Annotated in this window: 47 protein-coding genes and 1 pseudogene (2 of these 48 only partly in view); 31 read left to right on the plus strand and 17 right to left on the minus strand. The window is 57.4% G+C overall.

Annotated elements, in window-relative coordinates:
• Together KHU29_RS08010 and KHU29_RS08015 are read right to left on the minus strand one after the other, a co-directional pair.
• A protein-coding gene (locus KHU29_RS08010; protein ID WP_211452281.1) for a KdsC family phosphatase crosses the window boundary here: on the minus strand, positions 1–587 show its 5' portion. The gene continues 4 nt to the left of window position 1, outside the view; 587 of the gene's 591 nt are visible here — the first part of the coding sequence; it begins with the start codon at positions 585–587; the stop codon falls past the left edge of the window.
• Positions 587–1618 (minus strand): KpsF/GutQ family sugar-phosphate isomerase, encoded by a 1032-nt coding sequence (locus KHU29_RS08015; protein WP_211452282.1) that lies wholly within the window; start codon positions 1616–1618, stop codon positions 587–589. Before KHU29_RS08015 ends, KHU29_RS08010 begins: the two co-directional genes overlap by 1 nt.
• A 134-nt stretch (positions 1619–1752) precedes the next feature.
• Between KHU29_RS08015 and KHU29_RS08020 the strand changes: the two genes are divergently transcribed.
• Both KHU29_RS08020 and KHU29_RS08025 read left to right on the plus strand, forming a co-directional pair.
• The gene (locus KHU29_RS08020; RefSeq protein WP_211452283.1) at positions 1753–3783 is read left to right on the plus strand and encodes a monovalent cation:proton antiporter family protein; all 2031 of its coding nucleotides are present in this window, start codon (positions 1753–1755) and stop codon (positions 3781–3783) included.
• Between the two features lie 71 nt (positions 3784–3854).
• Positions 3855–5009: a PepSY-associated TM helix domain-containing protein gene (locus KHU29_RS08025; RefSeq protein WP_211452284.1), complete on the plus strand. Its 1155-nt coding sequence runs from the start codon at positions 3855–3857 to the stop codon at positions 5007–5009.
• Here KHU29_RS08025 and KHU29_RS08030 read toward each other — a convergent pair.
• The 5 genes and pseudogenes from KHU29_RS08030 to KHU29_RS08050 all read right to left on the minus strand — a co-directional run bounded on the left by KHU29_RS08030 (position 4995) and on the right by KHU29_RS08050 (position 10755).
• On the minus strand, positions 4995–5774 hold the full coding sequence (locus KHU29_RS08030) for a phytanoyl-CoA dioxygenase family protein (RefSeq protein WP_211452285.1): 780 nt from the start codon (positions 5772–5774) through the stop codon (positions 4995–4997). The genes KHU29_RS08025 and KHU29_RS08030 overlap by 15 nt on opposite strands.
• 102 nt (positions 5775–5876) lie before the next feature.
• Positions 5877–8744, minus strand: coding sequence for an excinuclease ABC subunit UvrA (uvrA, locus tag KHU29_RS08035; protein ID WP_211452286.1), 2868 nt, complete (start codon positions 8742–8744; stop codon positions 5877–5879).
• Positions 8745–9066: 322 nt separating this feature from the next.
• Entirely contained in the window at positions 9067–9495 is a 429-nt protein-coding gene (locus KHU29_RS08040; RefSeq protein WP_211452287.1) for a YXWGXW repeat-containing protein, read from the minus strand.
• 150 nt (positions 9496–9645) lie between these two features.
• Positions 9646–10462, minus strand: a pseudogene (locus KHU29_RS08045) (nickel/cobalt efflux transporter).
• Between the two features lie 14 nt (positions 10463–10476).
• Positions 10477–10755, minus strand: coding sequence for a metal/formaldehyde-sensitive transcriptional repressor (locus KHU29_RS08050; RefSeq protein ID WP_211452288.1), 279 nt, complete (start codon positions 10753–10755; stop codon positions 10477–10479).
• Between the two features lie 305 nt (positions 10756–11060).
• On the opposite strand from KHU29_RS08050, the gene KHU29_RS08055 reads away from it, so the two are divergent.
• Both KHU29_RS08055 and ssb read left to right on the plus strand, forming a co-directional pair.
• A complete protein-coding gene (locus tag KHU29_RS08055; protein ID WP_425514454.1) occupies positions 11061–12305 on the plus strand; it encodes an MFS transporter in 1245 nt (414 codons plus the stop codon).
• A gap of 124 nt (positions 12306–12429) precedes the next feature.
• Positions 12430–12927, plus strand: coding sequence for a single-stranded DNA-binding protein (gene ssb, locus KHU29_RS08060; protein WP_092414110.1), 498 nt, complete (start codon positions 12430–12432; stop codon positions 12925–12927).
• Between the two features lie 116 nt (positions 12928–13043).
• On the opposite strand, the gene KHU29_RS08065 is transcribed toward ssb, so the two are convergent.
• The 4 genes from KHU29_RS08065 to KHU29_RS08080 form a co-directional block, all read right to left on the minus strand.
• Entirely contained in the window at positions 13044–13910 is an 867-nt protein-coding gene (locus KHU29_RS08065; protein ID WP_211452289.1) for a fumarylacetoacetate hydrolase family protein, read from the minus strand.
• Positions 13911–13979: 69 nt separating this feature from the next.
• Positions 13980–15383 (minus strand): dihydropyrimidinase, encoded by a 1404-nt coding sequence (gene hydA, locus KHU29_RS08070; RefSeq protein ID WP_211452290.1) that lies wholly within the window; start codon positions 15381–15383, stop codon positions 13980–13982.
• Between the two features lie 47 nt (positions 15384–15430).
• Positions 15431–16159: a maleate cis-trans isomerase family protein gene (locus KHU29_RS08075; protein WP_211452291.1), complete on the minus strand. Its 729-nt coding sequence runs from the start codon at positions 16157–16159 to the stop codon at positions 15431–15433.
• Between the two features lie 92 nt (positions 16160–16251).
• The gene (locus KHU29_RS08080; protein ID WP_211452292.1) at positions 16252–17553 is read right to left on the minus strand and encodes an MFS transporter; all 1302 of its coding nucleotides are present in this window, start codon (positions 17551–17553) and stop codon (positions 16252–16254) included.
• Positions 17554–17749: 196 nt separating this feature from the next.
• On the opposite strand from KHU29_RS08080, the gene KHU29_RS08085 reads away from it, so the two are divergent.
• Both KHU29_RS08085 and KHU29_RS08090 read left to right on the plus strand, forming a co-directional pair.
• A complete protein-coding gene (locus tag KHU29_RS08085; RefSeq protein ID WP_211452293.1) occupies positions 17750–18457 on the plus strand; it encodes a GntR family transcriptional regulator in 708 nt (235 codons plus the stop codon).
• Between the two features lie 55 nt (positions 18458–18512).
• Entirely contained in the window at positions 18513–19718 is a 1206-nt protein-coding gene (locus KHU29_RS08090; protein ID WP_211452294.1) for an acetyl-CoA C-acyltransferase family protein, read from the plus strand.
• A 65-nt stretch (positions 19719–19783) separates the two neighbouring features.
• Here KHU29_RS08090 and KHU29_RS08095 read toward each other — a convergent pair whose 3' ends face one another.
• Positions 19784–20461, minus strand: coding sequence for a YcbK family protein (locus KHU29_RS08095; RefSeq protein WP_211452295.1), 678 nt, complete (start codon positions 20459–20461; stop codon positions 19784–19786).
• 167 nt (positions 20462–20628) lie between these two features.
• Positions 20629–21333: a glutathione S-transferase N-terminal domain-containing protein gene (locus KHU29_RS08100; protein WP_211452296.1), complete on the minus strand. Its 705-nt coding sequence runs from the start codon at positions 21331–21333 to the stop codon at positions 20629–20631.
• Between the two features lie 593 nt (positions 21334–21926).
• Between KHU29_RS08100 and KHU29_RS08105 the strand changes: the two genes are divergently transcribed.
• The 16 genes from KHU29_RS08105 to KHU29_RS08180 all read left to right on the plus strand — a co-directional run bounded on the left by KHU29_RS08105 (position 21927) and on the right by KHU29_RS08180 (position 36818).
• The gene (locus KHU29_RS08105) at positions 21927–23234 is read left to right on the plus strand and encodes an MFS transporter (RefSeq protein WP_211452297.1); all 1308 of its coding nucleotides are present in this window, start codon (positions 21927–21929) and stop codon (positions 23232–23234) included.
• 326 nt (positions 23235–23560) lie between these two features.
• Entirely contained in the window at positions 23561–24325 is a 765-nt protein-coding gene (locus tag KHU29_RS08110; protein ID WP_211452298.1) for an SDR family oxidoreductase, read from the plus strand.
• A gap of 31 nt (positions 24326–24356) precedes the next feature.
• Positions 24357–24896, plus strand: a complete 540-nt coding sequence (locus KHU29_RS08115) for a cupin domain-containing protein (RefSeq protein ID WP_211452299.1) — start codon at positions 24357–24359, stop codon at positions 24894–24896.
• Between the two features lies 1 nt (position 24897).
• A complete protein-coding gene (locus KHU29_RS08120; RefSeq protein WP_211452300.1) occupies positions 24898–25776 on the plus strand; it encodes an alpha/beta fold hydrolase in 879 nt (292 codons plus the stop codon).
• A 9-nt stretch (positions 25777–25785) separates the two neighbouring features.
• Positions 25786–26622 (plus strand): IclR family transcriptional regulator, encoded by an 837-nt coding sequence (locus KHU29_RS08125; RefSeq protein ID WP_211452301.1) that lies wholly within the window; start codon positions 25786–25788, stop codon positions 26620–26622.
• Positions 26623–26626: 4 nt separating this feature from the next.
• Positions 26627–27436, plus strand: coding sequence for an SDR family oxidoreductase (locus KHU29_RS08130; protein WP_211452302.1), 810 nt, complete (start codon positions 26627–26629; stop codon positions 27434–27436).
• Positions 27429–29129: a thiamine pyrophosphate-binding protein gene (locus KHU29_RS08135; RefSeq protein WP_211452303.1), complete on the plus strand. Its 1701-nt coding sequence runs from the start codon at positions 27429–27431 to the stop codon at positions 29127–29129. Before KHU29_RS08130 ends, KHU29_RS08135 begins: the two co-directional genes overlap by 8 nt.
• Positions 29130–29139: 10 nt before the next feature.
• Positions 29140–29946 (plus strand): aspartate dehydrogenase, encoded by an 807-nt coding sequence (locus tag KHU29_RS08140; RefSeq protein WP_211452304.1) that lies wholly within the window; start codon positions 29140–29142, stop codon positions 29944–29946.
• Positions 29947–29958: 12 nt separating this feature from the next.
• Positions 29959–31434 carry an aldehyde dehydrogenase gene (locus KHU29_RS08145; RefSeq protein WP_211452305.1) on the plus strand — a complete coding sequence of 492 codons (1476 nt, stop codon included), beginning with the start codon at positions 29959–29961 and terminating at the stop codon, positions 31432–31434.
• A 48-nt stretch (positions 31435–31482) separates the two neighbouring features.
• Complete coding sequence (locus KHU29_RS08150; protein WP_211452306.1) at positions 31483–32448, plus strand: VOC family protein; 966 nt, start codon at positions 31483–31485, stop codon at positions 32446–32448.
• Positions 32449–32469: 21 nt separating this feature from the next.
• Positions 32470–32796 carry a hypothetical protein gene (locus KHU29_RS08155; protein ID WP_211452307.1) on the plus strand — a complete coding sequence of 109 codons (327 nt, stop codon included), beginning with the start codon at positions 32470–32472 and terminating at the stop codon, positions 32794–32796.
• Complete coding sequence (locus tag KHU29_RS08160; protein ID WP_211452308.1) at positions 32796–33029, plus strand: recombinase-like helix-turn-helix domain-containing protein; 234 nt, start codon at positions 32796–32798, stop codon at positions 33027–33029. Before KHU29_RS08155 ends, KHU29_RS08160 begins: the two co-directional genes overlap by 1 nt.
• Before the next feature lie 28 nt (positions 33030–33057).
• Positions 33058–34095 (plus strand): aromatic ring-hydroxylating oxygenase subunit alpha, encoded by a 1038-nt coding sequence (locus KHU29_RS08165; RefSeq protein ID WP_211452309.1) that lies wholly within the window; start codon positions 33058–33060, stop codon positions 34093–34095.
• Between the two features lie 5 nt (positions 34096–34100).
• Positions 34101–34520 (plus strand): RidA family protein, encoded by a 420-nt coding sequence (locus tag KHU29_RS08170; protein ID WP_211452310.1) that lies wholly within the window; start codon positions 34101–34103, stop codon positions 34518–34520.
• Between the two features lie 12 nt (positions 34521–34532).
• On the plus strand, positions 34533–35483 hold the full coding sequence (locus tag KHU29_RS08175; protein WP_211452311.1) for a PDR/VanB family oxidoreductase: 951 nt from the start codon (positions 34533–34535) through the stop codon (positions 35481–35483).
• A gap of 249 nt (positions 35484–35732) precedes the next feature.
• Complete coding sequence (locus KHU29_RS08180; protein WP_211452312.1) at positions 35733–36818, plus strand: porin; 1086 nt, start codon at positions 35733–35735, stop codon at positions 36816–36818.
• A 79-nt stretch (positions 36819–36897) separates the two neighbouring features.
• Here the strand turns inward: KHU29_RS08180 and KHU29_RS08185 are convergent, their stop codons facing one another.
• Positions 36898–37521, minus strand: coding sequence for a trimeric intracellular cation channel family protein (locus tag KHU29_RS08185; RefSeq protein WP_211452313.1), 624 nt, complete (start codon positions 37519–37521; stop codon positions 36898–36900).
• Positions 37522–37525: 4 nt separating this feature from the next.
• Positions 37526–39916, minus strand: a complete 2391-nt coding sequence (locus KHU29_RS08190) for a penicillin-binding protein 1A (RefSeq protein ID WP_211452314.1) — start codon at positions 39914–39916, stop codon at positions 37526–37528.
• Positions 39917–40074: 158 nt separating this feature from the next.
• On the opposite strand from KHU29_RS08190, the gene KHU29_RS08195 reads away from it, so the two are divergent.
• The 5 genes from KHU29_RS08195 (at position 40075) to KHU29_RS08215 (ending at position 47941) form a co-directional block, all read left to right on the plus strand.
• The gene (locus KHU29_RS08195; protein WP_211452371.1) at positions 40075–40968 is read left to right on the plus strand and encodes an HTH-type transcriptional regulator ArgP; all 894 of its coding nucleotides are present in this window, start codon (positions 40075–40077) and stop codon (positions 40966–40968) included.
• A gap of 205 nt (positions 40969–41173) precedes the next feature.
• The gene (locus KHU29_RS08200; RefSeq protein WP_246541688.1) at positions 41174–43858 is read left to right on the plus strand and encodes a TonB-dependent receptor domain-containing protein; all 2685 of its coding nucleotides are present in this window, start codon (positions 41174–41176) and stop codon (positions 43856–43858) included.
• Between the two features lie 73 nt (positions 43859–43931).
• Entirely contained in the window at positions 43932–45503 is a 1572-nt protein-coding gene (locus KHU29_RS08205; RefSeq protein WP_211452316.1) for a thioredoxin family protein, read from the plus strand.
• Between the two features lie 91 nt (positions 45504–45594).
• Entirely contained in the window at positions 45595–46266 is a 672-nt protein-coding gene (locus KHU29_RS08210) for a glutathione S-transferase (protein ID WP_211452317.1), read from the plus strand.
• 181 nt (positions 46267–46447) lie between these two features.
• Positions 46448–47941 carry an AMP nucleosidase gene (locus KHU29_RS08215; RefSeq protein WP_211452318.1) on the plus strand — a complete coding sequence of 498 codons (1494 nt, stop codon included), beginning with the start codon at positions 46448–46450 and terminating at the stop codon, positions 47939–47941.
• Here the strand turns inward: KHU29_RS08215 and KHU29_RS08220 are convergent.
• Both KHU29_RS08220 and KHU29_RS08225 read right to left on the minus strand, forming a co-directional pair.
• The gene (locus KHU29_RS08220; RefSeq protein WP_211452319.1) at positions 47919–49139 is read right to left on the minus strand and encodes a YbfB/YjiJ family MFS transporter; all 1221 of its coding nucleotides are present in this window, start codon (positions 49137–49139) and stop codon (positions 47919–47921) included. The genes KHU29_RS08215 and KHU29_RS08220 overlap by 23 nt on opposite strands.
• 26 nt (positions 49140–49165) lie before the next feature.
• A complete protein-coding gene (locus KHU29_RS08225; protein ID WP_211452320.1) occupies positions 49166–50260 on the minus strand; it encodes an NAD(P)H-dependent flavin oxidoreductase in 1095 nt (364 codons plus the stop codon).
• Positions 50261–50402: 142 nt separating this feature from the next.
• Here KHU29_RS08225 and KHU29_RS08230 point away from each other — a divergent pair, with 142 nt between their 5' ends.
• From KHU29_RS08230 to KHU29_RS08245, 4 genes are all read left to right on the plus strand, one after another.
• Positions 50403–51302 (plus strand): LysR family transcriptional regulator, encoded by a 900-nt coding sequence (locus tag KHU29_RS08230; RefSeq protein WP_211452321.1) that lies wholly within the window; start codon positions 50403–50405, stop codon positions 51300–51302.
• Between the two features lie 79 nt (positions 51303–51381).
• Positions 51382–52104: a transposase gene (locus tag KHU29_RS08235; RefSeq protein WP_211452322.1), complete on the plus strand. Its 723-nt coding sequence runs from the start codon at positions 51382–51384 to the stop codon at positions 52102–52104.
• Positions 52105–52282: 178 nt separating this feature from the next.
• The gene (locus KHU29_RS08240; protein ID WP_211452323.1) at positions 52283–56971 is read left to right on the plus strand and encodes a glutamate synthase-related protein; all 4689 of its coding nucleotides are present in this window, start codon (positions 52283–52285) and stop codon (positions 56969–56971) included.
• A gap of 95 nt (positions 56972–57066) precedes the next feature.
• Positions 57067–57671 carry the start of a glutamate synthase subunit beta gene (locus tag KHU29_RS08245; RefSeq protein ID WP_211452324.1) on the plus strand. It continues 859 nt past the right edge of the window, so 605 of the gene's 1464 nt are visible here — the first part of the coding sequence; it begins with the start codon at positions 57067–57069; the stop codon falls past the right edge of the window.

Here is a 57671-nt window from a genome sequence, read left to right on the forward strand (position 1 = left end):
GCTTTACCTGGCCCTGGCGGAGTTGCACGCAGAGTAGCGCGCAGATACGATGCCAATGCGCCGTCATAGGTATTTTGCGCACGCATGATCAGGTCGCAGATTTCGCGTGCCGCACCGTGGCCGCCGCCGGCCTGGGTGACGTAGTGTACGCGACTTCTGACATCCGGATGGCCGTTCGGCACGCTGGCGGCAAAACCGACTTGCGACAGGATCGGCAGGTCGATCACATCGTCGCCGATGAATCCGCATGCGTCCGGCGTCAGTTGCAGGTGCGCCAGCAATGCGATAAAAGCCGCATGCTTGTCATGTACGCCTTGATGCACATGGGCGATGCCGAGGTCGCTGGCGCGACGGCTCACAATCGCCGACTGGCGTGCGCTGATGATCGCAGTGGCGACGCCGCTTTGCTGCAGCTGTTTGATGCCATGCCCATCGAGCACGTTAAAGCGTTTGAGTTGTTCGCCGTCGGCGCCGTACATCAGGCCGCCGTCGGTCAGGATGCCGTCGACATCGAAAATCATCAGGCGGACCCGCGCGGCACGCGCTGTCAGATCGGCCGTGTCGCCATGGTTAGCCAGGGTCGTCATCAGATCACCTTGGCACGGGTCAGGTCATGGATATGCAGCGCGCCGACCAGCTTGCCGGTGGCATCGCTTACCAGCAGTTGATTGATGCGGAACTGCTCCATCATATGCACCGCGTCGACCGCCAGCTGATCGGGGCCGATGGTGCGCGGATTGGCGTGCATCACATCGGCAATCGTCAGTTTGGTGAAGTCTTGCACCTGCTCGATCAGGCGCCGCAGATCGCCATCGGTAAACACGCCGATGGCATGGAAATGTTCGTCCACCACGGCGGTCATGGCGATCCCCTTTCGGGTGATCTCAAGCAACGCCATCGACAGCGATACATCCGCAGTCACCGCCGGGATTGCTTCGCCGCTGCGCATGACGTCACGTACATGGGTCAGCAGACGGCGTCCGAGTGCGCCGCCAGGATGGGAGCGGGCGAAATCTTCCTCGCGGAAGCCACGCGCATCCAGCAGCGCTACCGCCAAGGCATCGCCCATCGCCAAGGTAGCGGTGGTGCTGGCGGTGGGGGCCAGATTCAAAGGACAGGCTTCCTGGTCCACCTTGACATTCAGGTGCACGTTGGCGAGCTGCGCCAATGCCGAGCCGTCATTGCCGGTCATCGCGATCAGGCTGGCGCCCATGCGTTTGATAATCGGCACAATTGCCATCAGTTCGGCGGTTTCGCCCGAATTGGAGATGGCGATGAACGCATCGTCCTCAGTCACCATGCCGAGGTCGCCATGCGCCGCTTCAGCCGGATGGATGAACAGTGCCGGCGTGCCGGTAGAGGCCAGCGTGGCGGCGATCTTGCGGGCGATGTGGCCGGATTTTCCGATGCCGGATACGACCACCCGGCCGTTGCAGTTGAGCAGCAAGGCAATCGCTTGGGCGAAGGGATCGCTGACGTTGTCGGAGATCCTGTTTTTCAATGCAATAATGGCATCGGCTTCGATTTGCAGAGTGCCGCGGGCAAGCTCCAGCGCACGGCCGGCATCGAATGACTTGGACAGGGATTGGGGCAAAATTTTGGTATCGGGTAGACTCATCCCGAAAGTATAAACGAAATCCTAAAGCAAAAAACTTGCCAGTCTTCATCGGCTTCAATTAATCTGTCTTCGACCCTTCGCAAATTAGCGTTGCCGCAACATAATGTTGATATTGAATTAATTGATTGCCAATAATGCTTTCCGGACTTGAACTGACAATCTTGTTGCTCGGCTCCGCCGTACTGGGGGTGGTGGCTTTTCGCAGCTTCCATTTGCCACCCATGCTGGGCTATCTGGTGGTGGGCATCCTGATCGGCCCGCATGCGCTGGGTTTTGCTGAAGATAACGCCACCACCCACGCCTTGGCTGAATTTGGCGTGGTGTTCCTGATGTTTTCGATCGGACTCGAGTTTTCGCTGCCGAAATTGACGGCAATGCGGCATATCGTGTTCGGACTGGGCATGGCGCAGGTGCTGCTGACCATTGGCGCCACCATGCTTTTCGCCTGGATGATGGCGATCGTCCTGCCGCAATTCACCAATATCAGCTGGCAGGCGGCGTTCGCCCTGGGCGGCGCGCTAACCATGTCATCCACCGCCATCGTCTCCAAGTTGCTGACGGAGCGAATGGAGCTGGAAACCGAGCATGGACGCCGCATCATCGGCATTCTGCTGTTTCAAGACCTGGCACTGGTGCCGTTGCTGATTATCGTGCCGGCGCTCAGCGAGCATTCCGGCAACTTGCTGGCGACGCTGGCCTGGGCTAGCGGCAAGGCGGTGCTGCTGCTGGCGCTGCTGCTATTCTTCGGCCAGAAACTGATGCGGCGCTGGTTCCAGATCGTGGTGCGGCGCCGCTCGCAAGAGTTGTTCATGCTGAATCTGCTGTTGATCACGCTGGCGTCCGCATGGATTACCGAACGCGCCGGTTTGTCGCTGGCGCTGGGCGCATTTATTGCCGGCATGCTGATTTCCGAAACCGAATACAAGCATCAGGTCGAAGAGGACATCAAATCGTTTCGCGATGTCTTGCTGGGTTTGTTCTTCATCACTGTCGGCATGTTGCTGAATATGCGCCTGGTGATGGAGCACTGGTGGCTGGTATTGCTGTTGCTGATAGGCCCGGTGTTCCTCAAGTTCGTATTGATCACCCTATTGGCAAAAATTTTTCGCTCTTCCACCGGCGTAGCGCTGCGTACCGGATTGGCGCTGGCGCAGGCAGGGGAGTTCGGCTTCGTGTTGCTGAATCAGGCTGGTGGTCTGCAACTGATCGATCCTTTGCTGATCCAATTGATCCTGGCATCCATGGTGCTGTCGATGCTGGCGGCTCCGTTCATCCTGGCCAAATCGGACGCGATTGTGATGAAACTGTCTTCTACCGAATGGATGATGCAGTCGCTGGCCTTGACCCAGATTGCAGCGCGCACGATGGCGACCAAGAAGCATGTGATCATTGCCGGCTTCGGCCGCAGCGGCCAAAGCCTGGCCAAGCTGTTGAAGGAAGAGGGTATCGATTATCACGCGCTGGATCTCGATCCGGACCGCGTGCGCGACGCCCGCGCAGCCGGCGCCCAGGTTTCCTATGGCGACGCCTCGCGCCGCGAGAGCCTGGTGGCAGCTGGCGTGCATCGCGCCGCCGCCCTGGTGATCACCTATGCCAGCACGCCATCCGCCCTGAAAGTGCTGCACCATGTCAGCGAACTGGCGCCAACGCTGCCGGTGATCGTGCGCAGCTACGACGATACCGATCTCGACCAGTTGCGTGCCGCTGGCGCTACCGAAGTGGTGCCGGAAGCCATGGAGGGCAGCTTGATGCTGGCCTCGCATGCGCTGGTCATGCTGGGAGTGCCTTTGCGTCGCGTGGTGCACCGGGTGCAGGCTACGCGTGATGAGCGCTATGCCACCTTGCGCGGATTTTTCCACGGCATCGATGATGCACCGGATGCCGCCGATCATTTGCAAGTGCGCTTGCATTCAGTGGCGTTGCCGCCAGGCGCGCGCGCCATCGGCCGCTCGCTGGCCTGGCTGGGCTTGCCTGAAATGGGCGCTGAGATCACAGCTTTGCGGCGCGGCCGCAGTGGTATTGCCATCACACCGGAGGCAGTGCTGCAGGCAGGGGACATTGTCGTTTTGCGTGGCGCCGCGGATGCTATCTCCCGCGCCGAAGGGCGTTTGCTGCAAGCGTGGACTAGCGCCGGCACCAGTCATCATAGCGACGAAGATTTTTGAGAATAATACCCATTCTCATTCAATAGACATTTACAATACTCGCTTTATGCAAGATGCAAGCGAGTTTGATTGTGAAAAAAACAATGCGTCACTGGTTGGTGAAGTTACATCGTTACAGCGGTTTGTTGCTGTCCTTGTTCCTTGTCATGGCGGGCCTGACTGGCGCAGCGCTGGCGTTTAACGATGACATCGACGCCTGGCTTAATCCGCAGTTCTATCATCTCGCCTCGACCGGCAGCAAGCAACCCATCGATGCCCTGGCGGCCCGGGTTGAGCACGACTATCCGCACGCGCGGCTGGCTTTTTTTGCCATGGAGCAGGACGCCAATGCGCCGCTCCAGGTTAAATTGCGTCCACGCAAACCGAACGACGAGCTGCCAGTGGATACGGTATTTATCGATCCGGTCACCGCTACCGTAGTCGGCGAACGCAACACCAAAGCGGTCAGCCTGGCGCCGCAAAACCTGATGCCGTTTCTATTCCGCTTGCATCGCTATCTGTTGCTGGACAAGCCCGGCGCCATCATCTCCGGCAGTCTCGGTTTGTTGTGGGTAGCGACGCTATTGATCGGCTTCGCATTGGCCTGGCCCAAGCATCGCAATGGCTGGAGAAAAGCATTGTCGATCAAACGCGGCGCCGGCAGTTTTCGCCTGATGTACGACTTGCATCGCACGGTAGGCCTGGTTGCTGGAATATTACTGGTGATAACGGCGTTTACAGGTGCTGTAATGAATTTGCCGGACGTCGCCCGTCCATTGATATCCAGCCTGTCGGCGCTGACGCCGCCGCCCAAGGGTTCGAGTGCTGAAGGAAAGTCGCAAATCAACTGGCAGCAAGCGTTGGCAGCAGCACAGGCAACCCTGCCGCTGGCCACTCCGGCGCGTATCGCGCGTGACGAGAAACACGGCGTTTATCAAGTCCGTTTGCGCCAGCCGGATGACATCCAGGACGGCGGCAGTGTGCGGGTATTTATCGACGCTGCAGACGGCCATGTGCTGCGCGCGCTGGATCCATTAAAAGGTTCCGCCGGCGATGCCTTCATGGGCGTGCAGTACGGCTTGCATACCGGTCAGATACTGGGTTTGCCGGGCAAAATACTGGTCGCATTCCTGGGTTTGCTGCCGCTCTTGTTCATGATTACCGGAATCGCCATCTGGCTGCAAAAGCGGAAATCGGAAACCTTGGCGCGCACGCGCCGTTTGCACCTGGCTTCAATGGCTCAGTAGAATATCTTCCGAGGCGGCAGAGCGGCTGCCTGGCACCGGCTGGTTGCTTTGTCCATGATAAGCAAATACCACCGATTCCTTGACCGCTTCGGTATTGTTCCGGCCGGCTGCGTGGAACAAGCCGCTATGGAAAAAGACCACATCGCCTTGCTGCAGTTCTACCGCTTTTCCTTGTGCAAACAAAGCCTGGTTTTCGGCGACTTCCGGGCGCAGGAAATCCAGCTGGTCCATTTGTTCAGGCTTGATATCGAAGCGGTGCGAGCCTGGAATAAAGCGCAGGCCGCCATTGTTCTGGTTCTCGCTATCGAGCGCAAGCCAGACCGAAATCAACTCGTTGCGCGGGAACGACCAGTAGCGGATATCGCGATGCCAGCCGGTGGCGGTGCCGAAATGCGGGTGCTTGGTCATCACGCAATTGTGATGCGACAAAGTCAGGCATACCGGCTCGCCGAGCAGCAGTTCCAGCATCGCCACCAGTTGCGGATTGCGAGCCCAGGCGCGATAGCTGTCGTGTCGCTGATAGGCATTGCGCAGGCGCCGCGCAGTGCGGCCGCCGACGCTATCGAGCGATTTCGGCGCGCCGGCGTAGCCGACTTCGGTTTCGTATTCCAGCGGCGCCACCGCCTGCGCCAGATGATCGTTGGCAGTGGCTATCATCAGCTCGCAATCCGCCGCCGGCACCATACGCGGCAAGATCAGATAACCGTCTTTTTCAAAGGCGGCGATTTGCGCTGCGGACAGCGCCGGAGTGGTGTTGGTAGACATGGTTATCTCGTTATTTCATTTATTATTTTATTGCATTCCATTGGGGTAAACCAAGCCCGAGCGCCGCTGCGCCCGGATCGGATGGCCGCCGTTGTGAAATGGTTATTTATTTTTCTGCAGTAAAGGCCCCAAATATTTACCGGTGACACTGGCCGAGTTTGCCGCCACCTGCTCCGGCGTACCGGTAGCAATGATACGGCCACCGCCGGCGCCGCCTTCTGGCCCGAGGTCGATCAGCCAGTCGGCGGTTTTGATGACATCCAGGTTATGTTCGATGATGACCACGGTATTGCCCTGGTTACGCAGGCGGTGGATCACTTTCAGCAGCAGGTCGATGTCATGGAAATGCAGGCCGGTAGTCGGTTCATCCAGGATGTACAGGGTGCGGCCGGTGTCGCGTTTCGACAGTTCCAGCGACAGCTTGACCCGCTGCGCTTCGCCGCCCGACAAGGTGGTTGCGCTTTGGCCGAGCCGGATATAGCCGAGGCCCACATCCAGCAGCGTATGCAATTTACGCGCGATGATCGGCACCGGCTTGAAGAATTCGTAGGCTTCCTCCACCGTCATGGCCAGCACTTCGGTAATGTTCTTACCCTTGTATTGCACCTCCAGCGTTTCGCGGTTGTAGCGCTTGCCGTGGCAGACATCGCATGGCACATACACGTCCGGCAGGAAGTGCATTTCAACCTTGATCACGCCATCGCCCTGGCAGGCTTCGCAGCGGCCGCCCTTGACGTTGAACGAGAAGCGCCCGGCGTTATAGCCGCGTTCCTTGGCCATCGGCACGGTAGAGAACAAGTCGCGGATCGGTGTAAACAAGCCGGTATAGGTCGCCGGATTGGAACGCGGCGTGCGTCCGATTGGCGCCTGGTCGACCGAGATCACCTTGTCGAAATGCTCCAGCCCGCCGATCGATTCATGCGCCGCCGGCTCTGCTTGCGAGCCGTACAGGTGACGCGCCGCGGCGTGATACAGCGTATCGTTGACCAGCGTCGATTTGCCCGAACCGGAAACGCCGGTAACGCAGGTCAGCAAGCCGACCGGCAAATTCATCGTGACATTCTTCAGGTTGTTGCCAGTGGCGCCGGTGATGATGAACTGGCGATCAGGATCGGCCGGCGTGCGTTTTTCCGGTACCGCGATCTTCAGCGTGCCGTTCAGGTATTTGGCCGTCAGCGATTTTTTGCTCTTGAGAATCTGCTCCAGCGTACCTTCGGCAATCACCTCGCCGCCATGCACGCCCGCGCCCAGCCCCATGTCGACCACATAGTCGGCGGTGCGGATTGCATCTTCATCGTGCTCCACCACCAGCACGCTATTGCCGATGTCGCGCAGATGGCGCAAGGTTTCGATCAGGCGATCGTTATCGCGCTGATGCAAGCCGATCGACGGTTCATCCAGCACGTACATGACGCCGGTCAGGCCAGAACCGATTTGCGAAGCCAGCCGGATCCGTTGCGCCTCGCCGCCGGACAAGGTATCGGCGCTGCGTTCCAGCGACAGGTAATCGAGACCCACATTGTTGAGGAAGGTCAGGCGCGAAACGATTTCCTTGATGATGCGGTCAGCGATTTCTTTCTTGGCGCCGGTCAGTTTCAGCTTTTCGAAGAACGATAAAGTCTCGCGCAGCGGCGTCGCCGCGACTTCGTAAATGGCTCTTTCCTGTTTGCCGTTGCCAACCTTGACGAAACGCGCTTCGACGCGCAACCGCGCGCCGTGGCAGGACGGGCATTCTTTTTCGTTGATGAACTTGGCCAGTTCTTCTTTGACCGCCATCGAATCCGTCTCGCGATAACGTCGCTGCAGATTGTTGACCACGCCTTCAAACGTGTGTTCCTTGATCACGGTACGGCCGCGTTCATTGACATAGCTGAACGGAATGGTTTCCTTGCCGGAGCCGTACAACACAGCTTGCTGGGATTTTTCCGGCAGCTTTTCGAACGGCACATCGATGTCGAAATCATAGTGCGCCGCGATGTTGGTCAGCATCTGGAAGTAGAACTGATTGCGTCTGTCCCAACCCTTGACGGCACCGCTGGCCAGCGACAGGTTAGGGAAGGCGACGATGCGCTTAGGATCGAAAAATTCGATGTGGCCCAGGCCATCGCATTCCGGGCAGGCGCCCATCGGATTATTGAAAGAGAATAGACGCGGCTCAAGCTCCTGCAGTGAATAACCGCAGGTCGGGCAGGCGAATTTGTTGGAATACACGTGCTCGGCGCCGCTGTCCATTTCCAACGCAATCGCGCGGCCTTCAGCCAAGCGCAATGCGGTTTCGAAACTTTCAGCCAGCCGTTGCTTGGTGTCTGCCTTTACCTTCAAGCGATCGATCACCACATCGATGGTGTGCTTTTCGGTTTTCTTCAGCTTGGGCAAATCGTCGACTTCATAAATCTTGGCAGTACCAGTGCCGCTCTGAATGCGGAAGCGCACAAAACCATGTGCCTGCATCTGCTCAAACAGGTCGACATGCTCGCCCTTGCGATTCGCCACCACCGGCGCCAGGATCATCAGCTTGGTATCTTCCGGCATTGCCAGCACCGCATCCACCATCTGCGACACCGACTGCGCCGCCAGCGGCTTCTCCGGATGATCCGGGCAATACGGCGTGCCGACACGTGCGTACAGCAAACGCAGATAATCGTGGATCTCGGTCACCGTGCCAACGGTGGAGCGCGGATTATGCGAAGTCGCTTTCTGTTCGATCGAAATCGCCGGCGACAAACCTTCAATCAGGTCGACATCCGGTTTTTCCATCAACTGCAGGAATTGCCTGGCGTAAGAAGACAGCGATTCGACATAGCGCCGCTGACCTTCCGCATACAGCGTGTCAAATGCCAGCGACGATTTGCCGGAGCCGGACAAGCCGGTGATCACGATCAGTTTGTTGCGCGGTAAATCCAGATTGATATTCTTGAGGTTATGCGTGCGCGCACCCCGGATGCGGATTTCTTCCCGTTTATTGTCCATCTACAGCTTTCAGCGTAAGTTTAAGGCCGTGTTGGCTTGTTGGAAATGCAATTTTCACGCCTGGAAGGCTTGCGGCTGCCATCGGCGGGAATGTCCAGCCGGTGCTGCAAATGCCATATCAAACGGATCAACCTGACACTATATCAGGGTCGGGATTTTGGAGTTTGGTCCGGCTATCTCGCGTGAATACGGTCGCGTGAAACGGTCGTGTGAATGCTGCGCGCCGGCGGAGTGAAGTGATGAGGGGAGAAGTATGAACCTGGAATGCATGAATCCCGGCCTGATTCAATGACTACTCGAATCAGGCTGGCGCAGCTACACTTTAGCAATTGCCTTTTTTGGCTTGCCCCGGCGGGCAATGATAGCGGCCTTTGTCGTCGTCACGCCGGTCATCGTCACGACGCTCGTCACGATAATTTTCATAGCGGCGGCGGTCGTCACTCTGACGCCAGCCGCCACGACGCAGCTCCCATCCGTTACCTCCTTGACGCCATTCCGGCCGGTCGTACAGATACCCGTTACGCGCCATTTCCCAATGTCCGCCAGCCCAGACATGGCGGCGGCCGTCCCAATTCCAATATCCCGGCGCCCAGATGTAGCCAACCCGTGGCGCCGGCACAACCTCGTATCTTGGCGGAGGCGGCGGTGTTCCAATCGTGATGTTTACACCTATTTGCGCCATAGCCTGGGTAGGCATAAAGGCGGTAACGCTGACGGCTATAAGCGCAGCCGCGCAGAGTATGCGTTTCATATTTATCTCCCACAGTTGTCTGATGCTGCAAACTATATCTGCTTTTATTTTGAAAGCGATTAATGATGCAATAAATTGCATCTCATTTGCGCGCGTTACAGGTGTTAAAAAATGTGAATTTATCGTCCGCGATAATCATCGGAAAGGCATCTAAATCAAGGCGCGCAAACCTTGATAACCAACATAGAAGCCGACCAACAGGATCAGCGCGCCGGAAAAATACGGCGCTTTCCTTGCAAATTCACCGAATCCGCTCCAGCGTCTGGACACGTGTTTTACGCTCAACGCCGCTAAAGCACCGGACAGCACCATCGTCAATGCCAGGCCGATACTGAAACACAAAACCAATGTCGCCCCAAGAGCGATTTTTTTCAGTTGAAGGCACAGCAGCAGTACGGTAATCGAGGCAGGGCAGGGAATCAGGCCGCCGGTCAGGCCGAACATGATGATCTGCCCGGTGGTCACCTCACGATTGGCAAAGCGGTGGCGGATGTCGTTGGCGTGCGCCAGCTCGTGCGGGTCTTGATAACCAGGCGCCGATACATCCAGCCTTTCATAATCCTTGATGGCGTGGTGATCGGGCCCGGTGGGTTCTATGTACTCCACATCATAGTCATGGCTATGGTGCTCATGCCCCAGGCGCAGGCGGGCGACAAATTCGTGGGGTTCGGGAATCTCTTGCTCCGATTCGACAAAGCCGTCGCATTGCACGAAGGTGAATGATTGCGTGCTGCTGTCAGCCCGCGCCGTCGTTATCCTCACCTGATCCGCACCCCAGACGTGGCCATGCTAGTCCGAGCAGGATGGCTTGCGTCATCGTGCCGCGTATCGCGACGATGAAAGCCGCCATCATGGTCTTGGAGTGGCCAGGTTCAAGGCCATGTAACGCGCCCAGCAAGACTGCACTGGGGATGAACAGCCAGGCATTGGACGCGCCCTGCTGCAGCAAAGTTGAAAATTCAGTCATGAGGCGGCTTTATCTCACTTGAAATAGCTATTGACGACATCAATCAATTGTTCCCTGGCGTCGCCGTGCCCGTCATGGTTATCAGGGGCTGCATCCACCAGGTGAGTGCGTATGTGATCTTCCAGAACGACTGCCAGCAAGCCGTTCATGGCGCCGCGACAGCTGGTAATTTGCTGGAGTACATCCATGCAGCCCTTCTCATCTTCCAACGCGCGTTCGATGGCGTCGACCTGGCCACGAATGCGGCGTACCCGGTTCAAGAGCTTTTGCTTGTCTTTAATCGTATGTCCCATGATCGCCTCTATAGATAATATAGGGGGGTATACTATATTCGAGGAAAGAAACTGTAAACTACTTTGACGAAAACGGAATTGCTGGATGACGATAGTGATGGCAAAAAGTCACTGAAAATAAAAGCAGACAGTGAAATCTGGAAGGAGAGGCACCTGATATTCGTCGGATAACAAACCGCGATGGCGCTCCATTTGGGCACGTCCAATACCTATGCGGGTCACAGCCATTTCATTCCCTGATACTATGACGGGTTTCGATTTGCACCGTCGCACAGCCTCAACGTCCCCATCCGGTAATGCCCAATATGAATAATTCGTCCTCCTCTCTTGATAATGACGCAGGCAGCGGCATGAGCCGCGCCGAAGTCAAAGCCAGCGGCGCCCTGGCTTCGATATTTGCATTGCGCATGCTCGGCCTGTTTTTGATTTTGCCGGTGTTTGCGGTACACGCCAAAACCCTGCCCGGCGGCGACAGCGCCACCCTGGTCGGCCTCGCCATGGGGATATACGGCCTGGCGCAATCGTTCGGACAAATTCCGTTTGGCGTAGCCTCCGATAAATACGGCCGCAAGAAGATCATCGTCATCGGCCTGATCCTGTTCGCACTGGGATCTTTCGTTGCCGCCGCTGCCGACAATATTTACTGGGTCATCATCGGCCGCGCGATACAAGGTTCCGGCGCCATTTCGGCTGCGGTAACCGCGTTCATCGCCGATTCCACAAGGGAAGAACACCGCACCAAGGCCATGGCCATGGTCGGCGGCTCCATCGGTTTGACGTTTGCCTTGTCGCTGATCATTTCACCGCTGCTGTATGAATGGGTCGGCATGGGCGGCATCTTTGCCATGACCGGTATCTTGTCGCTGGCCGCGATCGCGATGGTGGTGTGGCTGGTGCCTTCGGCGCCGCTGGTCAAGGCGAAGCGTGTGGCGTGGTCGGAAATCCTGCGCAACGGCGAACTGATGCGCTTGAACTATGGCGTGTTCGCCTTGCACATGACGCAAATGGCGATGTTCGTGGTGATGCCGGCAGCGCTAGTCAAATATGCCGGTCTGCCGCTCGAGTCGCACTGGAAAATCTATTTGCCGGTGGTGCTGGCTTCTTTTGTATTGATGCTGCCACCGGTATTTGTCGGCGAGAAGCAGGGCAAGATGAAGCAAGTGATGCTGGCCGCCGTGGCTTTGTTGTTTATAGTGCAACTTGGATTGTTGCTGACATTCTCGATGGCAACTATCCATTGGCAATGGCTGATCGTGTTGTTGCTGGGGTTTTTCATTGCTTTCAACGTGCTGGAAGCCAGCCAGCCGTCGCTGGTCTCGCGTATCGCGCCGCCGGCGGCCAAAGGCGCCGCGTTGGGTGTGTATAACACCATGCAAGCGCTGGGTTTGTTCTGCGGCGGCGCCCTAGGCGGATTGCTTAAACAGCATGTCGGCGCGCCCTCGGTTTTCATATTAGGCGGGGCGGCGACCCTGTGCTGGCTTATAATCGCATCCAGCATGAAAAATTTGCCGCGCCGGGGCGCTTCATCGACCACGGCCGCGGCAGCGTAGTGCATGGCGCGCGGCAAGGTCCATTAGGCAATATCAGACAGCCAGCGCCTTGGGGATTGGGCACAACGCATCAGGCGTAATTTTCAACGCATTTTCAAGATATGAGCATTTAGGAGAGCATTACATGGCATCGGTCAATAAAGTCATCATCGTCGGCAATCTCGGCCGCGACCCGGAAACACGCTACATGCCGAACGGCGAAGCGGTCACCAACATCGCCGTTGCCACCACGGAAAGCTGGAAAGACAAGAATAGCGGCGAGAAAAAAGAATTAACCGAGTGGCACCGCATTACCTTCTATCGCAAGCTGGCGGAGATCGCCGGCCAGTACCTGAAAAAAGGTTCGCAGATCTACATTGAAGGCCGTCTGCAGACACGCAAATGGCAAGACAAGGATGGCGCTGAACGCTTCACCACCGAAATCATCGCGGACACCATGCAGATGCTCGGCAGCCGCCAAGGCGCGGGCGGCAGCGCGCCTATGGACGATGGCGGAGGTTACAACAGCGCGCCACCGGCCCGCCAGCAAAACACCAGCGCACCGGCGGCCCCGGCCCGCCAGGCGCCGGCTTCGCGGCCAGCGCCGAATTTCTCGGATATGGATGACGATATTCCGTTCTGAGAATCCGTAGTTTAATTCTGTAAACAAGACCCGCTAAATCACTGATTTAGCGGGTCTTTTTATTGCCTTGCATTTCACCTGGTATGGCGTGGCATAGGAAAAGCCAGGTAACGCAATCAACCGTCGATCAATTCCGGATTCCAGGCATGCACCGCCTGCAACTGCTCACCCAGGCCCGAAACACCCAGGCGCATCTGGTCGCCAGCCTTGAGGTAGATTGGGGCGGGTTTCTGGGCAAGTCCCACACCGGCCGGTGTGCCGGTGCTGATGATGTCTCCCGGGTAGAGCGTCATGAAGCGGCTGATATAGCTGACCAGATGGGCGACGCTGAACAGCATGTTGCGCGTGCTGCCGTTTTGAAAGCGGTGGCCGTTGATCTCCAGCCACAGGTCCAGATCCTGCGGATCGGGTACTTCATCCGCTGTTACCAGCCAGGGGCCGATTGGGCCGAAAGTGTCGCAGCCTTTGCCTTTATCCCACTGGCCGCCGCGTTCGAGCTGGTATTCACGCTCGGAGATGTCATTGACCACGCAATAACCGGCTACATGCCTGAGCGCATCGGCCTCGGGCACGTAACGCGCCGTGGTGCCGATGACTACACCCAGTTCCACTTCCCAGTCGCCTTTTAGCGACCCTTGCGGCAGCACCACCGGATCGTTGCAGCCGATCACGGCGCTGGTTGGCTTCATGAACAGCACCGGCTCGGCAGGTGCGGTGAGACCGGATTCGGCGGCATGGTCGGCGTAGTTCAAGCCGACGCAAATGAATTTCCCCATGCCGCTGTAGGGTGGGGCGATGCGGCCCGGCTGTGCAATGATCGGCAAGGTTTTGATATCCAGCGCTGCCAGACGGGCAAGTTGTGCCGGCGACAATGTTTGCGCATCAATGTCGGATAACTGACCCGACAAATCGCGGACCTGGTTGTCAGCATCGATCAGCGCCGGTTTTTCTTGGCCTTTGGGACCGTAGCGCATTAATTTCATTGGTTTTCCCTTTGTCTAAAATATCGCGGCCGACTCAGCACGGTGCGGCATGTCGCATGGGCACGTGCCTTAGATCGACGGCGTGCCGCAAGGCAGGAACTGCCCGGTGCCAGCGGTGCCGGTGAAGGCCTGATTCAGGCTGACCACTTTACCATGTGACAGCGTCAGCACCGGCCAGCCTTGTACTGTCTTGCCTTCATACGGCGTGTAATCGACCTCGTGGTGCAGCATGGTGTTGTTGATCACCACTTTGCGCTTGGTATCCCACAATACGATGTCTGCATCGGCGCCGACCATGATCGACCCTTTGCGTGGATACAGTCCGTACATCTTGGCCGGATTGGTCGCAGTCAAAGCGACAAACTGGTGGACGTCGAGCCGTCCTTCCATTACGCCGCCGGAGAACAGCAGCGGCAGGCGGGTTTCCAGGCCGGGAATGCCATTCGGAATATATTGAAACGGTTGTTCCTTGCCGCCCAGTTTCTTGCCTTCCGCATCGTCATAACGGAACGGCGCATGATCGGATGAGAAGATGCTGAAGGCGCCGTTGGTCAGGCCGTCCCATACCGCTTTTTGATTTTCATGGTCGCGTGGCGGCGGGCTGCAGACGCACTTGGCGCCGTGGTAGCCTTCGCCGCCAAGATCATGTTCCGTGAGGAACAGATATTGCGGGCAGGTCTCGGCATAGATGCGCAAGCCGCGGCCGTGCGCCCAGCGGATCTGCTCGATTGCTTCGCGTCCCGATACGTGCACGATCAGGATCGGCACGTCGACCAGTTCCGAGAACGTGATGGCGCGGTGCGTAGCTTCCCGCTCCACCGCCATTGGGCGGGATACCGCGTGATACTTCGGCGCGCTGTGGCCGGCATCGCTCAGGCGGTCGGTCAGCCAGCCGATGCAATCGGAGTTCTCCGCATGGATCATCACCAGCGCCTTATGCTCGCGCGCCACCGACAATACTTCCAGTATCTCGCGGTCGTTGAGTTTCAGATCGTCGTACGTCATGTAGATCTTGAACGAGGTATAGCCTTGCCGGATCAGGTCCGGCAGTTCTTCCTGCAGCACCTTCGGCGTCGGGTCGGCGACGATCAGGTGGAAGGCGTAATCGATTACCGCCTTGCCGCCAGCGCGCCGATGATAATCCTCGACTGCTGCATACAGCGAACCGCCTTTGCTTTGCGCCGCAAACGGAATCACCGTGGTGGTGCCGCCGCAGGCAGCGGACCGGGTTCCGGTAAAAAAATCGTCGGCCATGCGCATGCCGTCCGGCATCGGCTGATCCAGGTGGCAATGGGCATCCACGCCACCCGGCAAGACCAATAATCCGGCCGCATCAATTTCTTCAGCGCCGGCCGGCAAATTCTTGCCAAGTGCCTCGATCTTGCCGTCGCGAATGCCGATATCGCATTGAAATCGGTCAGACGCGGTCGCCACATCGGCATTGCGAATGACCAGGTCGAACGCTGTTGTCATGATGGTTTTCTCCACGAATGTAATGGCTTATCTAATTATCTGATTGCTTATACGACTTCCTGGAACAGACGACCCCAGCCGGTCAGCTTGGTGGTGTCGTATCCGGCGATGCGCAGCGATTTCCAGACCACGGTGGAAATGGTGTCGTAGATCGGTACGCCGGTTTCCGCTTCCAGTTCCGGCACCAGGTGTGCTGCTTTCAGATTGGTGCAGAAGGTCGAAATCGCTTTCGGGTCCTTTTTGGCAACCTCGCGCACCATGCTGCGGATCTGGTCTTCGGTGACTTCCGAGAAGGAAAAATTCACATGCAGGTTCAGGTGGCGTTCAGCGATGCAGTTAAAACCGGAACGGCCATAGTTCTCGATGATCTTTTCCATCACATTGTCGAGGTAAGGTGTCACCAGGCCGAAATCCTTGGCATTGGTTTTTTCCAGGATTTCATTTAACGCCAGCACCGAAGTAGTGGCCGGAATGCCGGTTGCTTCGGTAATGCGTTGGCATAGCCGCTCATCGGCGTCGAAGCCGAGCCAGCCGGACGAGGTGCCGTTCCAGCCGATGACGTCGACCTTGGCGTCGGCCAGCAGCATGGCGGCTTCGATGATCTTGCTGTCGTCGAACTGCCCTAGTGCCTGGTCGCGCAGCGATATTTCAGTCACGGTGAAACGGGAGAAATGGGCGGAAACGCCAGGCAGCCCGCTGATCATGGCGCTGGTGATCGGCTCCAGCGAAGTATTGGAAGATGGGGTCAACATGCCCAGGAGAGTGCGCTTTGTCATTTGTATTGCTCCGTAAATAATAAGGTAAAAACTTGAAACGTTGATTTAGTGTTCCGCTTCAGGCGGGATTCAGATCAAACTCAGATCGAAACTCAAATCGGGATTTTTTTCTCGTAATCGATGCCGGTCGAGCAGATGAACAAGCCGACGCCAGCTGCTGCAAAGAACATCAGCGCCAGGAAGTAAGAACCGGTGACTTGCACGATGGTGCCGACAATGATCGGCACGCAGATGCCGCCGATATTGCCGCCCAGGTTCATCAGGCCGCCGAGGAAGCCCACCTTGTCGCGGGTGCCGAGGATGGATGGAATGCACCAGTACAGGCCGCACCAGCGGATGAAGAACAAGGTAACGGATAACATCACCACGACAGTTGTCGCGTCTTTGATGTAAGCCACCGAGAAGATCGAGAGCGTGGCAATCACGGCGGCAATGCCAAACAGCGTGCGCATCACTTTATTAGGTAAACCGCCGGCCGCTTTCCATTTGTCGGCAATGTAGCCGCCAACCAGTTCGCCGACAAATCCGGAGAAGAAAATGATGAAGCTGGCGCCGCCCATTTGCTTGATATCGAAGCCATGCACTTTGTTCAGGTAGTTCGGCATCCAGGTCAGCAAGCCGTAGAACACCGAGTTGAAACACATCCAGCCGAAGAACATGAACAGCACTGATTTGTGTTTGAAAAAATCAAGGGAGCGGCCGCTCAGGTTAGCCGGTTCTTTCTTGAACTCGCTGGCTTGCGCTGCTTCGATGTAGCTGGCTTCGGCGTCATTGACGCTGTTGTGGTCGCGTGGATTGTTGCGGATGTAATACCAGGCCCATATACCGGCCAGCACGGTGCCGACACCGGCCACCACGAATGCCATGCGCCATGAACCGAGCGTCGTGATCAGCGCGGTGATGATGATTGCGCCCAGCGCTGCGCCGAGCGGTGCGCCGCCATCGAGCAACGTGGCGCCGCGGCCGCGTTCGTTTTGCGTCATCCAGATCGCATTCAGCTTGCCGCCGGCCGGGTAGATCGGCGCTTCTGCCGCACCCAGGCCGAGGCGGGTCAATAACAATGCGGTGGAACTGGTGCAGACTGCGGCAAGTGCCTGGAATGCGCCCCAGAAGATAGTGGCGATGGCGATCACGATACGCGGTTTGAAACGATCGGCCAGCATGCCGCCGGGGATTTGCATGAACGCATAAGTCCAGAAGAAGGAACTCAGGATCAAGCCTTGCATGGCCGGACCGAGATCGAACTCTTTTGCGATCAGCGGCATGGCGACCGATAGCGACGCGCGGTCGATGTAATTGATTGAAATCAGCAGCAACATGGTGAAGAAAATCTTCCATCGGACGGAAGTTTTCCCTGTCGTTGCTACCGCTGCAGCATTGGTTGTAGTGTCCATTTTGTCTCCATTTAGGGTGAACGGTTCTTTTCAGCTCTTTTATCACGCACGGTATTTTCCTTGCTGGTGTAAGCATATAATACTTAATCTGTAATTACAAGTGTTGTAAGTTATTGATTTATAGCGATATTTAAATATTTAATTGATATGTGTTAAGATTTTTTATCAAAATCAGTCCAAATGTGATGTAACCGCCATGTTGATCGCTCCCGAAACAGCCGCAAAAGTGAAGACCAGTCCCGTCAATGGCCGGGGCGTGCGTCGTAGCGGGCTTTCAAGCGAGATTGCCGACCGGCTGCGGGAAATGATCCAGGAGGGCGAGCTCGCGCCCGCCAGCCGCATCATGGAGAAAGAGTTGTGCGAATATTTCGAGATTTCAAAAACGCCGCTGCGTGAGGCGCTGAAAGTGCTGGTGGCGGAAGGCTTGATCAAACATCGCCAGCATCTCGGTTACCACATCTCCGAAATCGACATCGACGAAATCGGGTCGATTTTCGACGTGCTGCATGGATTGGAAGAATTGGCCGGCCGGCAGTTATGCATACGCATTGATGAAGATGCGCTGGGCGCGATCGAGCGCAAGCATCAGGCCATGGTGGTGCACCACGCGAACGGTAAGCGCATCGCCTATTTCCGCCTGAACCAGGAAATCCATCAGATGATCGTGGACGCCGCCCGCAATCCGGTGCTGTCGTCGATCTATGCAAACCTGATGGCAAAAATCCACCGCGCACGCGGCGTCGCCAATGCAGAATCCCTGCGTTGGCAAGAGTCGCTGCTTGAGCACGAACAAATCATGCAGGCGCTGAGCGCTGGTTCGGCAAGCTTGCCGCAGGTATTGCGCGAGCATTCCGAACATACCGCTGCAGAAGTGATGAAAGCACTACACCAGCTGGCTTCCTAGGCGGCAAGCCAGCATGTGGCCACACCGTCAAATCAATATCAACGAGGAGATAATCATGACAAAGACAAGCATGGCAAATACAAAAGAAGTAGTCATCGTCGGCGCTGCACGTACCGCGATTGGAACCTATGGCGGCGCATTGAAAGATTTCGCGCCAGGCGAGCTGGGCGCGATTGCGGTCAAGGAGGCATTCACGCGGGCCGGAGTCGATCCGCTCCAGGCCGGCCAGATCATATTCGGCAACGTCATCCACACCGAGGCGCGCGACATGTACGTGTCACGCGTGGTCGGCATCAATGCCGGCATGGGCAAAGAATCCACCGCGCTGACGCTTAACCGCCTGTGCGGCTCGGGCCTGCAAGCCATCATTACTGCAGCAAATGCCATCCAGTTGGGCGAGACCGATGTCGCTGTCGGCGGCGGTGTCGAAAGCATGAGCCGCTCGATGTACGGCACCCAGGCCGCACGTTGGGGCGCGCGCATGGGCGACGTCAAGATGGTCGACATGATGGTGGGCGCCTTGTCGGATCCTTTCGGCGGCGGCCATATGGGCATCACTGCTGAAAACGTGGCAGAGAAATACAGCATCTCGCGTGAAGAGCAGGATGCCTTCGCGCTGGAAAGCCAGCGACGTGCGACTGCAGCTATCGCTGCCGGTTACTTCAAGTCGCAGATCGTGCCGGTCGAAATCAAGACGCGTAAAGGCATCACGCTATTCGACACCGACGAATATCCAAAGGCCGACGCCACCATGGAGTCGCTGGCGAAGCTCAAGCCGGCATTCAAAAAAGAAGGCGGCACAGTCACGGCCGGCAACGCATCTGGCATCAACGACGGTGCAGCTGCCTGTGTCCTGATGGCCGCTGACGCTGCCGCTCAAGCTGGTTTGAAGCCGCTGGCGCGCGTGGTTTCCTATGGGGTGGCGGGGGTTGATCCGTCGATCATGGGAACCGGTCCGATTCCTGCGGTTCAGCTGGCGTTGAAACGTGCCGGTCTTAGCCTCAGCGACATGGCCGTGATCGAATCGAATGAAGCGTTTGCCGCGCAGTCGCTGGGCGTTTGCAAGGGATTGGGTCTTGATCCTGCGCTGACCAATGTCAACGGCGGCGCCATCGCGCTTGGTCATCCGCTGGGTGCGAGCGGGACGATTATCGCGGTCAAATGTCTGTATGAGTTGATACGTACTAACAAGCGCTATGGTTTGATCACCATGTGCATTGGCGGTGGCCAGGGCATCGCGTTGATCATCGAGCGTATCTGAAGTAATTTTTCTTTGGCGGGATAATCGTTTCGTTTCGTTTCGTTTCGCTGCGGGGCTGCAGGCAATCAACCTTTCCAGCTGCGCTGCAGTCCCGTATCGGCATGAATCCAGCCACCATTTTTCCCCGGCCGATAATAGAAGCCGACTCCGCCTTGGCGGAAGCTGCGTATCAAGCCGCCCAGCACGTCGGCATCCAGTTGTGTAAGACGGATGTCAGCCGCGCGGCCTTCCAGGTGCAATGATTTGCGCGCCGCCGGCACACCCGTTTCGATCAGGTGCTGATTGGTGCTTGCGGTCCGGAATCCCGACAGGATTTCCAGCGGCTGGCTGATGCCATAGCGTGCGATAAAAGCCTGGGTGCCCCACAAGGTCTCGAGCAGCTTGGGATCTATCGGCGCAGTTTGCTTGCCCTGGACATCCCGCAGCAGATGGCATAACTGCTGATAAGCGGATTCCTGAATTTCCCCATCTTTCCAATACAACAGTTTGGCGCGTTCGCCGCTGGCCGGGCGCGTCACTTCCAGCACCCGAGGCTTGAGCCAGAACTCCATGTCTACCAGTTGCGCGTCAAAGATGTCTGGCGGCGGATCCATCGGCGCCGCGGCGTCGGATGGGTTGCCCGAGGTATCTTTCGCGAAAGCGGTTGAAGCCGTTCCAGAGATAACAAACGGCAACTGGCTGGAAAAGAGTCCGGAGGCGGTCAGGAACAAACTCTTCTGCAGGAAATTTCGGCGCGATGACATGGCGGTCCAAAGGTGACGGGATGGCCGATTTTATCGCACCATCCCCGGTTTGAGTAGCCGCCGCTTACTTACGTGCTGATTCTTACGTTCTGATTCTTACGTTCTGATTCTTACGTTCTGATTCTTACGCGCTGATACGCGTTACCTGAACATCAGTCGGGCTGCGCTCAGCCGCGCTTCGGAATCGCAAGGCCCCTTACCACCGCCGGACGCGCAACAAATGCCGCCAACGCCCGTGTGACATGCGGGAAATCCGCAATACCCACCAGGTCGCCCGCTTCGTAGAAGCCGATCAGGTTGCGTATCCACGGGAAGGTGGCGATGTCGGCGATGGTATAGGTATCTCCCATGATCCATCTGCGTTCGGCAAGCCGTTGGTCGAGTACCGCCAGCAAGCGTTTCGATTCCGCCGCGTAGCGGTCGCGCGGGCGTTTGTCTTCGTAATCCTTGCCGGCGAATCTATTGAAAAAGCCAAGCTGGCCGAACATCGGTCCGATGCCGCCCATCTGGAACATCAGCCACTGGATGGTCTCGTAGCGTCCGGCAGGGTCTTTCGGCATGAACTGGCCGCTCTTTTCCGCCAGGTAAATCAGGATCGCACCGGATTCAAACAGTGGCAACGGTTTGCCGTCCGGACCGTTGGGATCGAGGATCGCCGGAATCTTGTTATTGGGATTGAGCGACAAGAACTCAGGAGAGGTTTGGTCGTTGGTCTCGAAGCTGACAAGATGCGGCTCGTAAGGCAGGCCGGTTTCTTCCAGCATGATCGAAATCTTGACGCCATTAGGCGTCGGCAGGGAATACAGCTGGATCCGGTCGGTGTGTTGGGCCGGCCATTTTTTTGTGATGGGGAAGGTGGAAAGATCGGTCATCAAAAATCCTTTTTGCTGGTGTTGATCTGCTTGAGATTTGCTAGTGCCAAGCGTGGAAAAAAATACCTAGTCTAAAGCAAGCAGGGGAAGGCCGCTTTGAGGGTAGCGGCAGCCACTGCAGAGTTCGCAAACTGCTCAGGCTGCTTCCGATCTGGCGATCCAGTTCGACCAGCCCCTCCCAGTTTGTTGTGCATGAGACGACGCATGCCGCAATCTTAATGAGTTTCTTATATGAAACAAGAGATCGTATGCAAAACAAAAAGAGCTTTCTTTTTGCCGAATATCTGCTATATTTTATTCCAATATATTTCACATATGGTTCTGTGTTTTATATATGAGACAAATGGTGATGGTCTTGCATAGCGGAGCTTGCTCGGTTTCCTGCGTGACCAATAGCCGTTGTGATGGGTACGGAGTTACCTGCATTAACTAGCCAGAGGCATTATGATCAAAATCGCATTTCGCCATGCCGGCAACAGCTTTGTCTGCCGGCAGACAACGGGCGCGCTTGCCGCCGCCTTCGCCACGCATCGCGTCAACGTGCTTAGGCGCGTGTGCCCAAGCGCTGCCAACTCGACAACGCGGGGGATTTCATGAAATCCAATAGCGGCCGCTGGTACGGCGTTATTACCCTGTTTATCATTGTCGCCATTTCCTATGTAGACCGAATCAATATCTCGGTACTGATTACCGATCCCGCATTCTTGAGTCACATCGACCTGGCCAAGAATGATCGCGCCAGCCAGGGTTTCCTGGCCACGGCGTTCATGCTGGGTTACGGGATTTCCGCCTTTATCCTGACACCGTTTTGCGCCGCACTGTTCGGGGTGCGAAAGAGTCTGATCTATGGCTTGATCATGTGGGGCGCCGTCACTTTCCTGACACCGCATTTCCACGGCTACGGCATTCTGGTGGCATCGCGCATCTTGCTCGGCGTCGCCGAGGGGCCTTTGTTTTCTCTGGCGTCGTCATACATCAAGGCGCACTTCGAGGGACGCGAAAACGGCAAGCCCAACTCCTTCGTCAATATGGGAACGGGTCTGGGCCTGGCGCTCGGCTATCCGCTTGTCGGTTACATGCTGGTCAGCTTTCACTGGGAGATGTCGTTCTACCTGATCGGGTTGATGAATGTCCTGCTAGGCGTTCCACTGGTGATGGCGTTTGTACGCATGCCGAAAATGGCGGCTTATATGGAAAAACCCAGCTCGATGGGCGATGCGATGACGCGAGCTGGCGATATCGTCAAAGGGGCGTTGAAAACGCGTCACCTGTTCCTGATCACCATACTGACTTCCGCCGCATTGGCCTATCTCTGGGGCAGCAGCAACTGGCTGCCGGCGTACCTGAAAGAAGCGCGTGGCTTCTCGCTGAAGGAGCTGGGCTGGCTTGCATCCTTGCCACAATATGCGCTGGTGCTGGCCGTGCTGCTGGGTGGAGTCATCATTGACAGGATTGAACGTCAGCGCGTGCCGTTTATCTTCATGGCAGCAAGTGTCGGCGTCGCCTTGTCGGTGCTGTTGGCGATTAATGTGGAGAACGCCTACTGGGCAACCTACAGCCTGATTGCCGCCAATTTCTTCTGGGGATTGCTCAGCCCGGCTATTCCTAGCACGGTGCAATATTATTCGCGTCCCGAACACACGGCCAGCGCCTTTGGCGTCGTCAACGGCACGGGCAGCCTGGTGGCCGGATTCATGCCAGCCTTGATGGGCGGCGTGATTAGTGCCGTGGCCGCCGCATCGGGTACAACCGCCGGTTCGGGGGCGGGGTTCTTTGCGGGATTCGCGCTGCTTATCGGTACCCAGTTAGTCGTGTTCATCTGCGGTTTGATCCTGTGGCTGCGTGAGCGCGCCGATAAGCATCGGGCTGCGCACGCAGTGTCAGGTCTTGGCGTTTCATGATGGAAGGGTGCGGGCGCCACGAACATGGCGCCGCACCGGCGGCCATTACCCGGAATAATTTACTCGCTCGGGTAGTGTCGGCTCACAGGCCATCGCGGCTGCAATCAGTTTTAGTGTTTCCATAGTTTTCAGTTATAAATCATCGAGTTACATCAAAAAAAAATAAAAAAGATCTATCTATGCGGGAGATCTCTGCTATATTCCTGTTTAAGCAATCTCATATATGATCCGTTGGTTTATATATGAAACAAATGAATTCTTACTGGTCGCAGCGCTTGCTTGGAGTTAGAGCGAATACCGGCACGGTTCGATAACAAGAGACAAACATGACACAAAGCACGCAACTACTGGCAGGACGACGGATTTTGATTACCGGCGCAGCGCGCGGCCTTGGCCTGGCGTTCGTTACCGCTGCCGCCGAAGCCGGCGCTAGCGTAGCGATGGCTGACATTCTGCAAGACAGTTTGCAGCAAGCGGTCGCCGTGCTACAACAGCGCGGCCTGAAGGTGGCGGGCTTCACGCTCGACCTCGCCGATCCGCAATCGGTTGAATTGTGTGCAGAGCAGGCGACCAGCTGGCTGGGTGGGCTGGACGGTCTGGTTAACAACGCGGCCGTGACCAACTCTGGCGGCCGCAGTTCCGAACAACTGGACGTAGCGATGTGGGATCAGGTCATGAGCGTCAACGTGCGCGGCACCTGGCTGATGACCAATGCGTGTCTGCCGGCGCTACGACAGTCCGGGCGCGGCAGCGTCGTCAACCTGTCTTCCGACACACCGCTGTGGGGAGCACCGAATCTGTTGGCATACGTTGCCAGCAAGAGCGCAGTGATCGGCATGACGCGCTCGCTGGCGCGTGAACTGGGCGCCGACAACATCACCGTCAACGCCGTGGCGCCCGGGTTGACGCTGGTGGAGGCCACCGAATATGTGCCGCAGGCACGCCATCAGATGTACCACGATCGTCGCGCGATACAGCGTGAACAGTTGCCGGAAGACGTCTGTGGCGCAGTGATTTTTGCACTATCCGACCTGTCCCGGTTCTTTACCGGACAAGTGATGGCCGTCAATGGCGGCTTTGTCATGAACTAACAGTCAACTGGACGAACGCAAGGAGAAAACGATGACAGATTTATCCGAACAACAGAACATCAAGCGCAGCTGGGATCAAGCCGAAGGCGCCAGTTTCAGCCAGTGGATGGATAGCCGCGTAGCGCGCTTTTCGAGCCGTAAATACGACTGGAATGCACTCAAGTTCCAGGCCGACTACGACCCTAAATACAGCCGCGCCCAAATGCGTTATATCGGCACCGGCGGTACCGGCGTGGCCAATGACAGCAGCGTGATCCCATCCGAACACTTCACTTTCTCGACCATGATCATTCCGGCCGGCCACGAAGGTCCGCCGCATTTGCATGTCGACGTCGAGGAAGTGTTCTTCGTTTTGCGCGGAAAACTCAAGCTGGTGCTGGAAAAAGACGGTGAACGCTACGAAACCATACTGACCGAACGCGACGTGGTATCGATTCCGCCCGGCGTCTATCGCGAAGAAATCAACATCGGCGAAGAAGATGCGTTGATGTGCGTGATGCTGGGTGCGAAAACGCCGATTACGCCGACTTATCCAGCCGATCATCCGCTGGCGAAAATCAAGCGTGGCTGATATGACGATGATCATGCCCGCCACCGGCGCAGGACAGCTGGAAGACGCCCTCGATTTGCTCGAGCGCGGCTTTCCGGAACGTAGCGTCGACGTCGGCGGCAGCATGGTTTCATATCGTAGTTGTGGCAGCGAATCCGCAACCGGCCGTAGCGTAGTGCTATTGCACGGCATAGGTTCGGGGGCGGCGTCGTGGCTGCAGTGTGCGCTGAAACTACAGCAGGACGCCCAGGTCATTGCCTGGAACGCGCCTGGCTATGGCAACTCGTCGCCATTGCCGATGACGCATCCACGCGCCGCCGATTATGCGTCGCGTCTGCAACAATTTTTGCAGGCGCTTGGCCTGAAGAATTACGTGCTGGTGGGGCATTCGCTGGGAGCGATGATGGCGGCGGCGCATGTGGCCGCAGCCCCCCGCGGCGTGGCGCAGTTGCTACTGATTAGTCCGGCCCAAGGCTATGGCAGTGACGACAAACGCTTGCGTGGACAACAGATCGCACAGCAACGCCTGGATGTCCTGGAAAAGCAAGGGGTGGACGGCATGGCACTGAAAAGTCCTGAGCGCATGCTGTCTGCGCAAGCTAGCGAGTCTGCTCGTGCCTGGGTGCGCTGGAATACGCAAAAGCTGAATCCGGCCGGATACGTGCAGGCGGTGCACATGCTATGCGGCGACGATATTCAGCGATATGTGCCGGCAGGGTCGTCGGCTGCGGTATATTGCGGCGCCGCTGACATTGTCACCACGCCACAGGAAAGCAGGGCGCTGGCCGACAGTTTCAAACTTCCTTTCCAGCTGATAGACGATGCCGGCCATGCCTGCTACGTCGAGCAGCCGGAAGCAGTAGCAGCGGTGATACGTCACCACCTTTATCAACTTTCTTAAGACAAGATCATGAATAAACCAGAGCTGCCAGAAGAAGAAATGCAAGAAAAATATCTCGTTCCGGGTTTGGAGCGCGGCTTGCGCCTGCTGTGCGAATTCAGCCGGCAGGACCAGAGCCTGTCGGCGCCGGAACTGGCGCGCCGCCTGAGCGTGCCGCGCTCGACGGTGTTTCGCTTGCTGACCACCCTGGAGCGCATGGGTTTCGTCGAACGCGCTGACGGCGGCCGCGATTATCGTCTCGGCATGGCAGTGCTGCGTCTGGGTTTCGAATACCTGGCGTCGCTGGAACTGACTGAAATCGGCCGGCCTCTGCTGGATCGTTTGCGCGACCAGATTTCCTATCCCTGCAACCTGGTAGTGCGCGACGGCCGTTCGATCGTCTATGTCGCCAAATCGGTGACGCCGACCGCCTTCGTCAGCTCAGTCAATGTCGGTACCCGCTTGCCGGCGCATGCCACGGTGCTCGGCCGCGTCCTGTTGGAAGACCTGTCGCTGGCAGAGCTGCGCGAACTGTATCCGGAAGAGCATCTGGAAAGCTTCTCCAGCAACACGCCGAAGACTGTAGTCGAGCTGTTCGACATGGTGCAGCACGACCGTGAGCGCGGATACGTATTGCAGGAAGGTTTTTTCGAAACCGGTATCTCGACTATTGCAGCGCCGGTGCGTGATCACTCCGGCAAGGTAGTGGCGGCGATGGGAGCGACGATTCCGTTGCCGCATATCGAAGCCAGCCAGCTTGACGGCATCGTGCGCCTGGTGCGCGAGACTGCCGGCGAACTGTCCGGCCTGCTCGACCACGCTCCTGAGAAATCAGGCAGCAAGGTCGTCAACATGTGGCGGGAGTAAGAGCATGAACATGGTTCGACTCGACGGCAAAGTTGCCGCCGTCACCGGCGGCTCTTCAGGAATCGGCCTGGCAACTGTAGAGTTGCTGCTGGAAGCCGGCGCGGCGGTGGCGTTTTGCGGCCGTAATCAGGAGCGCCTGACGCAAGTCGAAGCCATGCTGCGTCTGCGCTTTCCGCAAGCCAAGCTGTATTGCGCGGTGTGCGACGTGCTGTCGGAAGAACAGGTGCAAGCGTTCGCCGCTGCGGTCGAGAAAAATCTCGGCCCGGTAGCGATGCTGATCAACAATGCGGGACAGGGGCGGGTATCGACCTTTGCCGATACCGAAGACGCAGCCTGGATCGAGGAGCTGCGCCTTAAATTCTTTTCCGTGATTTATCCGACCAGAGCTTTCCAGCCGCAGTTGCAGCGTATGAGCGCGGCCGACGGCCATGCCGCCATCGTCTGCGTCAATTCCTTGCTGGCGATACAGCCGGAACCGCACATGGTGGCTACCTCCGCCGCCCGCGCCGGCGTGCACAATCTGGTCCGCTCGCTGGCGACAGAATTCAGTCCCATGGGCATTCGCGTCAACGGCATCCTGATCGGCCTGGTGGAATCCGGCCAGTGGCGTCGCCGCTATGAAGCGCGTGAAGAACGCGACTTGTCCTGGGAACAATGGACCCAGGCGCTGGCCCAGAAAAAACATATTCAACTCGGTCGTCTCGGCCATCCACAGGAAGCCGCGCGCGCCATCATATTTTTGGCGACACCGCTTTCTTCGTACACAACTGGCAGTCATATCGACGTTTCAGGAGGACTTTCCCGCCATGCCTAAAAAAATGCAAGTTACCGTCGGCTGCGCCATCGCAGCCTTTCTCGAGCAGTGTGACGTCAAGGCAGCATTCGGGGTCATTTCAATTCATAACATGCCGATCCTGGATGCCTTCGGCGAGCGCGGCAAGATCCGCTTCGTCATGTCGCGCGGCGAAGCCGGCGGCGCCAATATGGCGGACGCTTATGCGCGCACTACCGGCGGCCTTGGCGTCTGCCTGACCAGCACCGGCACCGCAGCCGGCAATGCCGCCGGTGCGATGGTGGAGGCACTGACCGCGGGCACGCCGTTGCTGCACCTTACCGGCCAGATCGAGACGCCTTACCTGGATCAGAGCCTGTCATATATCCACGAAGCGCCGGATCAATTGACCATGCTCAAGGCAATATCGAAAGCGGCGTTCCGCGTACGTAGCGTCGATACCGCGATCAGCACTATCAAGCTGGCGGTGCAAACTGCGCTGACGCCGCCGATGGGGCCGGTCAGCGTCGAGATTCCGATCGACATCCAGGCGGCGCTGATCACCATGCCATCCGACCTGAAGCCGCTGCCGATTCCAGCCAATACACCGTCGGCGCATGCGCTTGACGAGCTGGCTGCGCGCCTGGTCAAGGCCAAGCGTCCGATGCTGTGGGTTGGCGGCGGCGCGCGCCACGCCAGCAAGCAGGTCAAGCGACTGTTAGATCTCGGCTTCGGCCTGGTCACTACCACGCAAGGTCGCGGCATTGTGCCGGAAGACGATCCACGTTCGCTGGGTGCTTTCAACCTGCATAAGCCGGTCGAAAATTTCTACCAGACTTGCGATGCCGTGGTGGTAGTCGGTTCGCGGCTGCGTGGCAATGAGACATTGAAATATGAGCTGAAACTGCCGCAGGCGCGCTATCGCATCGATGCCGATCCGGCTGCCGAAGGCCGCTGCTACAACAGCGATTACTTTGTCTGCGGAGATGCCGCGCTGGCGCTTGATGGCCTGGCCGACCGGTTGCAGGCTCTTAAATCGCTGCAAGTCGATCCGGCTTTCATCGGCGATTTGCAGAAGGCGCGCGAAAGTGCGGTGCACGGCCTGGTCGACGGGCTCGGTCCATATAGCGCGCTGGTCGAACAATTGCAAAAAGCTGCAGGACGCAATTTCAACTGGGTGCGTGACGTAACCGTCTCCAACAGCACCTGGGGCAATCGCTATCTGCGCATTTTCGATCCGCTGGCTGGCGTGCACGCACTCGGCGGTGGCATCGGCCAAGGCCTGGCGATGGGTATCGGTGCCGCGGTCGGCGCTGCGGCGACGGCATCCGGCAAAAAGACTTTTTGCCTGGCCGGCGATGGCGGCTTCATCCTGAACCTGGGTGAACTGGCAACTGCCGTGCAAGAGCGTGCCGATATGGTCATCGTCCTGATGAACGACCAGAGCTACGGCGTCATCAAGAACATCCAGGACGCGCAGTATGGTGGTCGTCGCCATTACGTCGAGCTGCACACGCCCGACTATGCGCAATTGTCGCAGTCGCTGAAGCTGCGCCACACGCGCATCAGCGACCTGGCCGACGTTGAGAATGGCTTGCGCATGGCGTTGGCCGAGCCGGGACCGTTCATGCTGGAAATCGACATGCTGTCTATAGGTAAATTCAAGACTGCCTTCGCCGGCCCCCCGGTGAATGAAGAAAAAGTGGCTGAAAACACCGTCGCAACCGTAGCCTGAGGAGACTGACATGCTGCACGTTTCAATGATAGGTTGTGGCGCCATCGGCCTGGGCGTGATGGAGTTGCTGAAGAGCGACCCGGAAGTCGCCTTCGATCTCGTGATCGTGCCGCAGGCACATATGGAGGCTGCGCGTTCGCTGGTGTTTTCGCTGGCGCCGCAGGCCCGCGTTACCGACCGCCTGGAAGAGCAGGGCCGGCGCCCCGACCTGCTGATCGAATGCGCGGGTCACAAAGCCATCGAGGAACACATCATTCCAGCATTGAAACGCGGCATTCCCTGCATGGTGGTGTCAATAGGTGCGCTGTCGGAACTGGGTCTGGTGGAAAAACTGGAGGCTGCCGCTCGCGAGGGCAAGACCCAGGTGCAACTGCTGTCCGGTGCAATCGGCGCCATCGATGCCTTGTCGGCAGCCCGTGTCGGCGGTCTTGATTCGGTGGTGTATACCGGCCGCAAGCCGCCCGGCGCATGGAAGGACACACCGGCGGACGGCCTGTTCGATCTGGATAGCTTAAAAATCGCAACCGTGATTTTCGAAGGCACGGCGCGTGAAGCAGCGCGCCTGTATCCGAAGAACGCCAACGTCGCCGCCACGCTGTCGCTGGCAGGCTTGGGCCTGGATCACACGCATGTGCGTCTGCTGGCCGACCCCGCCGTCACCGAAAACGTGCATCACGTGGAAGCCAAGGGCGCCTTCGGCGGGTTTGAGCTGACCATGCGTGGCAAGCCGTTGGCCGCCAATCCGAAAACCTCGGCCCTGACCGTATTCAGCGTCGTACGCGCGCTCGGCAACCGCGCCCACGCCTTATCTATCTGAGTGAAGAGTGAAATGAATCCAAACGAGACACTACCGATCTGCATCGCCGGTAACTGGCGCCTGGGGCAAGGTGATCGCTATGCGAGCCTGTATCCCGCTACCGGCGAACCGATTGCGTGGCTCAACGCCGCCAGCATCGCGGATGTGGAAGAAGCCATAAGCGGCGCGGACCATGCATTCCGCACCAGTGGCTGGGCGCAGCGTAAGCCGCATGAACGCGCTGCGGTGCTGTACCGTGTGGCCCAGCTGATCCGTGAGCGTTCGGAGTATCTGGCGCAACGCCAGCGCCTGGACAACGGTAAGCCGATCTCGGAAACGCGTGCGTTGGTAGCCAGCGCCGCCGGCACTTTCCAGTTTTTCGCCGCGGCCTGCGAAACCATGGAAGACACCATCACACCGATGCGCGGCGACAACCTGACCATGAGCGTGTATGAAGCGATGGGCGTGGTTGCAGCCATCACGCCATGGAATTCGCCCATCGCCAGCGAAGCGCAAAAGATGGCGCCGGCGCTGGCTGCCGGCAACGCGGTAGTGGTCAAGCCGGCCGAAGTCACGCCGTTGATGGCGTTGGAACTGGCGAAGATCTGCGATGAAGCCGGCGTGCCGAAGGGATTGATCAGCGTGTTGCCTGGCAAGGGTTCTGTGATCGGCGACGCCATCACTGTGCATCCGCTGGTGCGACGGGTATCGTTCACCGGCGGTACCAGCACCGGCAAACATATTGCCCACATCGCCGCCGACAAGATGATGCCGGTATCTTTGGAACTGGGTGGAAAATCACCGACCATGGTATTCGAGGATGCCGACCTGGATCACGCGGTGGCTGGCGTGCTGTATGGCATTTTCAGTTCATCGGGTGAGTCTTGTATCGCCGGCTCCCGCTTGTTCGTGGCACGCGGAATTTACGCATCTTTCATCGAGCGTCTGGCGGCTGGCGCCGCGGCGTTGCGTGTCGGCGATCCTGCCGATGAGCGCACCCAACTGGGGCCGCTGATCACCCCGCGTCATCGCGATTCGATCGAATCGTATGTGGCGACGGGCGTGGCCGACGGCGGACAGATTCGCACCGGTGGTACACGCCCAAGCGGAGAGCTGTTCGAACGTGGAAATTATTACCTGCCGACCATCATCGAAGGCCTGACTAACGACCAACGTATCTGCCAGGAAGAAATTTTCGGGCCGGTGCTGGTGGCGATGCCCTTTGATAACGAAGAAGACTTGATCGCACAAGCCAACGATAGCGTCTACGCCTTGGCGGCGGGAATCTGGACCCGCGACTACAAGAAAGCCTGGCGCTTCGGACGCGCGGTACAAGCCGGCAATGTGTGGATCAACACCTACAAGCAATTGTCGATTTCGACGCCGTTTGGCGGCTGGCGCGATAGCGGTCTGGGACGTGAAAAAGGCCGTTTGGGGATTTTGCAGTACATGGAGCAAAAGAGCATGTACTGGGGCTTGAATGAAGAACCGCTGCCGTGGGCAGGCTGAAAACAAGGTAACTGAGAAGTAACTGAGGGTAGTGCGAGGAGACGCAGAATGGATGTATTAGGGATAGATGAAATCACCTACGGCGCGGACGATCTGCCGTTATGCAAGCGATTTTTTTCCGACTGGGGCATGACGCTGGTACAGGACAGCGAACAAGTCCTGGTATTTGAAACGCAAAACGGCTGCCGCGTAGTGGTCAAGCACAGCGATGCTGCCGATTTGCCGCCGGCGATCGAAGCCGGACCGACCTTGCGTGAAGTGGTCTGGGGCGTATCGGCGACAGAGGTGTTGGAACGCTTTGCGATGCGGATTGAAGGTTTCCCCGGTTATGTGAACCAGGGAACGCGTATCGGCTGCACTGACCCTAATGGTCTGGCGGTGCGTTTTCAGGTAACGCAAAAGCGTGACATAGAAATCGAGTGCGCAGAGATGAATACCTGGTCGCACAAACATCGAATCAACCAGCGCAGTCCGGCATACGAGCGCGCTGCGCCGATCGAAGTCGGCCACGTTGTGTTCTTCGTCAAGGACGTGCAAGCCTGCGAAAGTTTTTATTGCGACAACTTCGGTTTCGTACCGTCCGATCACTATCCGGGCCGCGGCGCTTTCCTGCGTTGTGCCGCCGACGGTGGTCATCACGATATTTTCCTGTTGCAGCCGCCGGAGGCGCGCTCAGGTCTGAATCATGTGGCATTCACGGTGCGCGATATTCACGAAGTGTTCGGCGGCGGCATGCATATGTCGCGCCAGGGCTGGGATACGCAACTCGGACCCGGACGCCATCCGATTTCGTCGGCTTATTTCTGGTATTTCCGCAACCCGGCCGGTGGCTTGATCGAATACTACGCGGACGAAGACCAGCTCAATGAAAAGTGGGAGCCGCGCGACTTCGAACCTGGTCCGACCATGTTTGCCGAATGGGCGATAGATGGCGGCATCGACGGCAATACCCGGCGCCAGAAAAATGCCGAAGGTCCAAGCGGAAAATTCCTGACCGACCGCCCAAAATCCTGATGCGAGGTATTCATTTAGATCATGGATGATAAACCACAAACGATGTTGCTGACTGTGCTGCTCAAGCATGATCAAACCATGAACCTGGACCAGATCCAGGCGCACCTGAAAAAAGCCGACTGGTGGGACCGTTTCCCGGTCGAAGGTTCGCGCGTGGTGTCCTGGACGGTGGCGATGGGATTGGGGCAAATAGTGACCCTCGAGTTACCGCCGGCGCTGCTGCCGTTGGTGAACGTCGAACTCGAACGCAGCGCCTGGGGGGCTTATCGCACCGAATGTTATCCAACTTACGATTTTGTACCAGTGCGTGAGCGTATTCGCGAACGCGTAAAAAATGGAGGCCAATAATGAACGACACAAGACAGGATGTCTATCTCAATCCGCACCAGGCGCGCCGGCGTCAGCCAACCCAGTACGAGGATTTGCTGGGGGATTCCATCGAACGCGCATTTGCAGCGGGCATCCACGATTTGCCGGCGCTGGTGGCGCATCTGAACCGCACCGGCCCGGGCTGTCCACATAACGACGGTATCTGGAACGAAACCTTGTATCAAGAAGAAATCGCAAGACTGGCGGCATAGGCCGACCTAGTTATTCAGGAGATTAGTGATGAGAACGACAGCCAATGATCCAGTTGAAGCGGTACTTGCCGCCGGATTGAAAGATTTGTGGTACCCGATTTGCCCGTCTGAATTTGTAGCCGAACGCCCGGTTTCTCTGCGCCGCCTGGGACGAAAATTCGTTATCTGGCGCGAAACCTCCGGCAAGCTGCACGCACTGGAAGACCATTGCCCGCATCGCGGCGCGCCATTGTCCATGGGCATTGCACTGGGCGATCGCATCGCATGCGGTTACCACGGCGTGCAGGTGCGCTTTGATGGCGTCGTCACCAGCGTGCCCGGCAGCCCCGGCTGCAAGCTGGAAGGCGCGAAAGCGACACGTTCCTTCCACGTGCAGGAGGCTTGTGGCGCAATTTTCTTGTACAACTCCAGTGTCGATGTCGACCAGCCGCCGCCATTGCAACTGCCGGAAGAGTTGACCAGCGACGAATACTCCAATTTCCTGTGCTACACGGAATGGAAGGGCGGTTATCGCTACGTGCTCGACAATGTGATGGATCCGATGCACGGCACTTTCCTGCACAAGCAGTCGCACTCGATGGCGGAGGGCGACAGCACGGCAACCTTCCGCGTGCGCGAAACCGATATCGGTTTTGTATTCGAAAAAGAAGGCCAGAGCGGCGTCAATTTCGACTGGACAGAGTGGGCCGATACCGATCTGCACTGGATGCGCCTGGCGATTCCCTATCCGAAAACCGGCGGCCCCGGTGGCAGCTTCGTCATCATCGGCAGCTATACCCCGGTCAGCGACAACGTTGCTGCCGTATTCCACTGGCGTTGCCGCAAGCTGAGCGGCTGGCAGCGCGACACCTGGCGCTTCCTCTATCGCAATCGGCTGGAGGCGCGTCATTGGGCTGTGCTGGAGCAGGATCGCGTAGTGCTGGAAGTGATGGAGCCTGACGCCAATCAACACGAGATGTTGTATCAGCACGATATGGGCATCGTCCGTTTGCGCCGCCATATGCGCAACCTGGCCAAGGAGCAACTGGCCAAGGAAGAAGCGGCAATCCAGGCCAAGGCAGCGTAAGCCGTATGACTGCCATGGTAGCCGTACGCCGGGTGATGTGCGACGAGGTGGCTGAACCGGCCACTGCGACCTGGTCTAACTGCCTGCTGCTCGGCAACGAGATCGTGTTGTCCGGCATGACCGCGCATCCTGCCGCGCGCGATGCTGCCCTCGATACCTATGCGCAAACGCTGGTAGTGCTGGGCAAGATCCGCGATCTGGTGGAAGCTGCCGGCGGCACGCTCGGCAGCATCTACAAGCTGGTGATTTATGTGAAGGATATTGGCGACAAGGATGAGGTGGGGCGGGCACGCCGCACCTTCTTCCAGACGCCGTATCCGTGTTCGACGCTGGTGGAAGTAAGTGGCCTGGTGTTTTCTGAATTGACGGTCGAGATCGACGCTTTCGCGCGGCTCGACGTCGATCTGCAACAGGCCGTTGTTTAGTGTGAGGTTTTTATGAGCAATTCTCTGATTTCGGTGCGGGTCCAAGCCATGCGTTTTGAGGCGAAAGGCGTTCTCAGTGTGGAGCTGGTGGCGTTGGACGATGCCAGTTTGCCGCCGTTCGAAGCCGGTTCGCACATCGATCTGCATCTGGCTAACGGTATCGTGCGCAGCTATTCATTGCTGAACTCGCCGACCGAGCGCCATCGCTATGTGGTCGGCGTGCTGAACGATCGTAACAGCCGCGGCGGTTCGCGTTATGTGCACGAGCAGTTGCGGGTCGGTTCCAGCTTGACGATTTCGGCGCCGCGCAATAATTTTCCGCTAGCTGAATCGGCCCGGCATTCGGTGCTGATTGCCGGCGGCATCGGCATCACGCCGATTTCTTGCATGCTGAATCATTTGCGTAGCCAGGGGCAATCTGCCGAGTTGCTGTATTGCGCCAGATCGCGCGCAGAGGCAGCGTTTAGCGAGGCGCTGTTGCAGCAAACCGGCGTTAGTGGGCATTTCGACGATGAACAAGGCGCGCCGCCCGATCTGCGTGCCTATTTGGCCAGCAAGCCGAAGGATGCACACTTCTACTGCTGCGGCCCGACACCTATGCTCAATGCGTTTGAAACGATTTGCGCCGAGCTGGATTTGCACAACGTGCATATCGAGCGTTTCGCCGCCGCCGAAAATGTTACCGCGGTGCAAGGAGACGAATATGTGGCGGAACTGGCGCGCAGCAAGAAAATCATTATGGTGCCGGCCGGGAAATCGCTGCTGGACGCCTTGCTGGATGCCGGCATGGATGTGGAGCATAGCTGCCGCGAAGGTGTTTGCGGCTCCTGCGAAACCAAGGTATTGGAAGGTGAACCGGAACACCGCGACGGTGTACTCAGCAAGAGCGAAAGAGCGTCGAACAAAATGATGATGGTCTGTGTTTCGGGTTGCAAAGGCAAGCGTCTGGTATTGGATCTGTAAAAGCGAACCTGTAAGACCGGATTTGTAAGGAACAAGCACAAGCAATACCCGCGATCGCCTCGGGTATTTTTTTGAGCTCGATGAATTTTGTGGAACGTTGATTCGTATGTAAAACAAATAAATCTCGATCAACGTACCGCAGGCGGCAGTTCAGCTCCGCCAAACCAACACATCTCGTAAGCGCGGGGCATATGAGGATGGTGGACACGGTCAAGGCCGTGGTTATTCGATGAAGGGGGAGACAAACTCATGAAGAAAATACTGATTGCCATGGCGGCGACCGGTTTGGGTACAAGTGCATTTGCGCAAAGCAACGTGACGATATACGGCAGCCTGGATGCTGGCGTTGCGTACGTCAACAATCTAGGCGGCAAGTCCGTTGTGCGCATGGACCAAGGCACCATGCAACCGGACCGCATCGGTTTTCGCGGCAGCGAAGACCTGGGCGGCAATATGAAAGCCAATTTCCAGCTGGAAAGCGGTTTCTATACAACCACCGGCGCCCAGCCGTCGGCCGGAAAATTATTCAATCGCATGAGCACGGTTGGACTGTCCGGCGATTTCGGCGCCGTGACCATGGGCCACATGCCGGACATCGTGTTCGATTACGCCGGCAAACTAAGCAACGGCTATCAGCTCACCAACTGGTATCTATTCCATCCGGGAAATTTGGACAGCTTGGCTAACACCTTTCAGTTCGACAATGCCGTACGCTATACCACGCCGGCATTCTCCGGCCTGCAACTGAGCGGCATGGTCGGTTTCGGCGAAGTGGCTGGCAACAATAGCAAAGGCCGCAACCTGAGCGCCGGCGCCAACTATTCCAATGGTCCGCTGCGTGCAGTACTCGCGTATTCGAAATTGAACGACAGGCCGGCGGGTTATGCCGGCGCCTTCCTGGGCAGCCTGAATCTGGGCAGCGCCGCCACCGTATTCAACAGCCTGACCACGATCGCGGCAGGGCTTGGGTACACGATCGGCGATGTGCGTCTTAACAGCCTGTACACACAGACCAAGATAGCATTGCCGACGGCGATGTCGCCGAAGCAGAAGAATCTCGATCTCGGAGCGGCCTGGCATTACGCGACGGCAGATACGTTGAATTTCGGCTACAGCTTGTCCAAACTGGAAGGCGCACGCTGGAACACGGTCAGCTTGAGCAATGTGCATGCCTTGTCAAAGCGCACTGAACTGTATGTGCAAGCCGCTTATCAGCGTGCCGGCGGCGATGCAAAATTCGCGGTGATGAATGGCACCGGCACCGGCGGCGGCACCGGCGTTTCGGGAGGATCCAGTCAGCTGGTGACCACCGTCGGCATGCATCACTCGTTCTAAGTAAAGGGCTCCCGCCGGAGCCTTGCTTCAAGTGGTGGACAATGCGCCCGACGACATGTTCAGTTTGGTCGACGGGCTGCTACTCAAATCCGCGGATGCCACCGCCGTTAAAGCTCGGTAATTTCCAATGGAAACGCATGGCCAGCAGGCGGAGCAGGAAGCCCGCGCCGATCGCTATCAAGGGCGCCAGCGCCGGATCGACCTGGTACCACAGCAAGCCGACATACAAACCGCCGGTGAACAGCGCAACGGTAGCGTAAAACTCACGCTGCAGCACCAATGGAATCTGATTGCACAGCACATCGCGCAACAGGCCGCCGAAGACGCCGGTAATCATGCCTGCCAAAATCACTATGCCGGGCGACATGCCGTTGGCGCGGGCGATATCGCAACCGATCACGCTGAAAGCCACCAGGCCCAGGCCGTCGACCACCAGGAACACGTTGCGCAAATGATGGAGGAAGCGCGCCACCAGCGCGGTGACGATAGCGGCGCCGACGGTAAACACCAGGTATTCGGGATGCGCGATCCAGCCTAGCGGATAATTCCCCAGCAATATATCGCGCATGGTGCCGCCACCCAATGCAGTGATGGTGCCGATGACGCAGATGCCGAACAGATCCATGTCGCGTCGCATGCCCATGATGGCGCCGGACATGGCTTCCGCCACGATCGCAATCAGGTAGATGGAATGTAGCAGCATGGCTCTAATCCTCGGAAGAAAACAGTTTCAGAATTTGCTCGCGCTCTTCAGCCGCAGCTAATGCTTCCTGTTGAAGCGCTGGATTTACGGCGCCGCCAGATCTGCATTTCAGTCTGCTGTAAATGAACTGATTGTTGTCTGCCAGGCAGTTTTTGCCCAGGTATTCGGCATAGATATAATCGCCGTCGGATAGCGCCAGCCCTGCCGGTTCTGCCCGCACCCATTCCTCCCGGTCCGTCACCGCCACCTGCATATAGCGGTTCCAGATTGGCAGCGCCAACACGCCGCCGGTGGCATTGCCCAGCGATTTCGGTTGGTCATAGCCCAACCACACTACCGACACCACACCGGAAGAATAACCGGCAAACCAGGCGTCATAGGCATTGTTCGAGGTTCCGGTTTTACCTGCGGTATCGCTGCGCGCCAATACTTTGGCGCTCTGGCCGGTGCCGGACTTGACCACGTCCTGCAACATGCTGTCCATCAGATAGGCATTGCGTGCAGAAATGATTCTTTTGCCGGATTGCTGGCTGGAGTTGAGATTGTTACGTGTGAGGTCGTGATAGAGCACTTGTCCAGAGCGATCGCGGATTTCCTTGATCAGCCTTGGCGCCAGATGATGGCCACCGTTGGCGAACACCGCGTAAGACTGCGCCAGCTGCAACGGTGTCACCGCGCCGGCGCCGAGCGCCAGCGGCAAGGAAGCCGGATTGCGTTCGGGGAGAAAACCGAATTGGGTGGTAAATTTCTGCACATAATTGGCGCCTGCTGCTTGCATCAAACTCACCGCGACCAGGTTTTTGGAGCGCATCAAGCCGCGCCGGACGGTAATGAAGCCTTCATAGTTGTTGTTGTAGTTGCGGGGACGCCAGGCGCGGGCTCCGGTTTCCTGCGGCAGCAAGAGGCGTTGCGTGTCATCCACCATGGTGCCGGGGAAGTAGCCTTTTTCCAGCGCCGCCGAATAAACAAAAGGCTTGAAACTCGAGCCTGGCTGGCGGAATGCTTGCAATGCGTGATCGAAAGGATTACGAAAAAAATCAAAGCCGCCGGCGAGCGCGAGAATATCTCCAGTCTTTGCATCGACAGAGATCAGCGCACCTTCCATTTCCGGCATCTGACTGAGTAGCCAGTGTTGTGGTTTGTCTTCATAAACCCTGATGACCGAGCCAGGGATAATGCCCCGCTTACCGGTCGTCGGCAACCTGGCCCAGCCGCCAGCGATGCGCGGATCAATCCGACCTATTTGCAGGCTCTGCCCATTCCGCAATACGGCTGTGATCTGCTTCTGCGTAATAGCGATGACAATTGCCGCGCACAATTCGCTGCTGTCGGGATAGGGCGCGAGCAACTTGAATGCGTTGTCTTGCAAGTCATCGTCGGCGGTAGTGGCCAGTTGCGCCTCCGGGCCGCGATATCCCCGGCGCCCCTGAGCATCAAGCAAGCCCGAGCGCAAGTGCTTGTCGGCCGCCAGCTGCGGTGCAATCCGGACCGTAGTGACGACATCCAGACCCATGGTGTAGGCGCGTTCCTGATAAGTTTGCATTACCATCTGCCGTGCTGCCTCGACCACATAAGCAGCGCCCCTGACGGATGGATTACGGCTGGCGTTGAGCACCAGTTTTTCTGCCATGGCCTGCTCGAAATCGTCTGGCGTAATATAACCAAGCGCCAGCATGCGTTGCAAAATATAGTGCTGGCGGATTTGCGCGCGTTGCGGATTGGCTACCGGATTATAGGCAGAGGGTGCTTTGGGTAGACCGGCTAGCATCGCCGCTTCGGCCACACTCAGCTGCGCCAGCGGTTTGTCGAAATAGATATTGGAAGCCGCGGCAAAACCGTAAGACCGTTCGCCAAGATAGATCTGATTCATATACAGCTCCAGCAATTTGTCCTTGCTGTATCGCTGTTCCAGTTTGTAGGCGAGCAATACTTCTTTCAGCTTGCGTTGCACGGTTTTTTCACGCGTCAAAAAGAAGCCGCGTGCTACCTGCATGGTGATGGTGCTGGCGCCTTGCCCATGTTGGCCGCTGACAACGTTTGCCAGGGTTGCGCGTAGCAGGCCGAAGAAATCGACTGCGCCATGTTCATAAAAACGTGCATCTTCGATCGCCAGCAATGCCTGGCGCATACGCAAGGGAATCTGAGCAATCGGCAGGAATTCACGGCGCTCTTCGCCGTATTCCGCTAATAGCACACCTTCGCTGGAATAGATTCGCAACGGCAGCGCCGGACTATATTGCGCCAGATGATCAACCGCCGGAAGTTGCTGCCATGCCTGATGCAGCCAATACCCGATGGCAAGACTGGCGGCCAGCGTCAGTCCGAGGCCAAAGCCCAGTGTGAATTTGAGATTGCGGACTATCCTGGATTTTGGTTGCTTGGCCAGCTGGCTCATTGTCGCTCCTGTTGAATTGGGCACTCGGATCCTTGACGGATGCGGGTCGGATGGCCTGAAGAGCGTGCATTGTGGTTGCAATAAAACACTCGTTAAATAAAATTAAGTATTATTAATGAATCATAAATTTTTCTTATCTAAGGAAATTCAATATGAATCTGCATTTGAACCTGAATCCAAAACACACCGAGGCCTTTCGCGCGGTGATCGAAACCGGCAGCTTCGAGCAAGCCGCGGTGAGGCTGCACCTGACTTCACCGGCCATATCGCAGCGCGTGCATGCGCTTGAAAGCATGTTGGGCAATGCCTTGATCGTGCGCTGCCGTCCTGCGCGCGCTACCCGGACGGGGCACAGGCTGATGCAATATCTGAAGCGTGCGCAAATGCTGGAAGCGGATCTGGCGGCAGAGTTGGCGGTGGAACAGGATGCGCCGATGCGACTGGTGCTGGCATTGAATGCCGATTCGATCGGCACCTGGTTTTTTCCTGCTTTGTCAGACGTGCTGATACGCGAAAAAGTTCTGCTGGACCTGACCGTGGAAGATCAGGATCACACTTACTCGCTGCTGGAAACCGGCATGGCAATTGGCTGCATTAGCACGGAACCGAAGCCGATGCGTGGCTGTTCGGCCGAGCTATTGGGAGTGATGCGCTACTGGTTGGTAGCGGCAGAAGAATTTTCCGACCGTTGGTTTGCAGATGGCTTGACGCGTAAGGCGGCGCGCAATGCGCCGGTGGTGGCGTACACCCATAAAGACACATTGCAATCGTCTTTCTTGCTGAGCAAACTGGGCTTGCCGGAGGGCGCGTATCCGTGCCACTACGTTCCCGGCGCCGCGTCGCATTTCAATGCGATTCGCTACGGCCTGGGCTACGGCATGGTGCCGGAACTTCTGCTCAAGGCCAGTGCCGGCAAACATGAAATGATTTATCTTGCACCGAACAAGCCGCTCGAGTTGGCGTTGTATTGGCATACCTGGAAGGTGCAATCGCCGCGCATGGAAAATCTGTCGCGTCAGATCATTTCGGCAGCGCGAAAAATCCTGAAGTAGTCGCGCCTGCATTTGGCGCACATAGCGCATATCGATATGTAAAACCATCAGTTTGTATTGCCGCCTGTCTACTATATTCTCCACTCCCATTAGTTGACGCAACTAAAGACGCAACAATTCTTTACAAAAGAATACATGGGAAGGATGAGTAACGAATATGCCTAGATGCACGCACAGATTCAAAACCCTGCCAGCGCAGACTGCGTTGTTGATCGCTATTGCAGCGCCAAATCTCTATCAAGCGGCGTACGCGCAATCAGCGGACGACAACACCGCCGCCAGCGACACCAAACCAGTACTGGTCACCGGCTCCCGAATTCCCCGCGCCGGCAAGGAAGGACCGACCAGCGTAACCGTGATCACCAGCGAGGATATCGAAAAGCAAGGCTACCGCAATGTATACGATGCCCTTAGCGCGCAGACCCAGAATACCGGTATGACGCAAGGCGCCGACTTCGGCAACACTTTTACTCCTGCAGCGAATACCATCAGCTTGCGTGGCCTCGGCCCGAATCACACCTTGATCCTGCTGAACGGCAGGCGGATTGCCGACTATCCGGTGGCTTATGACGGCTCGGTCAACTTCGTCAACCTGGCCAATATTCCATCGGGACTGGTGGACCGTATCGAGATATTGAACAGCGGTGCATCGGCCATCTACGGATCGGACGCGATTGCCGGCGTGGTCAATATCATTACGAAAAAGCAGATCAGCGGCGTCGATATCAACGTAAAGGCTGGCGGCACCCGGGACGGTGGCGGCTCTAGTCAGCGGATTCAAATCACCGGCGGCGGCGGCAGTGGAAACCTGAGCGGGCTTTTCGGTATAGAACTAAGTCGGACCCAGCCTATCTGGAGCCGCCAGCGCGACTTCATGTCATCGGCGTCTTCCGACGGCACCACGCCGACCCGCGTTTTTTCACGGAAAAACGTCGACAGCGGGAAATACATTGATCCAAGCGCTGCAACCTGCGACCAGCTCGGCAATCTGTTCTACGATAGCGTGGTCCGGGTAAAGTCAAAGTCCGGCGTGTATTGCGGCAGTGGCAAGGCGCAACCGGCCTATTGGACCACAATGACCCAGAACGAAAGCGAAAATCTGTTCGGCAGCTTGCGCTATCAGTTGAACGCCAAGACCGAATTGTTCAGCGATCTGATGCTGGGATTTAACGCTACGCAAAACAATACGCGCGGCCCTAACTGGACTTCTGAAGCAGTCAGCAATAGCTATTTTTTCAACCAGAACAGCGGCAACAACGAAAGCTGGTCACGTCGGATTTCTCCGGAAGAAATCGGTGGAGCCACGCGTTACAACCGAAAATGGAACGACGTCGCAGCCAACCTGACGGTAGGCGTGCGCGGCGATATTCCGTCGACCGACAGCTGGAACTACGAAGCCGCTTACAACATCTCCGCTTATACCAGCCGCAAGACCACACCTTTGCTGTTGAGTAATGTCGACAGTTTTTTCCTCGGCCCGCGCCTTGGCTACGATGCCGACGGCGTCGCCATCTATGCGCCGGATCCGAAAAGACTGTACCAGCCGTTGACCCCGGATCAGTTCAATTCGATCACCGGCGACGCAATCAGCCGCGATAAATCCTGGACCCAGACCTTGAGCCTGAGCGCCAACGGTGAACTGTTCAATCTGCCGGCCGGGCCGGTGCGCCTGGCTGCGATTACTGAATTCGGTAGTCAAGGTTTCAGCAACACACCTGACCCGCAAATCAACCAAGGCGTGTTCTACAACCAGGCCGCTGCAAACGGCGCCAGCGGCTCGCGTCAACGCTATGCCGTGGGAACAGAGCTGAACATACCGATCATCAAGCAGCTGGTCGCGACTGTGGCCGGACGCTACGACGAATACAACTTCGCCGGCCGCAACGATGGTAAATTCACCTATAACACCGGGCTCGAATTCCGTCCCGCCAAGACCTTGCTGTTTCGCGGTAACTACGCAACCAGTTTCCGCGCGCCGGACATGAACTATATCTATTCGTCGACCACCCGCGGCTACTATTCATCGACTACCGATTACTACCGCTGCGCGCAGGCAGGGCAGCCGCTGGCAGGCTGTGAATTCAACAACTATTCACCGGGTGCGAATTACATTCAGACCGGCAGCAAGGACCTGAAATCCGAGAACGGCAAATCCTGGAGCTACGGTGTGGTGTGGTCGCCAAGTTCCAACTTCGACGTATCGGCCGATTTCTGGCGTATCCAGATCGATAACCTGGTCACCAATCTCGATCCGGACACTATCCTGCACAATGAAGCCAATTGCCGTGCCGGGCAGCTGGACATCAATTCGCCGATCTGCGTCGATGCGCTGGCGCGGGTGCAGCGTAACCCGGCCAATGCTATCTTCAATCCGAATGCTATCCAGAATATTCTGGTCAATCCGATCAATGCTGCGTCGGAACGCACCAGCGGCCTGGATGTAAGCGGAAAATGGCGCATCAAGGCTGGTGGTGCCGGCGATTTCCTGCTGAAGGCGAATTACACCAAGGTGCTCAGCCATCACTACAAGCAGTTTGCCGCCGACCCGGATTCAGATGAATTGAATTCGCTGACAAATCCTGACTGGGGTTCAAAGGTCAATGCCAGCGTTACCTGGCTGCGCAACAAATGGACCAGCACAGTGCAAGTCACGCGTTACGGCAGTTTGCCCAGCGCCGACCAGACCCGCCGCATTTCACCGTTCGCATTGGTCAACCTGAGCGCCAGTTACCAGATCAACCCGCGAGCATCAGTGTCGCTGATCGTCAATAATGTGTTTAATTCCGTGAAGCAAGACAATACCGCCGGTTGGCCGTATTATCCCGTGGGTAACTACAATCCCTATGGTCGTCAGGGTTGGCTGGAATTCAATTATCACTTTGGTTCGTAAAAGATATTTTCATGGCCGCAGCTGGCTCCGGTCCGTTGCGGCTTTACCTGTGTGCATGATGGATGAGTATACGATGAAGAATTTATCCGCTACCGCGGCGGTGTTTGCCGCAATGCTGTGCGCCGCCGCGCCGGCTATGGCCTTGACTGCTACCGAATCGAAACCGGCAACTGCAACTGCAGCAGCAGCGGAAGGCATCAATTGGTATGACGGCGACGTCGATGCCGCTTTCGCCTTTGCCAAAGCGCATAACAAACCTTTGTTCCTGTATTGGGGCGCGACGTGGTGCCCGCCATGCAATCAAGTCAAAGCCACGATTTTTAACCGGCAAGGTTTTATCGAACGCTCGCGTTTCTTCGTGCCGGTGCATATTGATGGCGACAGCGCCGGCGCACAAAAACTTGGCGAGCGTTTCAAGGTACGCGGCTACCCGACCATGATCCTGTTCAAGCCCGACGGTACCGAAATCACCCGTTTGCCAGGCGAAGTCGACGCCGACCGCTACTTGCAGACGCTGACACTCGGCATCAGCGCCAATCGTCCGGTCAGGCAAACCTTGCAGGCAGCTCTCGCCGGCGGCAAGTTGACTGCGGACGAGTGGCGTTTGCTGGCGTACTACTCTTGGGATACCGATGAGCAGCAGCTGGTCGGCAGTAAGGAGTTATCGTCCACGCTGAAGCGGTTGGCCGCAAACTGCCCGCCTGGCGATACCGCCAATCGCCTGGCCTTGAGCGCATTGTTAGCTGCAGCTACCGCTAAGCCGGGTGAAGCCGCTAGCGTTGACAAAACGGCAGCGGCAGCGCAATTGACGAAGGCGGTGAGCGATGTCCATACGGCACGTGAGAATATGGACATATTTGCCAACTATCCTGCCGAGCTGGTGGTATCGGCTACGCTGCCGAAAACGCAGGCCCGCGCAAAGCTGATCGCCGCCTGGGGTCTCGCCATGCAGCGTCTGTCCGGCGATAACACGCTATCCAAGACTGATCGCTTATCGGCCTTGGCGGCACAAGTAACGCTGGCACGCATCGATATCCCGGACGGCGCGCTGGCGCCGGCCTTGCTCAAAGACGTGCGGCAACGCGTGGCCCAAGCCGATAGCGCAACCACCGATGCCTATGAGCGGCAATCGGTGATCAATACCGGCGCGCATGCCTTGAGCGATGCCGGCTTGCTGGATGATTCGGACCGTTTACTCAAGGCGGAGCTGAAACGTTCGCATGCGCCATACTATTTCATGCTTAGCCTGGCCTCGAATGCCAAGAAACGTGGCGACAAAGCCGGCGCCATCAACTGGTATGAACAAGCCTACCAGGCAGCACAGGGACCGGCGACACGCCTGCAATGGGGCGCGGCGTATTTGTCTGGCTTGCTGGAGCTGGCGCCGCAGGACGAAAGCCGCATAGAAAAGGTCGCGCATGGCGTATTGCAGGAGCTGGGCAGCACCCAGAATGCATTCTACGAACGTAATCGTTCGGTGCTGGAGCGCTTGGGGAAAAAACTCAATACCTGGAATGGCGACGGCAAGCATCAGGCGGTGCTAGGGCGTTTGCGGCTGCAACTGGATGCTGTGTGCGGCAAATTGCCGGCGGCAGATGCGCAGCGGACCACTTGCCAGAGTTTGCTGAATCCAGCCCAGGTATAGTAAAACGGGATCATTCCGGATAAATCGGTTACGCTAGGGGAATGTATTTTCTCCTTGTGTTTCCTCATTTACTTGACCGGACCGACCGACCATGATCATTGTTCATCATCTCAACAACTCCCGTTCACAACGCGTACTGTGGCTGCTCGAAGAACTGGGGCTGGATTATGAGATCAAACTGTATCAACGCGATCCGAAAACCATGTTGGCGCCGCCTTCGCTGAAAGCGGTTCATCCCCTGGGGAAATCGCCGGTCATCACAGATGGCGACAATACGATTGCCGAATCGGGCGCGATTATCGAGTACCTGGTGCAACAATATGGCAACGGTCGCCTGATTCCGGCGGCGGGCAGCAAGGATCGTCTGCGCTACACTTACTGGCAGCATTATGCCGAAGGTTCGGCCATGCCGCCGCTGCTGATGAAGCTGATCTTCGGACGCCTGGGGCGGCCGCCGATGCCGGCTCTTCTGCGGCCCCTGGCGCGTTCGATTGCGAACGGCGTGCAGCGCAACTACATCGATCCGCAACTCAAGACGCATCTCGATTTCATGGAAGGCGAGCTGGGTAAATCGACCTGGTTTGCCGGCGAAGAATTCAGCGCCGCCGATATCCAGATGAGCTTCCCGCTGGAAGCTTCGCAATCGCGCGGCGGCCTGGACGCCAGCCGGCCGAACCTGTTCGCCTTTTTACAACGGATCCATGCACGGCCGGCATATCAGCGTGCGATCGAAAAGGGCGGTAAATACGATTTGCTGAAGTAATCTTGTACTGTAATACCGTACTTGCCCTGGCTTTCGAATCTCTCTCGTATCTTCACTCGTATCTGCACTCTCACCCCACGCTCGCGCCAATCCCGTTAGAATTGAACTGTAAGGTCCGGATAAAACTGTCCGGACCGTGACGCCAATCGGCTTGACGTACAGATATCGCTACGGAGATTCAATGTTCCCGACTGAGCAATTCACCGATCCCCACGCCGCTGTCGCGCGCGTGCAAGAGATTTATGAGCATCACACCGCGTTATTGCGGGACGCTTTCAAACGCTTTTCGAATGGCGAAGTAATGCCGGAACGGATACGCGCCTGCTATCCGTTTGTACGCGTTACGACCGAATTCAACACCCGTTCCGATACCCGTCAGTCCTTCGGTTTCGTGTCCGGCCCTGGTGTCTATGAAACTACGCTGACCCGGCCGTCGCTCTACACAAACTATCTGGTCAGCCAGTTCAAGCTACTGCGCGATAACCACGATGTGCCGTTGGAAGTCGGTGTCAGCGACATGCCGATTCCGGTGCACTTTGCCTTCCCCGAAGGGATCCATGTCGAAGGTAATCTGGATCCCGATCATTTGCGGACTTTGCCGGATGTGTTCGACCTGCCGAACCTGGCGACCATGGATGACCGCATCGTCAACGGCACTTATGAGGAAATGCCGGGCGATCCGCATCCGCTGGCTTTGTTTACAGCGCCGCGTATCGATTATTCGCTGCACAGGCTGAAGCATTACACGGCGACTTCACCGGACCGTTTTCAGCGCTATGTGTTGTTTACCAACTATGCGTTTTATGTCGATGAGTTTATCCGCATGGGACGCGAGCTGATGCAAGCCACCAGCGATCCGGAGCAGCGCGCTTACCGTCAGCAATACACGGCATTTGTCGAGCCGGGCGATTTGACGACCTGGAATGCCAACCTCGACGATCTGCCTTCCGATCGCGCACTCACTGGCATCGCGCCGGCGCGCCAGCCGCAAATGCCGGCCTATCATTTGCAACGCGCCGACGGTTCCGGTATCACGCTGATCAATATCGGCGTCGGCCCGTCGAATGCCAAAACCATTACCGATCACGTTGCGGTATTGCGCCCGCACGGCTGGATCATGCTGGGCCATTGCGCCGGTTTGTCGACATCGCAGCGGATGGGCGATTACGTACTGGCGCACGCCTATGTGCGCGACGATCATGTGCTCGATGACGACTTGCCGCTGTGGGTGCCGGTGCCGGCGCTGGCCGAGGTGCAACTGGCGTTGCAGGATGCGGTGGCTGCCATCACTCAGCTGGAAGGTTATGAATTGAAGCGCATCATGCGTACCGGTACGGTGGCGTCTATCGACGATCGCAACTGGGAGTTGCGCGATCATCGCAAGCCGCTGTTGCGCTTTAATCAAAGCCGTGCGATTGCGCTGGATATGGAAAGCGCCACGGTGGCCGCCAACGGTTTCCGTTTCCGGGTTCCATACGGCACGCTGCTGTGCGTGTCGGACAAACCGTTACATGGTGAAATCAAATTGCCTGGGATGGCCAATCGTTTTTACGAGCAGCGGGTTAACCAGCATTTGAAGATTGGCATCAAGGCGCTGGAATTGTTGCGCAATCAAGGTGTCGAGCAGCTGCACAGCCGCAAGCTGCGCAGTTTCAGCGAGCCGGCGTTCCGCTGATCGGGACGTTGCCTGCTTGTTTGCGGCTGTGTCTATACATCGCAGTCAATAACACGGCGCCTGCCAGCAGCGCCAGTGCCGCCACGCTCAGTGACGAGGTGAAACTGCCGCTGCTTCGCACCAGGCGCGTCGCCAGCGGCGGTCCGATGATTTGTCCGACGCCGTACGCGGCAGTCAGCATCCCCATCAAGCTCCGCGCGTGATCGCCGCGCAGACGGCGGGCATCGCGCATTGCGAATAAAGTGATCGCGGTAAACGGCATGCCGAGCAAGATGCTGCCGAGCGCAAAGCCAGTCACGCTGGGCGCGACTATGCCGATCAGGATGCCGCATGCTTGCAGCAGATAACAGGCGGCCAGCAACAGCCGGTTATCCCAGTGGGTTGGTAATCTGGTTGCCAGCAAGGCCCCGATCGAGACGCATATACCGAACAAGGGCCAGAATAAATCCGGCCAGTTCGAACCAGGCAAGGCCTGCCGTGCGATCACAGGCAGGAAGGTCGCGGTGATGATGTAGCCGAAGCCGGCCAACGCATACGCCAAGGTCAGGCCACGGGTCTGGCGCGTGACTTGCGCTGGTTCCAGGCCATGTGCCGCCGGTGCCGGTGTGGCTGTTGCAGCAGTCGATCCCGAGAAGGTCGGCCATACCAGCGCCGTCAGTATCAATGCCAGCAGCCCGTACAACAGCCAGCCGTGTTCGGCCCGCCAATGCTGCGTCACCATCGCGCTGGTCGCCAGCCCGGTGATGAGAATGCCGATCCCCGGGCCGCAATAAATGATGCCGCCCAGCGCTGACGCCTTCAATTGCGCCAGGCGTTGCAGGCACCAGCCGGACCCGAATACAAACACCCCGGCGCTGGCAATACCTGCCAGTGTGCGCAACAGCAGCCACAGCATCGGCGAATGCCATACACCCATTCCCAGCGTCAGCAGGACGGTTGCAACCAAGCCGATCTTGATGGCGCGGGTGGGGCTGACATGCAGCACCATGCACAGCAGGGCGCCGAGCAGATAGCCGGCATAATTGGCGGTCGCCAGCCAGCCACCGGCCGCCAGATCTATCACGCCGTCATGCAGCATCATCGGCAACAGCGGCGTGAAAGCGAAGCGGCCGATGCCCATCGCGACGGCCAACGCCAGTAATCCGGCCAATGCTACGCGCCAGGCTTCGCGGTCGGGATCGGCTTTCGCTTCATTCATGGCGGCTGTGCTTTGCTGATTTTTGCTCAAGTCATTTCTCTCTGATGCTGGTGGTTGCCGACAGCTTGCAGCTCCGATGCCAGGGTTGCCACCAGCTGCGCCGCAGGTAGGGGCCGCGTCATCGCCACGCCTTGACCAGCCCACAACGACATGAATTCCGATCGACCCAGTTTAGCAGCGGTCTGGCGGATTTCCGCGCTCAGCGCATTTTGAATCGGATAAGCCGGCACCGCGCTTTCGTGCGGCCGCATCTGCTCCATGTACGGATTGACGATGCCGCGTGCGTATCTGCCTGAAAAGCTGCGGGTCAGGCGCGTGCTGTCGTCTGCGGCGCTAGCCAGCTGTTCCCGCCAGGCCGGCGCTATGCCCGATTCCGGGCTCGCCAGGAAGGCTGTGCCCAGTTGCGCTGCCTGCGCGCCCAGCAGCATGGCGGCGGCGATACCGCGGCCATCCATGATGCCGCCGGCAGCGATCACCGGTACTTTGACTGCGGCAGCCACTTGTGGAATCAATGTCATCAAGCCGATGCAGGATTGTTCGATATCGCCGATAAATGTCGCCCGATGGCCGCCGGCTTCACCGCCTTGGACGCAGATGAAATCGGCGCCTGCTTGTTCCCAGGCTCGCGCTTCGGCGACATTGGTTGCCGTGCCGATGACCTTGCAACCCTTGCGTTGGAATTGCGCCACCGTTGCGGCATCGAGTATGCCGAAGGTGAAGCTGACAACCGGAGGCGCTGCTTCCAGCAAGGCAGCCAATTGATCCTGGAAGGTTTCGCTGAATTTCTGCGGCGTTGTCGCCGGACCGAGACCGAGTGCGGTGCGGAACGGCAGCAAGCGCGCCTGCGCGGCATCGAGTTCGGCTGTGCTTGGCTGGATCGGCTGCAGGATGAATAGATTGACGTTGAACGGTTGTGAAGTCAGGCTGCGGATTTTTTCCACGGCTTCGATGATCGCCGCCGGTGGAAGCAGGGCAGCCGCAAACGAACCCAAGCCCCCGGCATTGCTGACAGCAGTCACCAGTTCAATCGGCGAACCGCCATTCATCGGTCCTTGCACGATCGGATAACGGATGCCGAGCGCTGTCGTGAATGCTGTTGCGCCTTTGTCGATGTCGGACATGCTGATGCTCCTGATAATTGTGTGGCGGTTGTGTGGCAGCCATGATCGGATATTCTCTGGCCGTATTACGTATGCTACCTTGACAGAATCATTCTGAAAAATGAATAATAAAAATGTTATACATCTTTGATTGAGATGAATTATGGATTTGTTATCTCTGGAAATTTTCCGTACCGTGGTCCGCGAAGGCGGCATTACCCGTGCCGCGGAGCAATTGCACCGGGTGCAATCAAGCGTGACGACGCGCATACGCCAGCTTGAAGCCTCGCTAGGCGTGCCGCTGTTTTCACGCGACCACAAGCGCATGGTGCTGACACCCGCCGGTGAAACCCTGCTCGGCTACGCCGAACGTCTATTGAATCTGGCCGGCGAAGCACGCGAAGCGGTGCAACCCGCAGTCCCGCAAGGGCGCCTGCGCATCGGCTCGATGGAAAGCACCGCCGCCAGCCGCTTGCCGATACCGCTGGCCCGTTTCCATCAAGAATGGCCGGCGGTGCAACTTGAGCTCAGCACCGGCCCCACCCAGCAACTAATCGACCGGGTCCGCGCGTTTACCTTAGACGCCGCTCTGGTAGCCGGCCCGCTGGAAGATCCGCTCTTTGACATGCTACCGCTCTATGCCGAAGAGCTGGTAGTGCTAGCCGCCCGCAGCCACCCGCCGATAAACAGCCCCGACGACATACAAAGCCGCACCCTGATAGCCTTCGAACACGGCTGCGCCTACCGCCGCCACGCCGAAAACTGGTTAGCATCCGGCAGTGTCCCCGGCCGCCGTCCAGACCGCATCCTCGAACTCGGCTCCTACCACGCCATGCTAGCCTGCGTCGCCGCCGGCGCCGGCATAGCCCTGGCCCCCCGATCCGTACTGGAATTGCACAACACCACGGACAGCCTCGCAATCAACTCCATCGGCCCCGCCGGCAAAGTCACCACCTACCTGATCCGCCGCCAAGACTACAGCTCCCCAGCCTTCAACGCCCTAAGCCAGATCCTGCAAGCAGAAGCCCTAAAGCCCAAACAATTAGGGTCAGAGTCAAATTAATCGATGCAATTAAAACAATTGGGGTCAGAGTCGAATTAATCGGTAAAATAGCAGCTCTATCCATCGATCCCTTTTTGCCATGGCCCGCCAGCCCCGACTCGTCATTCCCAATCAGCCGCATCACTTGATCCAGCGTGGCGTCGACCGCCAGGCAATCTTTCGCGAGACGGAAGACTATGTGAATTTTCTTGGCCGCTTGCGCGATGCCGCCAAGCAATACAAAGTTTCCATCCATGCATATGTACTGATGAGTAATCACATACATCTGCTCGCCACGCCTTCCGATACAGAAGGTTTGGCGAAAATGATGCAGTGGGTAGGGCGTTTCTACGTGCCTTATTTCAATCAGAAATATGAGCGGGTCGGGACTTTGTGGCAAGGACGCTACAGGGCTACGGTGATAGATTCTGAGCGCTATTTCATGTTGTGTAGTTGCTACATCGACCAGAATCCGGTGCGCGGCGGCATTGTGGCGACGCCTGGCGAATACCCGTGGTCGAGTTATTTGCACCATGTCGGCGTGAAGGCCGATCCTTTGGTTGTGGATCACGCATTGTATTGGGCGTTGGGCAATACGCCGTTCGATCGTGAGGCAGCTTATAAACAAATGGCAGAGCAAGCACTTACATCCGACCAGGCGCGCCAGCTGATGGATGCTACCAACAAGGGTTGGGCGCTGGGCTCGGAAAAATTCAAATCAAATCTCGAGAAGCAGGGCAATCTCAGAGTGCGGCCGGGCAAACGTGGGCGGCCATTCAAGGCGCAGCCCGAGACCGCAGATCAGCCGCCAGAGCGCAAATAAAAAATAATAGGTAAGGCATGAACGGCATCAAATGCACTAAATTGACTCTGTCCCTATTTAATTTTGGTGCAAAAATTGATCTATTTAATTTGACTCTGACCCCATTTATTGTGATTGAAGTCTGGGGCGGTCTGCACTATTCTTAATGTCCTTACTCTCAAAGTGGTGGAGCAACGTTATGCAAGCGCAAGGTTTATACGATCCGGCTAATGAGCACGATGCCTGCGGCGTCGGTTTTATCGCCCATATCAAAGGCAAGAAGAGCCACTCGATTATTGAGCAGGGTTTGCTGATCCTGAAGAATCTGGATCATCGGGGTGCGGTCGGTGCGGATAAACTGATGGGCGACGGCGCCGGGATTCTGATTCAGGTGCCGGACCAGTTTTATCGCGAAGAAATGGCGAAGCTGGGTGTGACCTTGCCGCCACCGGGTGAGTTTGGCGTCGGTATGGTGTTCTTGCCTAAAGAGAACGCTTCCCGTATCGCTTGCGAACAGGAAATCGAACGCGCGGTGCTGGCTGAAGGCCAGGTCGTGCTGGGATGGCGCGATGTGCCGGTGGATATCGAGATGCCGATGTCGCCGACTGTGCGCGACAAGGAGCCGGTGATCCGCCAGATCTTTATCGGCCGCGGCCCGGATATCATGGTGACCGATGCGCTCGAGCGTAAGTTATATGTGATCCGTAAATCGTCCGGCCACGCGATCCAGGCACTGAACCTGTTGCATGGCAAGGAATTCTTCGTGCCGTCGATGTCGGCGCGTACCGTGGTCTACAAGGGCTTGCTGCTGGCGGACCAGGTTGGCGTGTATTACAAGGATCTGCAAGATCCGCGCTGCCTGTCGGCGCTGGCGCTGGTGCATCAACGCTTCTCCACCAACACCTTCCCTGAATGGCCGCTGGCTCACCCGTATCGCCTGCTGGCGCATAACGGTGAGATCAACACCGTTAAAGGCAATTTCAACTGGATGCGTGCACGTGAAGGCGTGATGAAGTCGGCTGTGCTGGGCGACGATCTGAAAAAATTGTTCCCGCTGATCTATGAAGGCCAGTCCGATACCGCCTGTTTCGATAACGCGCTCGAACTGTTGCTGATGGCTGGTTATCCGATTGCGCAAGCGATGATGATGATGATTCCGGAAGCGTGGGAAAACCACACGACCATGGATGACAACCGTCGCGCCTTCTACGAATACCACGCTGCGATGATGGAGCCATGGGATGGCCCTGCAGCGATGGCGTTTACCGATGGCCGTCATATCGGCGGCACGCTGGATCGCAACGGTTTGCGTCCGGCGCGTTATATCGTCACCGACGACGACTTCGTGGTGATGGCGTCCGAATCCGGCGTATTGCCGATCCCGGAATCCAAGATCATCCAGAAATGGCGTCTGCAACCGGGCAAGATGTTCCTGATCGACCTCGACGCTGGCCGCATCATCGATGACAAGGAATTGAAAGATACCTTCGCCAACGCCAAACCATACAAGCAATGGATTGAATCGGTGCGGGTCAAGCTGGATGAGCTGAAAGCGGAACCTTTTGAATCGGGTTCGACCATTCCGCTGCTGGATCGCCAGCAACTGTTCGGCTACACCCAGGAAGACATCAAGTTCCTGATGTCGCCGATGGCGGCCGCTGCTGAAGAAGCGATCGGCTCGATGGGTAACGACTCGCCGCTGGCGGTCATGTCCAGCAAGAACAAGACGCTGTATCACTATTTCAAGCAACTGTTCGCGCAAGTCACCAATCCGCCAATCGATCCGATTCGCGAAGCGATGGTGATGTCGCTGGTGTCCTTCATCGGACCGAAGCCGAACGTGCTGGATACAAACAACATCAATCCACCGATGCGCCTGGAAGTCACGCAGCCGATTCTGAATTACGACGATATCGCCAAATTGCGCAACATCGGCGCGCATACCGGCGGCAAGTTCAAGTCGTATGAACTGAACATCTGCTATCCGGTTGCCTGGGGCAAGGAAGGCATCGAAGCGCGCCTGGCATCGCTGTGCGCCAAGGCGGTTGATGCTGTCAAATCCGGCCACAACATCCTGATCGTATCGGACCGTAAGGTCGATGCCGAGCAAGTGGCGATCCCGGCATTGCTGGCTACTTCCGCGATTCACCAGCATCTGGTGAGCAAGGGTCTGCGCACTTCAACCGGCCTGGTAGTCGAAACCGGTTCGGCGCGCGAGACACATCACTTTGCATTGCTGGCCGGTTACGGCGCCGAAGCCATCCATCCTTACCTGGCGATGGATACCTTGACCGAACTGGCGCATGGCTTGCCGGGCGCGTTGTCGCCGGAAAAAGCGATCTACAACTTCCAGAAGGCGATCGGCAAGGGCTTGCTGAAAGTCATGTCGAAGATGGGTATTTCGACCTACATGTCGTATTGCGGCGCGCAGATTTTCGAAGCGATCGGCCTTAACAAGAGCATGACCCAGAAATACTTCAAGGGCACTTCATCGAATGTCGAAGGCATCGGCGTGTTTGAAGTGGCGGAAGAAGCCTTGCGCCTGCATCGCGCTGCGTTCAGCGACGATCCGGTGCTGGCCAATGCGCTCGACGCCGGCGGCGAATATGCATTCCGTGTCCGCGGTGAAGAACACATGTGGACACCGGACGCGATTGCCAAGCTGCAGCACTCGACCCGTGCCAATAATTTCAACAGCTATAAAGAGTACGCGCAGCTGATCAACGATCAGTCCAAGCGTCACATGACCTTGCGCGGTTTGTTTGAGTTCAAGATCGATCCAAGCAAGGCGATTCCGCTGGATGAAGTTGAACCGGCCAAGGAAATCGTCAAGCGTTTTGCTACCGGTGCGATGTCGCTCGGTTCGATTTCGACTGAGGCGCATGCCACGCTGGCAGTGGCGATGAACCGCATCGGCGGCAAGTCCAACACCGGCGAAGGCGGCGAGGACGAGAACCGCTATCGCCAGGAATTGAAGGGCATCCCGATCAAGCAAGGCGAAACCCTGGCGTCGGTGATCGGTAAAGACCGCATTGAAGTCGATATCCCGCTGCAAGCCGGCGATTCGCTGCGCTCCCGCATCAAGCAGGTGGCGTCCGGGCGTTTCGGCGTGACTGCGGAATACCTGATCTCCGCTGACCAGATCCAGATCAAGATGGCACAGGGCGCGAAGCCGGGCGAGGGTGGTCAGTTGCCAGGTCACAAGGTGTCCGAGTACATCGCCAAGCTGCGTTTCTCGGTGCCTGGCGTCGGCCTGATTTCGCCGCCGCCGCATCATGATATTTATTCGATCGAAGATTTGGCGCAGCTGATTCACGATCTGAAAAACGTCAATCCACGCGCTTCGATCTCGGTCAAGCTGGTGTCCGAAGTCGGTGTCGGCACCGTGGCTGCCGGTGTGGCAAAAGCCAAGTCGGATCACGTGGTGATCGCAGGCCATGACGGTGGCACCGGCGCTTCGCCTTTGTCGTCGATCAAGCATGCCGGTTCCCCTTGGGAATTGGGCCTGGCGGAAACCCAGCAAACGCTGGTACTGAACGGTTTGCGTAACCGCATCCGGGTTCAGGCCGACGGTCAGATGAAGACTGGCCGCGACGTTGTGATCGGTGCTTTGCTGGGCGCGGACGAGTTCGGTTTTGCTACCGCACCGCTGGTGGTTGAAGGCTGCATCATGATGCGCAAATGCCATCTGAATACTTGCCCGGTCGGCGTTGCAACGCAAGATCCTGTGCTGCGCGCCAAGTTCTCCGGCAAACCGGAGCACGTGGTCAACTTCTTCTTCTTCATTGCCGAAGAAGTGCGCCAGATCATGGCTTCGCTGGGTATCCGCAGTTTCAATGAACTGATCGGCCGTGCTGATTTGCTGGACAAATCGCGGGCGATCACCCACTGGAAAGCACAAGGCCTGGATTTCAGCCGTATTTTCTATCAGCCGGCATTGCCTGAAGGCGGCGTGTATTACCACACCGAAGAGCAGGATCACGGCCTGGACAAAGCGCTCGATCACAAATTGATCACGCAAGCCAAGGCCGCGCTGGACAAGGGCGAGCGCGTCTCGTTCATCTCGCCGATCAAGAATCTGAACCGTACCGTCGGTGCCATGCTGTCAGGCGAAGTCGCGAAGAAATACGGTCATGAGGGCCTGCCCGACGACACTATCCATATTCAGTTGCAAGGTACCGCAGGCCAGTCGGCAGGCGCGTTCCTGGCGCATGGCGTGACACTGGATCTGGTTGGCGAGGGTAATGACTACGTCGGCAAGGGATTGTCCGGCGGCCGCATTATCGTGCGTCCGAACACTGAGTTCCGTGGTCGTGCGGTCGACAACATCATCGCTGGCAATACAGTGCTGTACGGTGCGATTGCAGGCGAGGCTTTCCTCAACGGCGTCGCCGGCGAGCGCTTCGCGGTGCGTAACTCAGGTGCGATTGCGGTGGTTGAAGGCACCGGCGACCATGGTTGCGAATACATGACCGGCGGTACAGTGGTGGTGCTGGGCGACACCGGCCGTAACTTTGGCGCCGGCATGTCTGGCGGCATTGCTTATGTCTACGATCCGGACGGCACATTTGCTGCGCAATGCAACATGGCGATGGTGACGCTGGAATCGGTATTGAGCCAAGGCGAGCAAGAAGCCACGATCGATAAAGCGATCTGGCATAGCACCGTGCGCGGCGGCGAAGTACAGGCTGACGAAGCGATCTTGAAAGGTTTGATCGAGCGTCACTTCAAGTACACCGGCAGCACGCGCGCTCGCAACTTGCTGGATAACTGGGTTGCTTCGCGCAGTAAATTTGTCAAGGTGTTCCCGACTGAATACAAGCGGGCACTGAGCGAGTTGAATGCGGCCCGCAACGCCACGCCAGCCAAGGAAAAAGTCGCCGCGTAATCGATGGATTACGTTCAAGCCAAGTAACGATAAGGACCACCGCCGACCTGGAATGCAAGGTCGCGGTGCATCCTGTAGCCAAATGTGAGTGAAAAATGGGAAAAGTAACAGGGTTTATGGAGTTTCAACGGGTCGGCGAAACGTATGAAGCGCCGCTGGCACGTAAGAAGCATTACAAGGAATTCATCCTGAGTCTGAGCGATAGCGAAGCCAAGACTCAGGGCGCGCGTTGCATGGATTGCGGTATTCCATTCTGCAACAACGGCTGCCCGGTGAATAACATCATTCCTGACTGGAATGACCTGGTGTATCGCGGTGCTTATCACGAGGCGCTGGAGACTCTGCACTCGACCAACAATTTCCCGGAGTTTACCGGCCGCATCTGCCCTGCGCCATGCGAAAGCGCGTGCACCCTGGGCATCAACAGCGACCCGGTCGGCATCAAGTCGATCGAGCATTTCATCGTCGACAAGGGCTGGGAAAACGGCTGGATCGTGCCGCAACCGCCATTGGTCAAAACCGGTAAAAAAATTGCGGTGGTAGGCTCCGGGCCTGCAGGTCTGGCGGCGGCGCAACAGTTGGCGCGTATCGGCCATGACGTTACCGTGTTTGAAAAGAGCGATCGGATCGGCGGCTTGCTGCGTTACGGTATTCCTGATTTCAAGATGGAAAAATCGCACATTGATCGTCGTGTCGAGCA

The organism is Collimonas antrihumi (assembly GCF_018304965.1).
Taxonomy (GTDB): domain Bacteria; phylum Pseudomonadota; class Gammaproteobacteria; order Burkholderiales; family Burkholderiaceae_D; genus Collimonas; species Collimonas antrihumi.

What these genes read in the sequence shown, in the direction of transcription:
- KHU29_RS08015 (WP_211452282.1), bottom strand. Translation starts at nt 1,618, where the DNA reads ATGAGTCTACCCGATACCAAAATTTTGCCCCAATCCCTGTCCAAGTCA.
- KHU29_RS08020 (WP_211452283.1), top strand. Translation starts at nt 1,753, where the DNA reads ATGCTTTCCGGACTTGAACTGACAATCTTGTTGCTCGGCTCCGCCGTA.
- KHU29_RS08030 (WP_211452285.1), bottom strand. Translation starts at nt 5,774, where the DNA reads ATGTCTACCAACACCACTCCGGCGCTGTCCGCAGCGCAAATCGCCGCC.
- uvrA (WP_211452286.1), bottom strand. Translation starts at nt 8,744, where the DNA reads ATGGACAATAAACGGGAAGAAATCCGCATCCGGGGTGCGCGCACGCAT.
- KHU29_RS08040 (WP_211452287.1), bottom strand. Translation starts at nt 9,495, where the DNA reads ATGAAACGCATACTCTGCGCGGCTGCGCTTATAGCCGTCAGCGTTACC.
- KHU29_RS08050 (WP_211452288.1), bottom strand. Translation starts at nt 10,755, where the DNA reads ATGGGACATACGATTAAAGACAAGCAAAAGCTCTTGAACCGGGTACGC.
- KHU29_RS08055 (WP_425514454.1), top strand. Translation starts at nt 11,061, where the DNA reads ATGAATAATTCGTCCTCCTCTCTTGATAATGACGCAGGCAGCGGCATG.
- ssb (WP_092414110.1), top strand. Translation starts at nt 12,430, where the DNA reads ATGGCATCGGTCAATAAAGTCATCATCGTCGGCAATCTCGGCCGCGAC.
- KHU29_RS08065 (WP_211452289.1), bottom strand. Translation starts at nt 13,910, where the DNA reads ATGAAATTAATGCGCTACGGTCCCAAAGGCCAAGAAAAACCGGCGCTG.
- hydA (WP_211452290.1), bottom strand. Translation starts at nt 15,383, where the DNA reads ATGACAACAGCGTTCGACCTGGTCATTCGCAATGCCGATGTGGCGACC.
- KHU29_RS08075 (WP_211452291.1), bottom strand. Translation starts at nt 16,159, where the DNA reads ATGACAAAGCGCACTCTCCTGGGCATGTTGACCCCATCTTCCAATACT.
- KHU29_RS08080 (WP_211452292.1), bottom strand. Translation starts at nt 17,553, where the DNA reads ATGGACACTACAACCAATGCTGCAGCGGTAGCAACGACAGGGAAAACT.
- KHU29_RS08085 (WP_211452293.1), top strand. Translation starts at nt 17,750, where the DNA reads ATGTTGATCGCTCCCGAAACAGCCGCAAAAGTGAAGACCAGTCCCGTC.
- KHU29_RS08090 (WP_211452294.1), top strand. Translation starts at nt 18,513, where the DNA reads ATGACAAAGACAAGCATGGCAAATACAAAAGAAGTAGTCATCGTCGGC.
- KHU29_RS08095 (WP_211452295.1), bottom strand. Translation starts at nt 20,461, where the DNA reads ATGTCATCGCGCCGAAATTTCCTGCAGAAGAGTTTGTTCCTGACCGCC.
- KHU29_RS08100 (WP_211452296.1), bottom strand. Translation starts at nt 21,333, where the DNA reads ATGACCGATCTTTCCACCTTCCCCATCACAAAAAAATGGCCGGCCCAA.
- KHU29_RS08105 (WP_211452297.1), top strand. Translation starts at nt 21,927, where the DNA reads ATGAAATCCAATAGCGGCCGCTGGTACGGCGTTATTACCCTGTTTATC.
- KHU29_RS08110 (WP_211452298.1), top strand. Translation starts at nt 23,561, where the DNA reads ATGACACAAAGCACGCAACTACTGGCAGGACGACGGATTTTGATTACC.
- KHU29_RS08115 (WP_211452299.1), top strand. Translation starts at nt 24,357, where the DNA reads ATGACAGATTTATCCGAACAACAGAACATCAAGCGCAGCTGGGATCAA.
- KHU29_RS08120 (WP_211452300.1), top strand. Translation starts at nt 24,898, where the DNA reads ATGACGATGATCATGCCCGCCACCGGCGCAGGACAGCTGGAAGACGCC.
- KHU29_RS08125 (WP_211452301.1), top strand. Translation starts at nt 25,786, where the DNA reads ATGAATAAACCAGAGCTGCCAGAAGAAGAAATGCAAGAAAAATATCTC.
- KHU29_RS08130 (WP_211452302.1), top strand. Translation starts at nt 26,627, where the DNA reads ATGAACATGGTTCGACTCGACGGCAAAGTTGCCGCCGTCACCGGCGGC.
- KHU29_RS08135 (WP_211452303.1), top strand. Translation starts at nt 27,429, where the DNA reads ATGCCTAAAAAAATGCAAGTTACCGTCGGCTGCGCCATCGCAGCCTTT.
- KHU29_RS08140 (WP_211452304.1), top strand. Translation starts at nt 29,140, where the DNA reads ATGCTGCACGTTTCAATGATAGGTTGTGGCGCCATCGGCCTGGGCGTG.
- KHU29_RS08145 (WP_211452305.1), top strand. Translation starts at nt 29,959, where the DNA reads ATGAATCCAAACGAGACACTACCGATCTGCATCGCCGGTAACTGGCGC.
- KHU29_RS08150 (WP_211452306.1), top strand. Translation starts at nt 31,483, where the DNA reads ATGGATGTATTAGGGATAGATGAAATCACCTACGGCGCGGACGATCTG.
- KHU29_RS08155 (WP_211452307.1), top strand. Translation starts at nt 32,470, where the DNA reads ATGGATGATAAACCACAAACGATGTTGCTGACTGTGCTGCTCAAGCAT.
- KHU29_RS08160 (WP_211452308.1), top strand. Translation starts at nt 32,796, where the DNA reads ATGAACGACACAAGACAGGATGTCTATCTCAATCCGCACCAGGCGCGC.
- KHU29_RS08165 (WP_211452309.1), top strand. Translation starts at nt 33,058, where the DNA reads ATGAGAACGACAGCCAATGATCCAGTTGAAGCGGTACTTGCCGCCGGA.
- KHU29_RS08170 (WP_211452310.1), top strand. Translation starts at nt 34,101, where the DNA reads ATGACTGCCATGGTAGCCGTACGCCGGGTGATGTGCGACGAGGTGGCT.
- KHU29_RS08175 (WP_211452311.1), top strand. Translation starts at nt 34,533, where the DNA reads ATGAGCAATTCTCTGATTTCGGTGCGGGTCCAAGCCATGCGTTTTGAG.
- KHU29_RS08180 (WP_211452312.1), top strand. Translation starts at nt 35,733, where the DNA reads ATGAAGAAAATACTGATTGCCATGGCGGCGACCGGTTTGGGTACAAGT.
- KHU29_RS08185 (WP_211452313.1), bottom strand. Translation starts at nt 37,521, where the DNA reads ATGCTGCTACATTCCATCTACCTGATTGCGATCGTGGCGGAAGCCATG.
- KHU29_RS08190 (WP_211452314.1), bottom strand. Translation starts at nt 39,916, where the DNA reads ATGAGCCAGCTGGCCAAGCAACCAAAATCCAGGATAGTCCGCAATCTC.
- KHU29_RS08205 (WP_211452316.1), top strand. Translation starts at nt 43,932, where the DNA reads ATGAAGAATTTATCCGCTACCGCGGCGGTGTTTGCCGCAATGCTGTGC.
- KHU29_RS08210 (WP_211452317.1), top strand. Translation starts at nt 45,595, where the DNA reads ATGATCATTGTTCATCATCTCAACAACTCCCGTTCACAACGCGTACTG.
- KHU29_RS08215 (WP_211452318.1), top strand. Translation starts at nt 46,448, where the DNA reads ATGTTCCCGACTGAGCAATTCACCGATCCCCACGCCGCTGTCGCGCGC.
- KHU29_RS08220 (WP_211452319.1), bottom strand. Translation starts at nt 49,139, where the DNA reads ATGAATGAAGCGAAAGCCGATCCCGACCGCGAAGCCTGGCGCGTAGCA.
- KHU29_RS08225 (WP_211452320.1), bottom strand. Translation starts at nt 50,260, where the DNA reads ATGTCCGACATCGACAAAGGCGCAACAGCATTCACGACAGCGCTCGGC.
- KHU29_RS08230 (WP_211452321.1), top strand. Translation starts at nt 50,403, where the DNA reads ATGGATTTGTTATCTCTGGAAATTTTCCGTACCGTGGTCCGCGAAGGC.
- KHU29_RS08235 (WP_211452322.1), top strand. Translation starts at nt 51,382, where the DNA reads ATGGCCCGCCAGCCCCGACTCGTCATTCCCAATCAGCCGCATCACTTG.
- KHU29_RS08240 (WP_211452323.1), top strand. Translation starts at nt 52,283, where the DNA reads ATGCAAGCGCAAGGTTTATACGATCCGGCTAATGAGCACGATGCCTGC.